This is a genomic window from Fredinandcohnia quinoae (assembly GCF_022427965.1).
Taxonomy (GTDB): Bacteria; Bacillota; Bacilli; order Bacillales; family Bacillaceae_L; genus Ferdinandcohnia; species Ferdinandcohnia quinoae.
This window is the reverse complement of record NZ_JAKTTI010000020.1, coordinates 1-57,671: the sequence shown is the minus strand read 5'-3', so window position 1 is coordinate 57,671 and position 57,671 is coordinate 1. Positions and strand designations below refer to the sequence as shown.

64 protein-coding genes, 1 tRNA gene, 1 pseudogene, 1 riboswitch and 1 other annotated feature (1 of these 68 running past the window's edge) are annotated in these 57,671 nt (G+C 34.8%); of the genes and pseudogenes, 18 read left to right on the top strand and 48 right to left on the bottom strand.

Annotated features, from left to right (window positions below; translation table 11 throughout):
• Together MJG50_RS13115 and MJG50_RS13110 are read left to right on the top strand one after the other, a co-directional pair.
• A protein-coding gene (locus tag MJG50_RS13115) for an HPr kinase/phosphorylase (RefSeq protein ID WP_240256191.1) crosses the window boundary here: on the top strand, positions 1 to 558 show its 3' portion. 375 nt of this gene lie to the left of the window's left edge; 558 of the gene's 933 nt are visible here — the last part of the coding sequence; its start codon lies off the left edge, out of view; the stop codon is at positions 556 to 558.
• A 56-nt stretch (positions 559 to 614) separates the two neighbouring features.
• Positions 615 to 2,411, top strand: coding sequence for an ABC transporter ATP-binding protein (locus tag MJG50_RS13110; RefSeq protein WP_240256190.1), 1,797 nt, complete (start codon positions 615 to 617; stop codon positions 2,409 to 2,411).
• Positions 2,412 to 2,467: 56 nt separating this feature from the next.
• On the opposite strand, the gene MJG50_RS13105 is transcribed toward MJG50_RS13110, so the two are convergent.
• Positions 2,468 to 2,539: transfer RNA gene (locus MJG50_RS13105), tRNA-Val, on the bottom strand.
• Positions 2,540 to 2,808: 269 nt separating this feature from the next.
• Positions 2,809 to 2,957, top strand: a riboswitch (cyclic di-AMP (ydaO/yuaA leader).
• A 347-nt stretch (positions 2,958 to 3,304) separates the two neighbouring features.
• Between MJG50_RS13105 and MJG50_RS13100 the strand changes: the two genes are divergently transcribed.
• Positions 3,305 to 4,534: a dicarboxylate/amino acid:cation symporter gene (locus MJG50_RS13100; protein ID WP_240256189.1), complete on the top strand. Its 1,230-nt coding sequence runs from the start codon at positions 3,305 to 3,307 to the stop codon at positions 4,532 to 4,534.
• Between the two features lie 43 nt (positions 4,535 to 4,577).
• Here the strand turns inward: MJG50_RS13100 and MJG50_RS13095 are convergent, their stop codons facing one another.
• Positions 4,578 to 4,955 (bottom strand): hypothetical protein, encoded by a 378-nt coding sequence (locus MJG50_RS13095; RefSeq protein WP_240256188.1) that lies wholly within the window; start codon positions 4,953 to 4,955, stop codon positions 4,578 to 4,580.
• 214 nt (positions 4,956 to 5,169) lie between these two features.
• Between MJG50_RS13095 and MJG50_RS13090 the strand changes: the two genes are divergently transcribed.
• The 3 genes from MJG50_RS13090 (at position 5,170) to MJG50_RS13080 (ending at position 6,985) form a co-directional block, all read left to right on the top strand.
• Complete coding sequence (locus MJG50_RS13090) at positions 5,170 to 5,898, top strand: alpha/beta hydrolase (RefSeq protein ID WP_240256187.1); 729 nt, start codon at positions 5,170 to 5,172, stop codon at positions 5,896 to 5,898.
• Between the two features lie 138 nt (positions 5,899 to 6,036).
• Positions 6,037 to 6,552 (top strand): YjcG family protein, encoded by a 516-nt coding sequence (locus MJG50_RS13085; protein ID WP_240256186.1) that lies wholly within the window; start codon positions 6,037 to 6,039, stop codon positions 6,550 to 6,552.
• 7 nt (positions 6,553 to 6,559) lie between these two features.
• Entirely contained in the window at positions 6,560 to 6,985 is a 426-nt protein-coding gene (locus MJG50_RS13080) for a GNAT family N-acetyltransferase (RefSeq protein WP_240256185.1), read from the top strand.
• A 34-nt stretch (positions 6,986 to 7,019) separates the two neighbouring features.
• On the opposite strand, the gene MJG50_RS13075 is transcribed toward MJG50_RS13080, so the two are convergent.
• The 11 genes from MJG50_RS13075 to MJG50_RS13025 form a co-directional block, all read right to left on the bottom strand.
• A complete protein-coding gene (locus tag MJG50_RS13075) occupies positions 7,020 to 7,265 on the bottom strand; it encodes a hypothetical protein (RefSeq protein ID WP_240256184.1) in 246 nt (81 codons plus the stop codon).
• A 134-nt stretch (positions 7,266 to 7,399) separates the two neighbouring features.
• Positions 7,400 to 7,654 (bottom strand): sporulation-specific transcription regulator SpoVIF, encoded by a 255-nt coding sequence (gene spoVIF / locus MJG50_RS13070; protein WP_240256183.1) that lies wholly within the window; start codon positions 7,652 to 7,654, stop codon positions 7,400 to 7,402.
• Positions 7,655 to 7,781: 127 nt separating this feature from the next.
• On the bottom strand, positions 7,782 to 7,922 hold the full coding sequence (locus MJG50_RS13065; protein ID WP_240256209.1) for a YjcZ family sporulation protein: 141 nt from the start codon (positions 7,920 to 7,922) through the stop codon (positions 7,782 to 7,784).
• 92 nt (positions 7,923 to 8,014) lie between these two features.
• The gene (locus MJG50_RS13060; protein WP_240256182.1) at positions 8,015 to 8,254 is read right to left on the bottom strand and encodes a hypothetical protein; all 240 of its coding nucleotides are present in this window, start codon (positions 8,252 to 8,254) and stop codon (positions 8,015 to 8,017) included.
• 71 nt (positions 8,255 to 8,325) lie between these two features.
• Positions 8,326 to 9,195: a DUF421 domain-containing protein gene (locus MJG50_RS13055; protein WP_240256181.1), complete on the bottom strand. Its 870-nt coding sequence runs from the start codon at positions 9,193 to 9,195 to the stop codon at positions 8,326 to 8,328.
• A gap of 16 nt (positions 9,196 to 9,211) precedes the next feature.
• Complete coding sequence (locus tag MJG50_RS13050; RefSeq protein WP_240256180.1) at positions 9,212 to 9,418, bottom strand: DUF1657 domain-containing protein; 207 nt, start codon at positions 9,416 to 9,418, stop codon at positions 9,212 to 9,214.
• A gap of 13 nt (positions 9,419 to 9,431) precedes the next feature.
• Positions 9,432 to 9,788 carry a stage V sporulation protein AE gene (gene spoVAE, locus MJG50_RS13045; protein WP_240256179.1) on the bottom strand — a complete coding sequence of 119 codons (357 nt, stop codon included), beginning with the start codon at positions 9,786 to 9,788 and terminating at the stop codon, positions 9,432 to 9,434.
• A gap of 1 nt (position 9,789) precedes the next feature.
• Positions 9,790 to 10,800, bottom strand: coding sequence for a stage V sporulation protein AD (gene spoVAD / locus MJG50_RS13040; RefSeq protein WP_240256178.1), 1,011 nt, complete (start codon positions 10,798 to 10,800; stop codon positions 9,790 to 9,792).
• A gap of 1 nt (position 10,801) precedes the next feature.
• Positions 10,802 to 11,281 (bottom strand): stage V sporulation protein AC, encoded by a 480-nt coding sequence (gene spoVAC, locus MJG50_RS13035; RefSeq protein ID WP_240256177.1) that lies wholly within the window; start codon positions 11,279 to 11,281, stop codon positions 10,802 to 10,804.
• Between the two features lie 14 nt (positions 11,282 to 11,295).
• A complete protein-coding gene (locus MJG50_RS13030; RefSeq protein ID WP_240256176.1) occupies positions 11,296 to 11,757 on the bottom strand; it encodes a YhcN/YlaJ family sporulation lipoprotein in 462 nt (153 codons plus the stop codon).
• A 63-nt stretch (positions 11,758 to 11,820) separates the two neighbouring features.
• Positions 11,821 to 12,024 carry a DUF1657 domain-containing protein gene (locus MJG50_RS13025; protein ID WP_240256175.1) on the bottom strand — a complete coding sequence of 68 codons (204 nt, stop codon included), beginning with the start codon at positions 12,022 to 12,024 and terminating at the stop codon, positions 11,821 to 11,823.
• 198 nt (positions 12,025 to 12,222) lie between these two features.
• Here MJG50_RS13025 and MJG50_RS13020 point away from each other — a divergent pair, with 198 nt between their 5' ends.
• Positions 12,223 to 13,227, top strand: coding sequence for a DUF4855 domain-containing protein (locus MJG50_RS13020; protein WP_240256174.1), 1,005 nt, complete (start codon positions 12,223 to 12,225; stop codon positions 13,225 to 13,227).
• A gap of 104 nt (positions 13,228 to 13,331) precedes the next feature.
• Here the strand turns inward: MJG50_RS13020 and MJG50_RS22190 are convergent, their stop codons facing one another.
• Both MJG50_RS22190 and MJG50_RS13015 read right to left on the bottom strand, forming a co-directional pair.
• Positions 13,332 to 13,454 (bottom strand): hypothetical protein, encoded by a 123-nt coding sequence (locus tag MJG50_RS22190; RefSeq protein ID WP_275695608.1) that lies wholly within the window; start codon positions 13,452 to 13,454, stop codon positions 13,332 to 13,334.
• Between the two features lie 81 nt (positions 13,455 to 13,535).
• Positions 13,536 to 13,952: a hypothetical protein gene (locus tag MJG50_RS13015; RefSeq protein WP_240256173.1), complete on the bottom strand. Its 417-nt coding sequence runs from the start codon at positions 13,950 to 13,952 to the stop codon at positions 13,536 to 13,538.
• A 225-nt stretch (positions 13,953 to 14,177) separates the two neighbouring features.
• Here MJG50_RS13015 and MJG50_RS13010 point away from each other — a divergent pair, with 225 nt between their 5' ends.
• Positions 14,178 to 14,900 (top strand): BMQ_0737 family morphogenetic spore coat protein, encoded by a 723-nt coding sequence (locus MJG50_RS13010; protein ID WP_240256172.1) that lies wholly within the window; start codon positions 14,178 to 14,180, stop codon positions 14,898 to 14,900.
• Between the two features lie 111 nt (positions 14,901 to 15,011).
• On the top strand, positions 15,012 to 15,839 hold the full coding sequence (locus MJG50_RS13005; RefSeq protein WP_240256171.1) for a hypothetical protein: 828 nt from the start codon (positions 15,012 to 15,014) through the stop codon (positions 15,837 to 15,839).
• Positions 15,840 to 15,895: 56 nt separating this feature from the next.
• Here the strand turns inward: MJG50_RS13005 and MJG50_RS13000 are convergent, their stop codons facing one another.
• From MJG50_RS13000 to MJG50_RS12950, 11 genes and pseudogenes are all read right to left on the bottom strand, one after another.
• Entirely contained in the window at positions 15,896 to 16,801 is a 906-nt protein-coding gene (locus tag MJG50_RS13000; RefSeq protein WP_240256170.1) for a BMQ_0737 family morphogenetic spore coat protein, read from the bottom strand.
• 148 nt (positions 16,802 to 16,949) lie between these two features.
• Positions 16,950 to 17,621, bottom strand: a complete 672-nt coding sequence (locus tag MJG50_RS12995) for an LSm family protein (protein ID WP_240256169.1) — start codon at positions 17,619 to 17,621, stop codon at positions 16,950 to 16,952.
• Between the two features lie 192 nt (positions 17,622 to 17,813).
• A complete protein-coding gene (locus MJG50_RS12990; protein WP_240256168.1) occupies positions 17,814 to 18,737 on the bottom strand; it encodes a hypothetical protein in 924 nt (307 codons plus the stop codon).
• Positions 18,738 to 18,879: 142 nt separating this feature from the next.
• Positions 18,880 to 19,236 carry a DUF1360 domain-containing protein gene (locus MJG50_RS12985; RefSeq protein WP_240256167.1) on the bottom strand — a complete coding sequence of 119 codons (357 nt, stop codon included), beginning with the start codon at positions 19,234 to 19,236 and terminating at the stop codon, positions 18,880 to 18,882.
• An 82-nt stretch (positions 19,237 to 19,318) separates the two neighbouring features.
• Positions 19,319 to 20,674, bottom strand: a complete 1,356-nt coding sequence (locus MJG50_RS12980) for an arsenic transporter (RefSeq protein ID WP_240256166.1) — start codon at positions 20,672 to 20,674, stop codon at positions 19,319 to 19,321.
• Between the two features lie 332 nt (positions 20,675 to 21,006).
• Positions 21,007 to 21,303, bottom strand: a complete 297-nt coding sequence (locus MJG50_RS12975; protein ID WP_240256165.1) for a hypothetical protein — start codon at positions 21,301 to 21,303, stop codon at positions 21,007 to 21,009.
• Between the two features lie 156 nt (positions 21,304 to 21,459).
• Complete coding sequence (locus tag MJG50_RS12970) at positions 21,460 to 21,660, bottom strand: hypothetical protein (RefSeq protein WP_240256164.1); 201 nt, start codon at positions 21,658 to 21,660, stop codon at positions 21,460 to 21,462.
• A gap of 204 nt (positions 21,661 to 21,864) precedes the next feature.
• Complete coding sequence (gene fabI / locus MJG50_RS12965; RefSeq protein WP_240256163.1) at positions 21,865 to 22,638, bottom strand: enoyl-ACP reductase FabI; 774 nt, start codon at positions 22,636 to 22,638, stop codon at positions 21,865 to 21,867.
• Positions 22,639 to 22,761: 123 nt separating this feature from the next.
• The gene (locus MJG50_RS12960; protein ID WP_240256162.1) at positions 22,762 to 24,609 is read right to left on the bottom strand and encodes a monovalent cation:proton antiporter family protein; all 1,848 of its coding nucleotides are present in this window, start codon (positions 24,607 to 24,609) and stop codon (positions 22,762 to 22,764) included.
• Positions 24,610 to 24,684: 75 nt separating this feature from the next.
• Positions 24,685 to 26,061: a magnesium transporter gene (gene mgtE, locus MJG50_RS12955; protein ID WP_240256161.1), complete on the bottom strand. Its 1,377-nt coding sequence runs from the start codon at positions 26,059 to 26,061 to the stop codon at positions 24,685 to 24,687.
• Between the two features lie 454 nt (positions 26,062 to 26,515).
• Positions 26,516 to 26,721 (bottom strand): annotated as a pseudogene (locus MJG50_RS12950) (IS5/IS1182 family transposase); the annotation flags it as partial.
• A 292-nt stretch (positions 26,722 to 27,013) separates the two neighbouring features.
• On the opposite strand from MJG50_RS12950, the gene MJG50_RS12945 reads away from it, so the two are divergent.
• The 3 genes from MJG50_RS12945 (at position 27,014) to prpE (ending at position 30,036) form a co-directional block, all read left to right on the top strand.
• Entirely contained in the window at positions 27,014 to 27,472 is a 459-nt protein-coding gene (locus MJG50_RS12945) for a hypothetical protein (RefSeq protein ID WP_240256160.1), read from the top strand.
• Positions 27,473 to 28,025: 553 nt separating this feature from the next.
• Positions 28,026 to 29,201 (top strand): FtsW/RodA/SpoVE family cell cycle protein, encoded by a 1,176-nt coding sequence (locus MJG50_RS12940; RefSeq protein ID WP_431307284.1) that lies wholly within the window; start codon positions 28,026 to 28,028, stop codon positions 29,199 to 29,201.
• Between the two features lie 97 nt (positions 29,202 to 29,298).
• Entirely contained in the window at positions 29,299 to 30,036 is a 738-nt protein-coding gene (gene prpE / locus MJG50_RS12935; protein WP_240256158.1) for a bis(5'-nucleosyl)-tetraphosphatase PrpE, read from the top strand.
• A gap of 21 nt (positions 30,037 to 30,057) precedes the next feature.
• Here prpE and MJG50_RS12930 read toward each other — a convergent pair whose 3' ends face one another.
• From MJG50_RS12930 to MJG50_RS12915, 4 genes are read right to left on the bottom strand one after another with little or no spacing between them, the layout of a single operon-like run.
• Positions 30,058 to 30,939 carry an RluA family pseudouridine synthase gene (locus tag MJG50_RS12930; RefSeq protein ID WP_240256157.1) on the bottom strand — a complete coding sequence of 294 codons (882 nt, stop codon included), beginning with the start codon at positions 30,937 to 30,939 and terminating at the stop codon, positions 30,058 to 30,060.
• Positions 30,940 to 30,964: 25 nt separating this feature from the next.
• Positions 30,965 to 31,759: an NAD kinase gene (locus MJG50_RS12925; protein ID WP_240256156.1), complete on the bottom strand. Its 795-nt coding sequence runs from the start codon at positions 31,757 to 31,759 to the stop codon at positions 30,965 to 30,967.
• A gap of 26 nt (positions 31,760 to 31,785) precedes the next feature.
• Complete coding sequence (gene yjbM, locus MJG50_RS12920; protein WP_240256155.1) at positions 31,786 to 32,421, bottom strand: GTP diphosphokinase; 636 nt, start codon at positions 32,419 to 32,421, stop codon at positions 31,786 to 31,788.
• Positions 32,418 to 32,789: a UPF0738 family protein gene (locus MJG50_RS12915; protein WP_240256154.1), complete on the bottom strand. Its 372-nt coding sequence runs from the start codon at positions 32,787 to 32,789 to the stop codon at positions 32,418 to 32,420. The genes yjbM and MJG50_RS12915 overlap by 4 nt, the downstream gene beginning before the upstream one ends.
• A gap of 122 nt (positions 32,790 to 32,911) precedes the next feature.
• Here MJG50_RS12915 and MJG50_RS12910 point away from each other — a divergent pair, with 122 nt between their 5' ends.
• The 4 genes from MJG50_RS12910 to MJG50_RS12895 all read left to right on the top strand — a co-directional run bounded on the left by MJG50_RS12910 (position 32,912) and on the right by MJG50_RS12895 (position 35,621).
• The gene (locus MJG50_RS12910; RefSeq protein ID WP_240256153.1) at positions 32,912 to 33,523 is read left to right on the top strand and encodes a CYTH domain-containing protein; all 612 of its coding nucleotides are present in this window, start codon (positions 32,912 to 32,914) and stop codon (positions 33,521 to 33,523) included.
• Positions 33,507 to 34,127, top strand: a complete 621-nt coding sequence (locus tag MJG50_RS12905; RefSeq protein ID WP_240256152.1) for a lytic transglycosylase domain-containing protein — start codon at positions 33,507 to 33,509, stop codon at positions 34,125 to 34,127. Before MJG50_RS12910 ends, MJG50_RS12905 begins: the two co-directional genes overlap by 17 nt.
• A gap of 181 nt (positions 34,128 to 34,308) precedes the next feature.
• Positions 34,309 to 35,169, top strand: a complete 861-nt coding sequence (locus tag MJG50_RS12900) for a ClpXP adapter SpxH family protein (protein ID WP_431307281.1) — start codon at positions 34,309 to 34,311, stop codon at positions 35,167 to 35,169.
• 275 nt (positions 35,170 to 35,444) lie between these two features.
• A complete protein-coding gene (locus MJG50_RS12895) occupies positions 35,445 to 35,621 on the top strand; it encodes a hypothetical protein (RefSeq protein ID WP_240256150.1) in 177 nt (58 codons plus the stop codon).
• A 74-nt stretch (positions 35,622 to 35,695) separates the two neighbouring features.
• Here MJG50_RS12895 and pepF read toward each other — a convergent pair whose 3' ends face one another.
• The 6 genes from pepF to MJG50_RS12865 form a co-directional block, all read right to left on the bottom strand.
• Complete coding sequence (pepF, locus tag MJG50_RS12890; RefSeq protein ID WP_240256149.1) at positions 35,696 to 37,513, bottom strand: oligoendopeptidase F; 1,818 nt, start codon at positions 37,511 to 37,513, stop codon at positions 35,696 to 35,698.
• Between the two features lie 151 nt (positions 37,514 to 37,664).
• Complete coding sequence (locus MJG50_RS12885) at positions 37,665 to 38,858, bottom strand: competence protein CoiA (RefSeq protein WP_240256148.1); 1,194 nt, start codon at positions 38,856 to 38,858, stop codon at positions 37,665 to 37,667.
• Between the two features lie 87 nt (positions 38,859 to 38,945).
• Positions 38,946 to 40,457, bottom strand: coding sequence for a cardiolipin synthase (gene cls, locus MJG50_RS12880; protein ID WP_240256147.1), 1,512 nt, complete (start codon positions 40,455 to 40,457; stop codon positions 38,946 to 38,948).
• A gap of 69 nt (positions 40,458 to 40,526) precedes the next feature.
• Positions 40,527 to 41,204, bottom strand: coding sequence for an adaptor protein MecA (mecA, locus tag MJG50_RS12875; RefSeq protein WP_240256146.1), 678 nt, complete (start codon positions 41,202 to 41,204; stop codon positions 40,527 to 40,529).
• Between the two features lie 326 nt (positions 41,205 to 41,530).
• Complete coding sequence (gene spxA / locus MJG50_RS12870) at positions 41,531 to 41,926, bottom strand: transcriptional regulator SpxA (RefSeq protein WP_240256145.1); 396 nt, start codon at positions 41,924 to 41,926, stop codon at positions 41,531 to 41,533.
• 201 nt (positions 41,927 to 42,127) lie between these two features.
• Complete coding sequence (locus MJG50_RS12865; RefSeq protein ID WP_240256144.1) at positions 42,128 to 42,703, bottom strand: GNAT family N-acetyltransferase; 576 nt, start codon at positions 42,701 to 42,703, stop codon at positions 42,128 to 42,130.
• A 133-nt stretch (positions 42,704 to 42,836) separates the two neighbouring features.
• Here MJG50_RS12865 and MJG50_RS12860 point away from each other — a divergent pair, with 133 nt between their 5' ends.
• Positions 42,837 to 43,025 carry a hypothetical protein gene (locus tag MJG50_RS12860; RefSeq protein ID WP_240256143.1) on the top strand — a complete coding sequence of 63 codons (189 nt, stop codon included), beginning with the start codon at positions 42,837 to 42,839 and terminating at the stop codon, positions 43,023 to 43,025.
• Between the two features lie 42 nt (positions 43,026 to 43,067).
• Here the strand turns inward: MJG50_RS12860 and MJG50_RS12855 are convergent, their stop codons facing one another.
• The 5 genes from MJG50_RS12855 to MJG50_RS12835 all read right to left on the bottom strand — a co-directional run bounded on the left by MJG50_RS12855 (position 43,068) and on the right by MJG50_RS12835 (position 48,838).
• Positions 43,068 to 44,009, bottom strand: a complete 942-nt coding sequence (locus tag MJG50_RS12855; protein WP_240256142.1) for an ABC transporter ATP-binding protein — start codon at positions 44,007 to 44,009, stop codon at positions 43,068 to 43,070.
• A complete protein-coding gene (locus MJG50_RS12850; protein WP_240256141.1) occupies positions 44,010 to 45,065 on the bottom strand; it encodes an ABC transporter ATP-binding protein in 1,056 nt (351 codons plus the stop codon).
• A gap of 12 nt (positions 45,066 to 45,077) precedes the next feature.
• A complete protein-coding gene (locus MJG50_RS12845) occupies positions 45,078 to 45,995 on the bottom strand; it encodes an ABC transporter permease (RefSeq protein ID WP_240256140.1) in 918 nt (305 codons plus the stop codon).
• A 3-nt stretch (positions 45,996 to 45,998) separates the two neighbouring features.
• Positions 45,999 to 46,934, bottom strand: a complete 936-nt coding sequence (locus MJG50_RS12840; protein WP_240256139.1) for an ABC transporter permease — start codon at positions 46,932 to 46,934, stop codon at positions 45,999 to 46,001.
• A 263-nt stretch (positions 46,935 to 47,197) separates the two neighbouring features.
• A complete protein-coding gene (locus MJG50_RS12835; protein ID WP_431307283.1) occupies positions 47,198 to 48,838 on the bottom strand; it encodes a peptide ABC transporter substrate-binding protein in 1,641 nt (546 codons plus the stop codon).
• A gap of 191 nt (positions 48,839 to 49,029) precedes the next feature.
• Positions 49,030 to 49,266 (top strand) — a binding site (T-box leader).
• Positions 49,267 to 49,323: 57 nt separating this feature from the next.
• On the opposite strand from MJG50_RS12835, the gene trpS reads away from it, so the two are divergent.
• Complete coding sequence (trpS, locus tag MJG50_RS12830) at positions 49,324 to 50,316, top strand: tryptophan--tRNA ligase (protein WP_240256208.1); 993 nt, start codon at positions 49,324 to 49,326, stop codon at positions 50,314 to 50,316.
• A gap of 121 nt (positions 50,317 to 50,437) precedes the next feature.
• On the opposite strand, the gene MJG50_RS12825 is transcribed toward trpS, so the two are convergent.
• The 7 genes from MJG50_RS12825 to MJG50_RS12795 all read right to left on the bottom strand — a co-directional run bounded on the left by MJG50_RS12825 (position 50,438) and on the right by MJG50_RS12795 (position 57,424).
• A complete protein-coding gene (locus MJG50_RS12825; protein WP_240256137.1) occupies positions 50,438 to 51,187 on the bottom strand; it encodes a YjbA family protein in 750 nt (249 codons plus the stop codon).
• A 97-nt stretch (positions 51,188 to 51,284) separates the two neighbouring features.
• On the bottom strand, positions 51,285 to 51,497 hold the full coding sequence (locus MJG50_RS22455; RefSeq protein ID WP_240256136.1) for a YuzI family membrane protein: 213 nt from the start codon (positions 51,495 to 51,497) through the stop codon (positions 51,285 to 51,287).
• A gap of 138 nt (positions 51,498 to 51,635) precedes the next feature.
• Complete coding sequence (opp4C, locus tag MJG50_RS12815; protein WP_240256135.1) at positions 51,636 to 52,544, bottom strand: oligopeptide ABC transporter permease; 909 nt, start codon at positions 52,542 to 52,544, stop codon at positions 51,636 to 51,638.
• A 15-nt stretch (positions 52,545 to 52,559) separates the two neighbouring features.
• Entirely contained in the window at positions 52,560 to 53,510 is a 951-nt protein-coding gene (locus MJG50_RS12810) for an ABC transporter permease (protein WP_240256134.1), read from the bottom strand.
• A gap of 128 nt (positions 53,511 to 53,638) precedes the next feature.
• Positions 53,639 to 55,309: a peptide-binding protein gene (locus MJG50_RS12805; protein WP_240256133.1), complete on the bottom strand. Its 1,671-nt coding sequence runs from the start codon at positions 55,307 to 55,309 to the stop codon at positions 53,639 to 53,641.
• 112 nt (positions 55,310 to 55,421) lie between these two features.
• Positions 55,422 to 56,444 carry an ABC transporter ATP-binding protein gene (locus MJG50_RS12800; RefSeq protein WP_240256132.1) on the bottom strand — a complete coding sequence of 341 codons (1,023 nt, stop codon included), beginning with the start codon at positions 56,442 to 56,444 and terminating at the stop codon, positions 55,422 to 55,424.
• On the bottom strand, positions 56,441 to 57,424 hold the full coding sequence (locus MJG50_RS12795; protein WP_240256131.1) for an ABC transporter ATP-binding protein: 984 nt from the start codon (positions 57,422 to 57,424) through the stop codon (positions 56,441 to 56,443). Before MJG50_RS12795 ends, MJG50_RS12800 begins: the two co-directional genes overlap by 4 nt.
• Positions 57,425 to 57,671 lie beyond the last annotated feature (247 nt).

Here is a 57,671-nt window from a genome sequence, read left to right as displayed (position 1 = left end):
AATGGCAAAGCTTACGCAATTGTTGGAGATTCAGGAGCAGGAAAATCAACCCTTGCCTCAGCTTTCATAAAACGGGGTTATAGTTTATTAAGTGATGATGTAATAGCAGTCACCCTAGCGGATGGAAATCAACCAATTGTGACACCAGCTTACCCGCAGCAAAAGTTATGGCAAGAAAGCATTGATCAATTTGGTATGGATTCTGGGCAGTATCGACCAGTAATCCAAAGAGAGACAAAGTTCGCCATACCAGTAAAAGAACATTTTAAAACTGAGCCAACTCCATTAGCTGGAGTTATCGAGTTAACAAAAAAAGAAAATGGTCGAATTGAAATCACTCCTATCCAAGACTTAGAGCGTTTACTTAAACTATTCCAGCATACATACCGTAATTTCCTTATAGCACGTTCTGGATTAATGGACTGGCATTTTGAAACATTGACAAAAATAGTTAACAAGCTTGACCTTTATCAAATAAAAAGACCAACAACTTATTTTACCGCTCATGAGCTAGTCGATTTGATTCTAGCTAAATTACAAAAGGAGAAGGTAAGATAAAAAATCTTATCTTTGAGAAGGTGGGGGAACACGCCTTACCCAAGGGGGAATATCAAATGCAATATGTGTTATATTTCTTAAAACAAATTCATAAGTATTCTGGAAGTGCTGTCTATATTAATCTTTTTGCGATGATTGCGTTAGGCCTGATAGAAGGTATTGGAATCCTGTTATTAGTCCCTTTGCTAAGCATGAGTGGGATTGTTGAGTTTGATTCTAGTGGAGTACCATTAATAGGTGTTTTTGATTTCCTTCAGTATATTCCTACTTCAGTTGGCTTACCGCTGATATTGGGCTTTTATGTTTTGATTGTTATCACCCAAAATATCGTAAATCGCCAATTGAATGTCAAGAACACCAAAATACAGCAAGGTTTTTTACGCTATATGCGGCTAGAAACATATGAACCAATACTACATGCGAATTGGAACTTTTTTATTAAGCAACGCAAGTCAGATCTCGTTAATATTTTAACAGCAGAAATCGGTCGGGCTAGTCTTGGAACTTATTCATTTTTACAATTTATCACATCACTTGTGTTTACTTTGGTACAAATTGCTCTTGCCTTTATTCTGTCACCTAGTATAACATCGTTTGTCCTACTATCTGGAGCAGTGCTTATCTTTTTCAATCGAAAATTTTTAAAACGGTCACTTGAATTAGGGAAGCAGAATTATGAATTAAATAAGGACTATCTAGCAGGTATTACCGATCAAATGAATGGTATTAAAGATATCAAAAGCAATACATTAGAACAATCACGCGTTGATTGGTTTAGTTCGTTAACGAAAAAAATATATAATCAACAGGTGAACTATACAAAGCTTAAAACAGCTTCCCAGTTAAACTATAAAGTCGCCTCTGCTATTTTAATTGCTTTATTTATCTATTTTGCAGTTAGCATGTTTAGTGCTCAGACGGGACAATTAATGTTAGTGATCGTAATCTTCTCAAGGTTGTGGCCGCGTGTTTCTTCCATTCAGTCTTCTTTGGAACAAATAGCATCAACAATTCCTTCATTTAAGGCGGTTGAAGCTATACAAAATCAATGTAAACAAGCTCGCGAATATGAACAAGAATTACATAAATCGGTCAAGCCACTAACCATTGAACAAAGCATTGTATGTCGACATGCTTCTTTTCGTTATAATCAAAATGAACCAATTTATGCATTGAAGGATATTAATATAATATTTCCTGCCAACCAAATGACTGCAGTTGTTGGACGTTCAGGAGCTGGAAAAAGCACTTTAATTGATTTACTAATGGGCCTAAACCAAGCGGAAACAGGGCAAGTAATCATTGATGGGACACCATTGACAAGCGCTAACTTAATCGCGTTAAGACGATCAGTCAGCTATGTCCCACAAGATCCATTCCTATTTAATACTAGCATTCGCGATAATTTATTATTAGTTGAACCAAATGCAAGTGAGCAAGAAATCTGGGATGCCTTGGAATTTTCTTCAGCAAGTGAGTATGTAAGAGGGTTATCCGACGGACTTGATACACTTATTGGGGATCGGGGAATAAAACTATCTGGTGGTGAACGGCAACGTCTTGTGTTAGCACGGGCTATCCTTAGAAAGCCTTCCATCCTAGTCTTAGATGAAGCCACAAGCTCTCTAGATACTGAAAATGAGAGAAATATACAACAAGCAATTGAACGCTTGAAAGGAAAAATGACGATTGTCGTGATTGCTCACCGGTTATCAACAATTCGAAATGCTGATCAAGTTATTGTCTTAGATCAGGGCGAGGTCATTCAAAGAGGTGGTTTTTCCGAGCTTAAAGAGGATAAACGAAATGTGTTCAGTCATTTATTGCAAAATCAGTTGGAAGCTATTCAGTAAAAATTGTATATATAAAAAAAACGGCACATCCCTTAAGAAATGTGCTGTTTTTACAATGATCTGAGAGGGATTTGAACCCCCGACCCCCACCCTGTCAAGGTGGTGTTCTCCCGCTGAACTATCAGATCATACTATTAAAATCGTACTATGGACCAATTATATTAAATTTACTACCATTTGTCAAAATAAATCGATGGAAAATAAAGCTAAATCTATACTATTAATCTATACGTTTCGTTTGTAAGCAAAATAGTTCCCAATCGAATTATATTATAGTAAAATAACATTAGTCATTCCTTAGTAGATTTATATATTCATTTTTGTTATCTTTCCAATATTATAAATATTCTTGACATAAACAGTAAAAAAAGATATATATATTAGTAAGCAATGGACAATTCAATACTCGCTGAATTCCCAATTGGGAAACGGGGGAACCATTTTGTGCAAAAGGGCACTCGGGGTGAATCCTTTATTATAAAGGTAGGAATATACTCTTCATCCGAATCCGACAGCTAACCTCGTAAGCATCTGGAGAGAGCATAGTTGCGTTTTTTTTCAACTAATAGCCACGAGCTTTCTTTCTCGTGGTTTTTTTATTCTCCGAGAATGTTTACATCTATCATCAAATGCGCCTTGGCGTATTTGCGCCCAGATTTTTTCGAGCTTGCTCGAAAAACTTCCTTTAAAAATCTGAGGCATCCGCCGGAGGCTTTAACTTTATTCAGTCGGAGTTTGAACCCCCACTGAAGTGGAAACTGATTTGTATTCATCTCACCACTTATAGAAGTGGGAGACTTCTGCTGAATAAAGTTATAACTTTATCAGGTTAGTTCACTCCTTCCCTTTTGCTGACACCACATCTAAAAAAAAAATAATATGGGAGGTTACTTATGTCATTAACCAAAAAAATCTTATACGCTTTATTATTAGGGGCAGTAGTTGGAATTATTTTAAATCTTACAGCACCTGAATTTTTCACACACATTAACAAATGGCTATTCGTACCACTAGGACAAATTTTCTTAAATCTTATCAAAATGCTAGTTGTTCCAATTGTTTTCTTTTCCATTACCCTAGGAGTTGCTGGTCTTGGTGACCCTAAGAAGTTAGGAAGAATTGGTGCAAAAACAATTGTTTACTTTTTATTAACTACAACTATCGCAATTATTATTGGAATAAGCTTAGCGTTCATTGTCCAACCTGGTTCTGGAGGCGGCTTTGATACGGAAGGTGTAAAATATGAAGGTACGACTGAAGCACCACCAGTTGTTGAAACATTATTAAACATTATTCCGACTAATCCTGTTGCTGCCATGACTGAAGGGAATATGCTTCAAATCATTGCATTTTCAGTCTTTATTGGCTTTGCACTAACCATTTTAGGGAATAAGACAAAGGGAATTTTAAATTTATTCGAACAAGCAAATGACATTATGATGTACCTTGTTAACCTTGTGATGAAGGTCGCACCATATGGTACATTCGGATTAATTGCAACCGCAATTGGTAGTCAAGGATACGATGCGATAAAAGCAATGGCTGCATATTTCCTAGTCGTAGTAGCTGCGCTATTCATACATGCTGCTGTAACATATGGAGGAACTGTTGCATTGGTAAAACGCAGTCCAATTGAATTTTTCAAAGGATTTTTCCCAGCCATGACAGTTGCGTTCAGTACATCAAGTAGTAATGCAACCCTACCAGTATCAATGGAAACCGCACAAAAGAACTTAAAAGTACCAGAACCAATTAGTAGCTTTGTTCAGCCCCTTGGTGCAACAATTAATATGGATGGAACCGCGATTATGCAAGGAGTAGCGACCATCTTTATTGCACAGGCATGGGGTGTCGATTTATCAATAACTCAGATTTTAATGGTTATTTTAACGGCTGTTCTTGCAAGTGTCGGTACTGCCGGAGTACCTGGTGTTGGATTAATCATGCTTGCGATGGTATTAGACTCTGTAGGCTTACCGGTTGCAGGTATTGGATTAATTATTGGTATCGACCGCTTACTAGATATGACTCGAACTGCTGTTAACATCACAGGAGACGCAGCATGTGCAGTATATGTTGCCGAAACGGAAAAGAAACATATGGATGTTACTAAAACTGCATAAATAGTAAAACGACAGAGATTTTCTTACTCTGTCGTTTTGTTGTTTAAACATCTTCAGAAATTTCGACATGGTCTGATATTGATTGTATTATACTGTCTATCACTGCACTGTCCCTTACCTTAATCCCCTGCTGCCCACCTGCTTCATCATTGTCATTGCCGGCAATTCCACTTCTACCATTACCATTAGCAAATTTAGATTGATTATTTGAGGTACTACTATTATTTCTAGCGTTTTGTCCTCCTTGATTGGCGTTCATTCCAACATTTCTATTGATTTGTCCGCCACCTTCTGCTCTTTGTTCTATTTGAATCTCATTATTCTCAATATTGATGTTGCAATCAATATTAATCGTAATTATAAGCCCATCTTTTGCTTGATTATGATTATGAGGTTTGTGTTTTTTATGGCGTGGTGGCATTGATAGACTCACTCCTTTCTCATTATTATACAATCAACATATTCGATGTAACTAGATTACGATTGGACAACTTATTCAGTGAAACGCCTTTTTTAAAAAAATTGAGTCAACAAATAATGGGAATCGTTCTTCTGTTTTTTTCTAAAAATACGTTATAATAATGAAGAACTTTTTTAGGTAATTATCAAAAGAATATGGAGGTTTAATGACATCGATGAGTAATAAAGGTACTGTTAGGGAAATGACTATACATAGTAAGACGTTGAAAGAAGATGTTGAATTGATCATATACTATCCAGTTGCGTATTCTCCATTGTATAAATATCATATTTTGATTACACAAGATGGACGTGATTATTTTAATTTAGGGAGGATCGCACGTACTGCAGATCAGCTTTTACATAATCATGAAATTGAGAATACGATTATAGTTGGAATCCCTTATGCGAACAAAATTGATCGTTGGAATAAATATCATCCCGATGGTGATAAGCATCAAGAATATATCCGTTTTTTAGGGGAAGAGCTTGTTCCTTTTTTAGATCAGAAATTCCCTACGTATCAAATGGGCTTAGGACGTGTTTTAATAGGAGATTCCTTAGGTGCAACTGTCTCACTCCTTGCTGGTCTTGAATATCCTCATACTTTTGGGAAGGTAATTATGCAGTCACCGTATGTAAATGAATATATACTAAAAAAAATCGAGTCATTTCAGGAGCCACATTTAATAGAGCTCTATCATGTAATCGGTAAAGATGAAACTGAAGTCGATACTACAAATGGAAATATTGAAAACTTCATTAAACCAAATCGAGAAATGAATAAAAGCATCATCAAAAAAGGTTTTACATATTTTTATGATGAGTTTGATGGTGATCATAAATGGACATACTGGCAACCTGATATACCGAGAGCACTTGTGATGATGTTGAAAAATGAATAAATTGTTACACCAATTTCCATTTTATATGAATTAATTCTTGTATTCATATATAATCTAGAAAAGAAATTTGTTATAATAGAATTACTATTTTTCGTATTTTTAAATGTACATACCTACTATTTAAGGAGGCTAAAAAAAATGAAATATGGTATTGCACTCTTCCCATCCAAAAAGCTTCAAGATCTTGTGAATTCATATCGTAAACGGTATGACCCACACTATGCTTTAATTCCGCCACATTTAACACTAAAAAATTCATTTGAAGCATCAGATTCAGAGATTAAAGATATTGCAAAGCAATTGGATGCAATTTCAGATCAAGCCAATCCGTTCCCTTTAAAAATAACAAAGGTAAGTTCATTTTACCCAGTTAATAATGTAATTTATTTGAAAGTAGAGCCAAATGAACAGTTATCTAATTTGCATGAGTCTCTTCACTCTGGATTTTTTTCACAAGAATCTGAGTATTCCTTCGTGCCACATATTACAATCGGTCAGAGGCTTTCTGATGATGAACATTCCGATGTACTCGGCCAGTTGAGAATGCATAAAGTTAAACATGAGGAAGAAATTGATCGCTTCCATCTTCTATACCAACTTGAAAATGGCATGTGGACTGTATATGAAACATTCCTTTTAGGAAAGGAAAGCTAATCCTTATATGAATACTAGAATAGTTACAATAGAAAAAGAACGGCAAGACGCTTTCCATGTAAGAAAAATTGTTTTTGTAGATGAGCAAAATGTTCCATTAGAAGAAGAAATCGATCAATTTGAAGATGATGCAACACATTTTGTTCTATATGACGAGGAAAAACCAGTAGGCGCTGGACGCTTTCGAGTAATTGATGATATTGGAAAGGTTGAAAGAATTTGTGTACTTTCCACTCATCGGAGTAAAGGTGCCGGTAAAATTATAATGAACAAAATTGAAGAGTTTGCGAAGGAGAAAGGTATTTCTACTTTAAAGCTACATGCACAAACACATGCGGAAAATTTTTATAAGAAGCTGGGATATGAAACTGCATCCCCTGATGTCTTTCTTGATGCAGGCATACCTCATGTGACAATGGAAAAAGGAATATGATTGAAACAACCACGTTATTTGCAACGTGGTTGTTTTATATTCTTTCGTTAAAAAGGAGACCTTTACCTGTAAGTTCAGCATGAATTTTTTCAAAGATTATTTCTTGTTTCTTTGTTTGTGCTTGGCTAGTGATTAAGGGATTTGTTTGTTGTTGACTTGATTGAGTTTTTAATCTTAGTTTGTTAATTTGATGTAATTCAATATATTTACTTTGATATGGAGTTGTTCGATTTACATATTGAACAGATTGTTCATTATTTATTGGCAATATGTATCCCATCTCATATTCCTCCCTTCTTCTATCCTATACCCGATTTCTTATATTTAGAAACTAGTGATATATAACTATTTTTGTAGTATACCGACGGAAACTAACAGTAAAAAAGGTCTGACTTTTGCGCCAGACCAGTTTCATTACTTTTTATTGATCATTTTTGAAATCGTTCCGAAATCCATCTTTTCATTTCCATTTACAATGCTACTTACAATTTTATCCTCTAGCTGTTTCGAAACTGGCTTATTAGCAATTTGTGATACTCGTTGAATAATGGATCTTACTGTCTTTTCGTCTTTGAAATTTGCATTCTGCACAGAGTTTGCAAGCTGAAATACATCCTGCATATTCACGCCTGTTTTCTTTTCAATATTTTTAAATAAATGATTATCCATTTCAAAGCCTCCTTACATTGTCTAATATTCTATGAATCATATTAGCAAGTTGTGATGCTCTCAATTCAAAAAAATCAAAGTACGAGCCGACTGACTCGTACCTGAATACATTAGAGAGAGTTTGAGATTAGTTGTAGAAAGAAGCACCGACAATAATTAATAAGATAAATAATACGACGATTAACACGAAAGTAGATCCGCCGCCATAGCCATAACCGCCGCCGCTACCGTATCCACCGTAGCCACAACCACCATATCCGAAGCCCATATTTAGCACCTCCCCTTTTGAATGTACACTTATAAAATATGTTGAAAGGTCAAGTTTTGTGAGGACTACTGAACAGGGCATATGCGGAATTTTTATTTTGATTTTGACTCTCCAAATTTCCCTTCTATTTCAATTCGTTTATTTTCTAACCATTTTCCAAGTTGATTAAACCTTTTTTCAATTTCCCTTTCAAAACGAATGCTGTTCAAATCAAGATTAGTTAATTCCTTTTCAGTCTCATTTCCCCACTTTTGAATCTTAGCTTTTTCATTTTCATGTTCCTTAAAGTAATCTGTAACAAAACGATCCATCTCCTGATCAAATTTACTCAATAATAATCACCTCTCATTATTCAAGGTGCCTAACGCTATATGATATGAAAAAACAGGCTTTTATGAGCCTGTTAGTTTTTGAGGAGCAATGTCACTTTATCCTCAATCATTTTTAGTTTTTGGGCATTTTTTGTATACATAACTTTGGCTGATTGGGATTCTGTTTCCAATGCATATAACTCTAAGTCAGCTTGACATTTTTTAATCGAAGCAAGTAGGAGTTGTTTTGTCGCTGGAGGTGGAACTTGGATTTTATCGTCGTATAGGTCTACGGTTAATTGGCCATAACTGTCTACTTGAGCTAAAAATACATTTTCAATGGTTACACCCATCTTATCTAATTCTTCCTTTAACCAGCCACGATTCAAACGTGCAGTTGCCAATGGTTCATCTAAGATATTCCCGTCCATTATGACAGTTTGTGGTTCTTTAATAGAAGGTGGATTTTGAAAGATGTCTCCTACTGTTAATGGCTGTTTTTCTCTTTTCAGTAATACGTCTATACTCCCAGAAGGTTCCAAAGTTGCAAATTCAACATCAGCAACCTGAAAGACAGACTTTTTTCTTAATTGCTCTAATAAATCATCAGCAGAGTACTTTTCCTTTTTAAGATTATCCTCCATTATCTTCCCATTCTTAATCACAACCGTTGATTTTCCCTCAGTAAGATCCCGAATTGTTTTATTTTTTAATGCTACTAATGATACCATTGCAGGAACCAATAACCAAATCAATAAACTAGTAATACCTGATTGTAAATTTAGTTCTATATCCATAGATACATCTGCAGCAAGGCTGCCGACCGTAATTCCTACAATATATTCAAAAAAAGAGAGGGTTGCAATCTGTTTTTTACCAATTAATTTCATAATAAGAAATACTCCGATTATGACTGATATAGATCTTATTGCAACTTCAAGCCAAGTTGGCACTATTCTCACCCCTACTGCTCAAAAATTAGAAACCCTTATATTGAGGTTCTTCCATCTCTAATTTACCAATTCTCCCCTTGATATCACTGATGATCTCTTCCGTTGCTAGCATCACTTCATGAAAAGTTCGCTGTGCATTTTCATCACTAGAGGATAATGCTAAAGACTGAAAGCTTGCATGCATACTTTTTAGTCCTGCCAATGTTTGTTTAACCTGAGATGCTACAGTCAAAAGCTATCCCTCCCTACCCTTTCGGTTTAAATAAAAGAGCACCGATAAATCCAAATATAATTGCCGCCGATATTCCAGAACTTGTTACCTCAAACATACCAGTTAAGACTCCGATAATTCCATGTTTGTCAGCTTCTATTAGTGCTCCATGCACAAGTGAATTTCCAAAACTTGTAATCGGTATTGATGCACCTGCACCAGCAAAAGCAATTAATGGTTCATATAAACCCAATCCATCCAAAATGGCACCAGCTACAACAAGTGCGCTCAACGTATGCCCTGGTGTTAATTTAAATACATCAAACATAATTTGACCAATTACACATATGAGACCTCCAACAATGAAGGCCCACAGAAAAGACTGGAACATCTTATTCACCTCCATATTCAATCGATACTGCATGTGCAATACACGGAATCGTTTCATTTTGTTGAAAGGATATCGGGGAAAGTAGTGCACCAGTTGCTACAACTAGAATTCTCTTGAATTCACCTCTCTTCATCCTGTTCAGAATATGCCCATACACAACAGTTGCCGAACACCCAGCTCCACTAGCTCCAGCTAAAACAGGTTGATCATCACGATAGATTAAAATGCCACAATCCTGGAATTGCTCTTCCTTAATATCAATACCATGCTTATGAAAAAGATCTAACGATATCTCTCTTCCGATATGTCCTAAATCACCTGTGATTATTAAGTCATAATAAGATGGTTCAATTTGAAGGTCCCGTAAATGGGCAATAATTGTATCTACTGCAGCAGGAGCCATTGCTCCCCCCATATTGAAAGGATCTGACAACCCCATATCAACAACTCTTCCAATCGTTGCCGATGTTACCTTTGGTCCACTCCCTTGATTACTTAATACGGCTACTCCTGCCCCAGTCACTGTCCATTGTGCTGTCGGCGGTTTTTGACCACCATATTCAGTTGGATATCTGAATTGCTTTTCCACTGCTGCATTATGGCTTGCTGCACCTGTCATTATGTAATTCGCACCACCATAATTCGTTATAAAAGCACCAAGCGCCAATCCTTCCATCGAAGTCGAGCATGCACCGAATAGGCCAAAATATGGTGTTCCTAAAGTCCTCGCCGCAAAGCTTGTTGGTGTAATTTGATTAATTAAGTCCCCTGCTAAAATAAATTGAATCTTTTCCTTTTCTAATTTCACTTTTTCTATAGCCGTATAAAAAGCCTCCTCAAAAAGAACTTTATGAGCCTTTTCATATGAGTCCTCTCCAAGCCAAAGATCCTCGTGAAGGATATCAAAATCATCTGCTATCCTTCCATTTGCTTCAAAAGGACCTCCAACAGCTGCTGTGGAAATTATGACCGGCTTATTTTCAAATTCCCATGTTGCATGACCCTTAAGCATGTTATAATCCACCCCATGTTTTTAGAATGGTCTTAATAAGAGCTACGAGAAAGGCAGAGAATGTGCCAAATAAAATGACAGATCCTGCAAGCTTAAACATATTCCCACCAACTCCCAATACAAAGCCCTCTGTTCGATGTTCAATTGCTGCTGAAATGACAGCATTTCCAAACCCAGTTACTGGTACTGCACTACCCGCTCCTGCAAATTGGGCAATTCGATCATAAACTCCAAAGCCTGTTAAAAGCATTGCAATAAAAACCATCGTTGCAACGGTCGGATTCCCAGCAGTTTTTTCAGTAAAGTTAAAATTATAAATATAAAATAATTGAATTGCTTGTCCAATAATACAAAGGAAGCCCCCCACTAAAAATGCCTTTAAGCAATTTTTAAAAATTGGCCTTTTTGTTTCCCTTTCCTTTTGCAATTGATAGTACTCTTGCTGTGTAGGTGTAAGGTTTTTTCTTTTTTTATTCGCCATCTTTTCACCCTATTTCATGTTTGTTCCTCACTTAACTTTTTAATTCGTTTGAAGTCTTTTTTTATTTGATGTTTTGTTATATGTTCTTTTGCAATCTTTTTCTTTAATTTGGTCGTTTCCAAGAAAATTTTCAAATCGCTTGAAACAACTGGTTTATAATCAGGAAATTCTTTTTTTAACTTATCCTTAACTTTCTTTTCAATTTTGTTAAGATGAAATTTATCAAATTGCTTAACCTTGAAAGCCAAGAGCAATTTATGATCAATTGTAACCGCGACTGCACCCGTTACTTCATCCCAATTCACAACCTTCTTTTCAGCCTCTTCAGCTATTGACTGATTTACATCCCGATCATTTATTCCTTCTTCCACATCATTAGATTGAGCTATTTTCGCCTTATTTTCTCCACTTGTACAACCAGTAAGTAATAAACAAATAGTAAAAAAGTAGATTATTTTTTTGTACACAATACTCATTCCATTCATATATGTACTTCTTAAAAAAGGTTGGTATTAGGTATACCAACCATTGTATCGATATTATTGATTATATTGTGGTTCCTCCTGCATCATTTCTTGAACACGTGGGTCAAGCATATCGATAATTGCTTGTGTTTGTTGAGCGGCTTGTTGGTACGTTTGTTTAGCGGATTGGTTTTCAGTTTGAAGTGCAAAGGTTTCAAGACTTGCTTGAGCACTCTTTAAACCAGATAATGTTTGTTTCACTTGACTAATCACTGTCATTGTTCTTCCTCCTGTTTTTCAAGGTTATGTCATACAATAATAGGGTGTATAAACTGGATAAAATTATGATTACTAATTTTTCCCAACTTAATTTATATTTGTATAAAGTCATTTAACATAATTGGGGGAGCGTGTACTCACCTTTCGTACCAGTATTTCATATTTTGTTATAGGACATAAAAAAAAGGTGGGATAAGTTTGTCAACAAATGAATATATGTCAGCAGAAGAGATTGGGGTACAAAATCATATATGCCTGCTCCCATATGGGGAGGATAATGAAACCGGAATTAAAAATTGGACAGCAGAGGACTTGAAACCTTACCAATCATATTTAATGAATGGAGAAGCTGTAGATACGATGTTTAATGGTTTTATTTTTAACCAAATTAGTGGGAGAAAAGATCACTTTCTTTATCCAATGTATTCTGATTTTGGCTTATTAGCTGAAAAAAGAGATTGGAGAATTTCTTTAAAACGATTATTTTTTAAAGGATTTAATTTTGATGCTATTGCTAGGAACACAAAAAAGGGAAAAAAGACGGATATATGGGTTACAATGCCCTATCCCAATCTAACCCAAACAAAATTTGGTAAAGTAAACGGTGAAATATTAAATTTTAAAGAAGAAAATAGTAGATTGAAAGCTATAAAGTGGTGGATAAAAAAGTTTTTAAATAAATGGGATAATGCTCAGCATTTACATGAAAAATTAGATTTCAAAGGATTTGTATGGCCACGTGCATCCATTGATGGAAATGATGAAATATTTGTTAAAAAAGTCAATGCTTATGTTCACGAAAATGACCTACTATCATTATGGCTTCAACAATATGGCTCAACTGGTTGTGTTGAATGGAAGGAATTTGGATTTGATGCATCCTGTACGAATCCTAACTTTTACGGAAAAACAGGACCAGACTTTAAATGGATTGCAAATGCCACAGTATTCTCCCGTCATTACCATACAGGTTTTCAAATCCTATTAGGCAAAGGAGTTCTTTTCAAAGAAAATCATTTGTTTGACTATTTAAATTATGGTGTGTACAACGAATATATGAATAAAAGTCTACTAGTATATCAATTTCCTAATCAAACATTACGTCATATATATGAAAACCATTTAAATGAATATAACTCTCTATATTCTTTCATCCAAAAAACCTATACTCCAGTATATCCAACAGCAGCGTTTCCATCATAATTAATAATAAACAGAGACTGTAACAATGTGAACGATTCCTTCCATTTTTACAGTCTCTGAATAATTTAGTAATCTACTTTTTATGAATATCTACTTTAATCGATTTACTCTTTTTGTGTCCTCTGTCCGCATCCACATCCACCAGTTTTTCTTTTCTTTTTGATTGATGGTTTTTTCGATGATGTAAACATTCTCACTTCAGATGAATTATGCTGTCTTTTTTTCATAATTTGATTCCTCCATAAGTCCATGTTACTTACAGATTATGAAATAGAATCCCAAGTTGTCACTAGCTCTATAGTCCATTTTTATTCCATCATATTGTCATTTTGTGAAAAAGAAAAAGGTGTACTGGATAGATTCCTTACACTATTTACTAAATCCGCATCCTTTTTGATTCGATTATTTTGATTAGAATTGCTTTGATTTGCTAAATTATTCACGAACCACGATTCAATCTGCTGCTTTTTACCTCCTTTGCTACTACTAGTCACTTTATTATTTACCGTAATTTCTTTTAAAATTATATTTTCTTTTTGAAGCTCTGAGACCTGATTTTTCAATTCCTCTACCTGTTTCAGAAGAGTCAATTTTTCCAATTCTAAATCCTTAAACCCATTCTGTTCATATTTTTTTATTAAAGCTGTATACTTTTTTATTTCTGATTGATAATGAATGATCTTTTGTTTTAATATAATTATTTCATTTGACTGATTACTCCTCAATGCTGCTCACTCCTGTCCTCCTATGATGAATCCCCTACAATATTTCAGGTTTAAATAGGTAGGGATATATACCACTAAGTTATGTATATGGTAAAAATTCCGCTTTTGTCACAGCACATTTGACTATCAGATTCATACTATACAGTAGCCCCAGTACCCAAAGGGAATTACTTAAATTTAAATAGTTTTCTATGGGTAAATTTTGGAAATTAGGAGGAAAAAAAGGTGAGTCAAAAGTATAAAGAAAAAGTCTGTATTAAGACACGTAAAGTTTTTGACTGGGTTACTCGTCAAGTTGAGATTCCAATCATCAACATGGCCGACGACAAACTAGATACAAATTTTAAATGTCGCAACCACAAAGATAAAGACTTTAAAGATGTCGATAAACTTTGTAAATTTCTATTAGAAGAGGGTAATGATTTTTCTGTAAGCTGCTTCCTAAGTAATGAAAAAGGTGAGAGAATTGACCCTCGCGATGAAGAAGAAATGGCATTTATGTGTAAAGAAATTGTACCAGGTTCTGGACGACAAGATGTAAATGTTACCCTTCCAAACGGCGACACAGTTGTTCTTCAAAGGGTAAAAGCCTTGGTGAAAGGATTTGTAGCAGTAGAGATTGAGAGTGCAAATGGTGACGTAATTTGCACTACTAAAGGGATTCCGTTTGCTACAGTACAGAATTTCCTTTTATGCGCACCAGAAGGAACTACATTAGATTGCCATGTCTCATTCTTTGAATGTGATGCAAACCTTATCTGTGCGGAGGATTTCCAACAATTAGATGTTGCTCTTACATTATGCCTAGAAGTTCAAATTGAAGCAGATGTAAAATTAGAAATCGAAGCCAAATTTTGTCATCCACGTGATGAGATTCTTGAACCTACTACAATTTGTCCACCAAACAAATTCCCGCAGCAGTGTCCAGAAGTTTTTCCAGCTTATTAGAGATCATTGGAGTAAGGCTGTTGATTATTCACAGCCTTTTTCTTTTAACTTAAATTTTCTAACTGCTACTTACATACATATATTATAAGGCTTAGTTAAGGAGGAATTTTCTTGAGCAGGTATCAGACAGATGATAGCTATTTAAATAAAGACACTAAGCTGCAGTTGCAGCAGAAAATTATACATTACCATTCAGAAATAATTTCCTATCAAAACAAAATAAAAAAAATGGAACATGAATTTGAAAAGGAAAAAATCCGAAATAAGTATCTTCAGGAAAAATTGCATGAAGTTCAACATACAAATCTTGAATCTTATGAAAAGGAAATTGCAGCACTACAAGCAAAATTACTTTCGTATGAAGTGGCTCTAGAAGAGGAAAAAAGTCGAATTCAAATACTAGAGGCAAAGCTTATCCAACCAATTCAAAATGTAGAGTCCATTAAAATTGTTAAAGCCGAGCCAGTTCTAAGAATGCAATCACTTTTTAATTACTCTTTTATAAATACACAAATTGAAGATGATGAAGAATCTTTTATATCAATTTTAGGGGACTTCATTATTGAAAACCTTGGTACAGTACCCCTTCATTCTCCAATCATATGCATTCGAATCGTCCCAATCAATGCCGGACATTTAAGTGGAAAAATAGCTATAAATCAATCAATTTCGGGAAGTCAATTTGAAGATTCGCTACAAGAGGAGTGGCAATTCGTCCACGAAAATTGGAAGGAGAAGGTGAAGGGGAAAGGGGAATACTGGATTAAGCCGGTTAAGCAAGTAACCTTAAATCCATCTGAAAGGATCATTTTTTCTAATTTCGAACTAAACCTAAAAAGAATAGTGGAACAAGGCTCAATCATTGCTGAAGGATTTGCATATTGTTCTGAAATTCCAAATGGAATCCCTGCATTAAATAAGATTATTTTGAATATGTAGGACAGAGTAAACTCCCTTCCATAATCAAGAAGGCATATTCTTTGATTATGGAGGGATTATTTGTTTTTATGAGGAGGACAAATGGATTTTACGGCATTATCCATTCGAGGTTTACATACCCTACCTTCCACTTTAACAAGTAGAGTTGCATCTACCATTATGCATTGATAGATTGTAATTGTAATCTTCACTTTATTACTCAACACATCATCTGTTGAATTTGACTGGACAAATATTGCACTACAATCCACATCTAAAATTTCACATGTTATTTTTGTCCCTTCAGGTGCCGTCAACAATACCTTGTCTTCTAACTGAATAGGAACTGGACTCGTCGTAAATATACGATGAACACCGTCGAGAAATGTGATGGCAACATAACCTACCTTCACTAGCTGTACCTTCTGTAATGTAACTGTATTCCAATCAGGCAGTGTTAAATCAACCGTCTCTCTTTCGTATTCTTGTGGAATCTCATGACAATGTATTGGATAATCATTCGGCGAATCAAACTGATGACCACGATGATCACATATTATGCTTTTGATATCTGAAGCGTGTAACCAATTTATAAATTGGTCTAAATGAAAGGTAATCTCTATTAATCCGATGCAGTCTCCTATCTCACCATCACATTCGATTTCAATAGCCCTTAAGTGTTCAACAGTAAATGACTCACAATCCCCTTCCAGTAACAAGTTTGATGGTTCACCATTTAGAATGACGGTCATTACCCCATCACAGCCACTCTCATAAAAAATGGTTACTGTTGCTGGAAAACCGATTTCATATCGCTTATTTATTTTCCAAACCACCTCTGGTAAACCTCTACAATTAACCTTAATTTCCTTGAAAATTGTTTCTATTTCGATGTCCTTCGTAATATCTTCCACTAACTCATTTGTTGATAACCGATACGTCCAGTCGGTATATTTAGTCACTTTAATTGTATGAGTTTCCATAGGTGTTATTTCATTGAGTGTCAATTTGCCCACACCCCCATCCCTATCAATATGGTATGTGATAATTATGGAAAAGTTCCATACTGATCATATTTCACAATCACCTGTTTAGTATGTAAATCATAAAGGAAACCATTGATGGTTTCCTTTATGAAAAATGTAATGTTTTAATATGCCTTGTATTAATAAACACTGATTCTTCTCTTGCTGTGACTAGTTCTATTACGTTATTTTCGATATTTTTTAGTTGTCCTATTTTATCCTTATCCTCCCCAAGATCATATACAACCATTTGCCCTTGTAATTTTTTAATCTGTTCTTCAAATGTTCGGGCTAATGTAATTCTAGATGGGTTAACAGGGAAGTTCTGTCTATCGAGTCCATAAGGAGTTTGATTAGGGTTATAAGGAATTAGCCACTTTAAATGATGGAATGGGATAAACATTGTTTTAAATACAGGGGAGTAGAATACGATGTAATCATTCATTAAATTTGTAACATATCCATGAATAGAGTTCTTTGAAGTAACAAAAATCTCAACAAATAATCCCTTTGCATTATTTACTATTTTTCTTAAAGAGATTTCATCAGTATGAGTGTTAATTGGAGTATTACCAGGATTAATAATTTCCTCTGTTTCATTAATTTTCGGTATTTTTACTTTCTGAATATGAAGGATTGGTATATAGTAAAAATCTCCTTCTTTCGTATACATTACAATAATGTCTGTTCCAATTTCGATAAGAATTCCAGTTATTTGTTTATGACCGGATATTTCCACCTCAATTTGTTCCCCTACATAATGGCTTAGATGTTTCAAAATTTACTCACCTCCACTACTAATAGAACTTGATACAATACAAAAAGTATCGGTACCTTTCGCCATGTAACACCGCATGTCGCAACGAAGAGACCGATACTCCTTTTTATTGCAGTTTTTAAACCAGGCATTTTCAGGGATCCTTTTTGTTCAACTCTAAAATTGTTAACATTCTTTGAGGCAAATTCCTTATTAGACCCTACTACGAGTATTTCCGCTAAACATTCTAATTGTATAAGTTTTTTTGCTATTTCCACTTTTATTATCTTGCTTATTCTGATTATTGGAATCATTAGAATTCTGATTTGAATCTTGGCTGTTGTCATCAGAATCTTGCTGTTTTTGATTTTCAGCATTCTGATTATTTTCGACCTTCAAAGCATAACTAATATTACGAATATGGAATGTTGAGATACGACAAACTTCTTTCTCACAAATTAGCACCAAATAGTCATCTGTACTCTCTGCAAGAACTCCCTTCATACTTTCTGGGCCACCTCGATTTATTGTCACCCATTTATACCTCATACCCTTTAGTAGATTTGAAAAAGTATCTTCTACTACATAATCAGGAGCTAGAAAATCATCTATTTGCATGTTTCTTACATTTTCTACAGATGCATTATTATTTTCATCTTCTGCACCATCTTCATCATTCGATTCTTTCTTCTTATTCATTACCAGGCTCAAACTTTTAACATGTTCTAACTGATAATAAACAACCCCATCCTTTTCAGTATAAAGAACTAAATAATCACTTTGCACATCAAGCAATCTTCCATCTCTTGCTTCAGGACCGCCACGGTCAATACGAACCTTATTGTCTATCATGACTGTGAGCAATTCTGAGAAACTATTTATTCCTTCAATATTTGCCATCGCATTCATGAGATCCTCATTATTGTCTGTGTTCATACTTGATGTTGTGTTTTCGATCACACTTTTGATATGGCTTGTTTGATAACTAATAACTCCCTCTTCAGCAGTATATAAAACCAAAAAGTCAGGTCTTACTGAGAGAAGTTGACCTGTTCTTGACTCAGGACCACCTTTAAAAACTTTAACAACCTTACCTTGTAAGGATTCAAGGTAATCCATACTAATATTTCCATTCATGGTGAATTTGCCTCCTTATTAAATATCTCGTTGGGGTGTTTATACTGTATCTATATGCTATGACAACGTATTGGTCCTAATCTCATGCCTATTTCTAAAAAAATAAGCATTTGTCTATAAATAGTTTTCTAACCTAGAACTCTTACCCATTAATTATTCTATCAGTAACAGTTTCAAAGATTGCAGCAAGACCAGCTATAGCTAGCACAATAATTAGTGGTTCAGTCAATCCCGGATGAAAGAGGAAACAAACGAATAAAAAGAAAGAACACCATATTCCAGTACACCAATAACAACTTAACAACTCACCTATCCAACGTCTAATTCCCGACCCCTTGATTTGAAGATATGATTCAATTGTCCCATCGGGAAGAACTGTATCCACTATTTCATGAAAAGGATGACGAATAAATGATGTAATCGAATCATAGACTATAAGTCTAGTTAGTCGAAAAGTAGCTAAACTGAATAAGATGAATTCAAACCATGTAATGTTCATTTTCCTTTAATCTCCTTCATTTTCTTTTAGAGTTAATGCGAGATAAACCATGTTATGCAATTAAATAGCTGGAATTAACTTCTTATATGAAAATAATCTGTACCCAGTAATAAAGTAGAAACAATGTTATAAATGTTGTCAATGGTATTACAATAATTGAAATTCTTAAGTAATCCTTCCACTTTACTTTTATTTTATTTTCCCTAAGAATATGCATCCAAATAAGTGATGCGAGTGTTCCAATAGGTAATAATAATGCTCCAATATCACTTCCAATAATATTTGCTAAATAAATGGTCTTTAATGTAATAGGATCTAGACCCATTTCTGTGAGTGTGATCGTTCCAACCATTAAAGCAGGATGATTATTAAATGTATTTGATAAAATAGAGACTAGTCCTCCCATTATAAAAGTAGCATGAAACAATCCTTGATTAACTATAGGTTCACATACCTTCACTAGTAAGTCAGTTAAACCAGCATTGCTAAGGCCATAGATAATGACATACATTGAGAATGCAAACACCAAGATATGCCATGGTGTCTTCTTCAAAAGGTCTACAGGTTTTTTCCCGAGCTGGTACCATCTAAATATGAGCAAGATTACTGAACCAAGAACTGCAACTAATTCAATTGGAATCGAGAGATAGGATGCAACGAAGAGGAGGCACCTTAAAATGAACACAAAGAGTAATATTTTTAACATAAATTGGGTACGTTTATTTTTTGTTTTAACAGAAATTCTATTTTTTAAAGGGTGGAAGTTTTTAGAAAAAAAGGCTTCTTCAATATCAAACGATGTTATTGGCAATATTTTGGGTAATGATTTTCTTACTAACATGAACATGGTCAAGGACATACATATTAACCCCATAGTTGCAGGAACAAACATCATCGCAGTATGCATATACAGTGTCATATCCACAATTTCTAATGCAATCAAATTAACTATGTTACTCACACCAATAGGTGCACTAGAAGCTGTTGCAATTAATGCTCCACTTAATAAATATGGAATCTGTTGATGTGGTTTTAGTCGGAGATTTTTCAGAAGTATAATCAAAATAGGTGTTGTAATTAAAATACTTCCATCATTATTAAATAAAAGAGTCATTAAAAAACATAACAACTGAATGTACCAGTATAGTCGATATCCCGATCTTCGCGTTAAATTGACTAATCTAGCCGCTGACCAATGAAAGAACCCAAAGCTCTCTAATGTTATTGCCATTACCATGGTAGCAATAATTGTAATTGATGCTCCACCAATTTTACTTATAATATCAGCTATATCATTTTGCGATACAGTACCGGTTAATATTATGATAATTGCTCCTATAGTTGCTGGCCACGCCTCATTTATACCACCCGGCCTCCAAAATATAATCGTCATGGTCATTAAAAATACACATACCGTCATCCATATTTCAAAATTCATTATGAATCCCCCCCTTCAAATGCTTCAGAAAGTCGTTTGTCAGTACTTGTCTAATACACTATATGTATATTCAACCCTATTAATATGGAACTAGTTATTCGACCAAATCTACTAAAAATGTACGCTTGCCATTCTAGTGAAAATGTACCTTTGGGAGAGAAATGAATAGAATTAAGCTAGTCAATCTGTACCTATACAATGAATGACCAGAATTTTGATAACGAAATATGTACCAAAAAAAAATGACTCTGGTATATGCCAAAGTCATCTTTGTTTTTATGTTATTTAATGTACCGAAGTTTGAGATTCTCAATTAATCTACACGCAGGATATTAACACCTTACATAAGTGTATACGGCTCCTGCTCCATCTTCATTTTGAATACTAGCTACAATTCGGAAACCTTGTTGATATAGGCAAGCGTTCGCATCGGTGAATGTTGTAGTACCAGGTATTATTTCACAGCAAGTGTCAAGCGATTGTAAAGAGGTATAAATGTCAGTTACCAAATTCCCATCATCAGTATCCCAAAAAATATTCACCGTCTCTCCAGCGCATTGTAGTCTACGATTAGCAACTGCCCTTGTAAATTGATTTATTTGTTCATTCATTTGGTCTTTTTTAGGCATTAAATCCCCTCCTTTCTATTTTTCCTACTGTATAATATACTAGTTCTCTATTTTGGATACGGCAAATATACCAGGATAAACGTATATTTCTAGAGATTTTATATAAAGAAGATTGCAGAAAGGAGTTTTTTATACAAGGCATTTGGACGTTCATACCTACTGAGTTCTATTTTTAATTTCATGAAGATATTTTTCAAACATTATGTTTTGATAATGCTTTAACAGTTTTCGATATTGCTGCTCTGTCAAAAAGTGTCTAGACTCACCAAAGTTGATTTTTAAAATCATATGTTCGAATAAATGATTCTCTTTCTGATTTTCTTCTTTTATCCTACTAAGTTTTATAACTTCCCCCATCATCATAAACCCCTTCCTGACCTTCTTTTATTCATTTATATGAAAGAATCTATGGATAAGCGACTATTTTTAATAAAATGATGAAATAACCTATTCCACGTTAAGGCCTAGACGTTGGGGCTAGACATTTATGTACAAAATTATACTTTCCTAAAAAAAACGTAGATTTATCATCAAAGATAAATCTACGTTTTTTAAAAATGATTACCCACCAATAATATGATATCCTGAGTCAACATGAATATTTTCACCAGTAATTCCACGTGCTAGATCACTGAATAAGAATGTTGCGGTATCACCAACCTCTTCAGGTGTAGTTGTACGACGTAATGGTGCTTTTTCTTCAATTGTTTTTAAGATTGTATTAAAGTCACTAACCCCTTTTGCTGAAAGCGTTCGAATTGGTCCAGCTGAAATTGAATTCACACGAATTCCATATTTCCCTAAATCACTCGCTAAGTATTTCACACTTGCATCTAATGAGGCTTTTGCTACACCCATAATATTATAATTAGGAAGGACACGCTCTCCCCCTAAATATGTTAACGTAACAATGCTTCCGCCCTCAGACATAAGGTCCTTGCTAGCTTTAGCTACAGCAGTTAATGAATATGAACTAATATTATGAGCTAGCAGGAATCCGTCACGTGTAGTGTTCATATAATCGCCCTCGAGCTCTTCTTTATTTGCGAACGCAATACAGTGTGCGATACCATGAATGACACCAGTATGGTCTTTAATTTGAGCGAAGCATTTCTCAACCTCTGCATCATTTGTTACATCACAAGGGAGTACTAATGAATTTGCTCCAAGCGAATCTGCAAGTTCACGTACATTTTTTTCAAGTCTTTCCCCCGCGTATGTGAAGATTAACGTTGCACCTGAATCGTGTAATGCACGCGCGATGCCCCATGCGATACTACGTTTATTTGCTACACCCATAACTACATATGTACGGTCTTTCAAGGATATTGTCATTATTTTAAATCCTCCTATTATAATAAATTGATAACAGTTATTAGTACCTAGTCATAAAATGAGTATATCACATCTTTTATAAAAGTAAAACCGTGACTTCTTGTCACGGTTTTACTTAGTCAGTTAGAATTCTAACTCCATCTTCAGTTCATCAACATATTCTCTTGAACCTGTTACAATTAGACGGTCATCCATTTTAAGCTCAGTATCTCCATGTGGCAGAATAGAATCCTTACCTCTGAAAATACGAACAAAAATGACATCACCTGTAAATGGAAAATTCCTTAGCATAATTCCATCATACTTGCTATTGTTCATATTAATTTGATGCAAAGAGGTTTCTTGGTTTGTCAATATATTCATGACACTTGGCGCTTCAATTAGAGCACGTAATAGAGTATTCGTTGACATAAGCAAGGAGAACACATCTATATTTTTTTCCTTTAATTCGTCACCAAGCTCACTTGTTTCAATTCTAGCGATAACCCTGTCTACTCCAAGTTCCTTAGCAAATTTTGAAATTTCAGCATTTATGGTATCATCACTGGTTGTAACAACTAAAATATCCACATCAAATACATGATTCTTCTCTAGGGTTTGGATTGTGTAGTCTGATAATTCCACGATATCAAATAATGAATCAGATGTGTTCTTTTCGATTTTTTCTTGTGTTATATGATAGAGAGTCGTATCATACAAACTTGAATTCAATTCGCGGGTAACAGGTAATGTCATTTGATTTGCACCAATAAATGCCACTCGGATAATTGGTTCTGCCGCCACCTGTTTTGGAAACAGCTTTTTAAAGCCAATTGGTGTAATAATACTCGTTATGACCGCGACCAATATAAGTGCACCTGACATGATACTGTCGATTACACCCATTCTCTCACCAATCGTTGCAGCCGCAATCACTAATGAAAGTGTAGATGTTAATAAGAAACCAGATGCAAGTGTCGTATTCCAATCGTACCAACGCCGCAAATAGAGAATCGGTATCATTTTTGAAATTAGAAGTCCAATAATTAACAATGGAATAAGCAATAATATTTTTGGATCACTAAAGAGTGCCCATAAATCAAGTTCAACTCCGACCATTACAAAAAAGATTGGAATTAAAAATCCATATCCGAATGAATCAAGCTGTTGGACCATATCATGATTCGGTGATAATAATGAAACCAACACTCCCGCTAAAAATGCACCTAAAATATTTTCTGCCCCAATTGTTTCAGATACAGCAACAAGAACCATAATTAAAGCAAATACAGCCCTAGTACCAATTTGGACAGTACCTCGTGACATTGTTTCAAGGAATGAGCGATGCATGAAATGTCTTCCAATGAAGTAAAGCAATACCCCAGCCCCAAACAAAATCAAGAGAAGCCACATATTACTTTCGCCACCACCATAAATAGATGCAAATACTGCGAGTAATATCATTGTTGCTAAGTCAGCGATTACCGCTATTAGGAGAATGATTTGTCCTATATTCGATTTCATAATTTGTGCATCTTTAAGTGTTGGAACTACTACCCCAAGGGAAATGGTTGAAATAATTAATGTCATAAAGAAACCATTATCAGTAAAACCAGTCCAGACAAAAATATAAGCTAACAATAATGACAATACAAAAATAAACACAAATATAATAGTAGAAACACCAAATGTGTTAGGAGGTTTTTTGCCATTCATTAACTTCCCATTCTTTTTGCCTCCAGCAAATGCTGAAAAATCAATTTCAACCCCACTTAAAAACATTAAGAAAATGAGCCCTAATGTCGATAAGGTTTCAAGCCACATATCTGGAGAAACAAGATCCAAGCCGCTTTTACCAATTATGATTCCCATAATAATTTCTGCAACAACTACTGGGATAATGCGAAGTTTTAACCTATGTAATAAAAGTGGGGTTAAAAACGCCACCACCATCACAATTACTAAAGATGTTAGTGAAGCTCCATGTTCCATCATATTCCCCCTAATAGATAATGGACAAAAAGCTCGGAAACGAATCCCTCCTTCCCTCACTCTTTGTCTTACTTATCAATGAATTAAATAACTCATAAATAATGAAGCTAAGCCAAAATAAATGATAATACTAATCAAGTCATTGATTGTTGTAATGAACGGTCCTGATGCAACAGCTGGATCTACTTTAAGCTTATGCATAATTAATGGAACAAACGCTCCAGCTAGTGTAGCAACAATCAAAGTAACAAAAATAGAAATTCCTACGAGTAATCCTAAAAAGAAGTCACCTTTCCAAATAAAAACAACACCTATGACAAGTATTCCACAAATTAAGCCATTAATTGCACCTGTAACGGCTTCACGCATTAATAGTAGAAACTTATTTTCATCCTCAAAATCACCAGTTGCGATTCCACGAACAACGACCGCTAATGCCTGTGTCCCTGTATTTCCAGACATACCACCAATTAAAGGAATAAAAACAGCTAATATTGCAACCTTTTCCAAAGTTCCCTCAAAATGTCCAATTAAACTAGCATTTAACATACCTAAGAACAATAGAATTACCAACCAAGGTAAACGCTTCTTTGCTGCCGATATTGGGCTTTTGTCAACAGAATCGACATCCGATATCCCTGCAAGCTTTGAATAGTCGTCAGATGCTTCTTCATCCATAACATCGATGATATCATCAACTGTGATAATACCTAATAAATGATTTTGAAAATCGATGACTGGTACTGCCAATAAATTATAGTCCTTCATCTTTCGGGCTACTTCTTCTTGGTCTTCACTTACAGAAACCGAAACAACCCTGTCACCCATAATTTCTGAAACCATCGTATCATCATCCGTGACGATTAAATCTCTTAATGAAATAACCCCGGCTAAATGCTTTTCTTCATCAATGACATACACATAATAGATTGTTTCTGCTTGAGGTGCTTCTCTTTTCAAAATATACATCGCAGATTTAACGGTTTGATTCGAATGGATTGCCACGTACTCAGTAGTCATAATACTTCCGGCAGTGTATTCTTCATAATGAAGAAGCTGTTTAATTTCGCCAGCTGCTTCATCGTCCATAATTGTTAAGTAACTTGCGACTTGATCCTTATTAAGCTCATTTAGAACATCAACTGCATCATCGGCATACATTTGTGAAAGCATATCAGCAACAAATGTTGGGTCCATTTCGGAGAGAAAATCTTCATACTCATTCTCTTCAATTTCAAGATTTTCAAAAACCTCTGCCATTTCTGTAGGTGATAAAAAACGATATAAGTGCATTCTAGCATCACTGGATAACTTAGAATAGAATTTTGCTCGCTCATATGGATGTATTTCTAAAAATAACGTTCGAAATGTATCAATATTCTCATCTTCAAGTGCTTGAATCAATTGTTCAACTTCTAATTGTAGTTGTTCCTTTTCATTTAATTCCTGCATATTATTTCACCCCCAAAAAATACAATTAAAACTAATTATCATATTTACATTTTTAATAATTGCTTAAACATTGTTGGTCAATTCTGATCCTTGCAATCCTTTTCGTAGATGGCGAGGGTTTCTTCTAGTTGCAACTCCCTACCTTTAATTAGCTTTTCCTGCTAGAGTCCCGTGCATTCTGATCCACCGACAAATTAGAAATATCAATAATGTACTTGAAACAATTTTTTAATTGCTTAAATTAAAAAAATTATAGTATTCCTATAAGAAAACTAGGACCTTTTAAAGCTTATTACTGCGAACTTTGTTGTTGATTTCCGTTCCAGGTCACTTTCCACGGGTGGTCCGTGAGCTCTCGTTGCTTCACTCCTACGGGGTCTCACCTGAACAAGCTCTTCACGCAGGAGTCGCCACCTTCTCCTCCGATCAACATAGTTTAAAAATCACCTCAAACTTAGGTAGCATGTAGTCTATTTAACATAGTATTGATACAGTATAATACTAGTTTTGAAGCATTATAAACTAAAGATACTAAGTCAATATGAAATTTGGGACGTTTTCCAGTATAATAACGAACATTGTTAAGTTGAAAATATCCCTTGAGATAGGTATTTACACGATCTACGGTTTAGGGCGTTTAAAAATTGTCATCCAGGACTTTTCATTAAAAAATTGTTATTTAGATTAATAAATTCTAATAATAACCTTTTATCTTATTTTAGTATACTTCTATTGTTATAACTTTATCATTATTTCTTCATGTTAATACAGAATCAATATTTCTATTTATAAAGTCATCCAAATTGCGCTTCACATCGGAAATAACAGGGAATATTAGGTCCTTTTTACCAAAATAGGAATTTAGTTGACAATCTTTAATTTCTATGTTAATTTATGGATATTAGTAATCTAGTATACTAGATTACTAAAAAATTTTAATAGGAGTGAGAATATGAAAAAGTTATTATCTACTCTTGCTTTAGCTTCAGCACTTACTTTTGCTACATCTTTTTACGAAGTAAATGCTATGGAAATAACCCCATTTGGTGCAGGGGAATGGGATGTTGTAAATGTAGATGAATCGGTCTATATATCATCAACATTCCAAAGACCAGGTGGATACGTCACTGAATCTAATGGTGGAGATTTCGCTGTGGATTTAAGTTTTCCAACTCAGTTTCCCTACCCAGGGTTAATTTATGTTGAACTTTGGGAAGATGATGGTAGTAAAACGCAACGTGTATACCCCGACAAAGGCACTCATACTGTTGAGGTAAGCGGAAATGGTGGTCTTGCAGTTTGGAGAGGTATAAGTTCCTATTTAGATGGTAAAGAAAATCAAGCTGAGTTTTTCATAAAAATTAAGGGAAATGGTGGACAAGGACTCACGTATGTTGAGTATTTAGATTAACAAACTTATTACACAATTACTTAAGGTATCTATGAATAATAATATTCTAGATGCCTTTTTGTTTTAGAATAGAATAATGTAAATGTGAAAAATCATGTATAATGATTTTATAGTTTCAAAAAAATAAAATACTATAAAATGAGTAGATTCATAGAAAGTTGGGTAGACTATAATCATTCATAGTAATTTAATTGTGAGTATACTTGGCGATTATTTTAATTTTTTTGATTTATGATAATTAAAAATACACTAATCATATTAGGTAAATTGGTATTAGGGTATACTTGGAATTTTATGAATATAGAAAATTTATTACTCCCAATTATTTTTATATCTAAATGATTTGCAAATAGCAAAGAATGGGCTAAGATATAAAATGGAGAAATTCCTTAAGACACTCACAAAAACTGACTATAGACATACTTCTTTTCAGTAAATATTTATAAAAATAGGTAAAACAGAATCCTGGTTACAAAGTTGAGTTATCTTATGTTTGGATACACAATTGTAGGATTTTAATAGTTAATTTACTGTAATGAGAAAGGATTTTATTATGAGTAAAGAAACATCTCCAACACAGAAAATCGATTATTCATTATTATTCATCTTATTTTTACTTGCAATTGTAAGTAGTATAGCAATACGAGGCGCAGAGCCTTTTCTTCAGCCTATGCTTCAAGGTTATAATTTTGTTGGGAAGCAATTACAGTGGTATGTAGTTGGGGCTATAGCGATTATTGGTACGATGATTATTGACTTTGATCGCTTTAAAATGATTTCATGGTATTTATACGGTTTTGGGATGGTCTTATTATTTGGTCTATTTGTTGAAAAGTATATAGTCGATATTCCATTCGCTGATGAGAACAAGGGTGCAACAAGCTGGTATAACTTCCCTGGTATGTCTTTTCAACCATCAGAGTTAATGAAGCTTTTTTTAATTATTGTGTTAAGTAAAATCATTGCTGAACATCGAGAAAAACACCCAATCAATACGGTGAAGGATGATTTTCTACTTATAGGTAAAATTCTATTAGCTGCAAGTCCACCAATCGGATTTCTTGTTTTACAACCAGATATGGGAATGACAATGGTATATTGTTCAATAATTGCTACCCTAATCCTTGTATCAGGGATAAAGTGGAAAATTATTTTAACAGTAGTTTTTTCTGTTGTTTTCATTATCGCAGTTGGTGTCTTCTTATATTTTTATTTTCCGGATCTTTTCCTTAAAATGATTCAAGGGTATCAAATGAATCGATTTTATGGTTGGATCGATCCCTGGAATAATTCGGGTAATGAGGGCTACCAGCTAGTACAATCGCTTCTTGGGATTGGTTCAGGTCAGTTAGAAGGGAAAGGATTCCATGTTTCAGAAGTTAATATTCCCGAGGGACATACTGATTTTATTTTTGCTGTCATTTCCGAACAATTCGGCTTCATTGGTGCAAGCATTGTAATTTCATTATTCTTCCTACTTATCTACCGAATGATACATATCGCCCTTGAAAGTAACGACCCTTTCGGAAGTTATCTTTGTGCAGGAGTTATTGGCATGATCACATTCCAAGTATTCCAAAATATTGGTATGACGATAGGGATATTACCAATTACCGGTCTTCCGCTTCCTTTTATCAGCTATGGTGGAAGCTCATTAGCTACGTTTATGATTGCAATCGGAATGGTGTTAAATGTTCGTTCTCGAACAAGAAAGTTCATGTTTGACTAATAGAAATGCTTTATTCAAGACACATACTATAACGTTATCTTTCTAATACTATGGGAAGATGACGTTTTTTTATTTTGTTTGAGAAAGGTGCTATTTTATGAAAATCGATATAATTGGGGATATCCATGGCTGCTTTGATGAACTGGAGTTATTAACAAAAAAGCTTGGATATGAATGGATTGATGAGCTTCCGAAACATAATGAAGGTCGACAACTTGCCTTCGTAGGAGACTTAACGGATAGAGGGCCCTATTCATTAAAAGTAGCTGAACTAATATATAAACTTGTCATAGAAAGGAAAGAAGCATTCTACGTACCAGGGAATCATTGTAATAAGCTTTACCGCTTTTTCTTAGGGAATAAGGTTCAGATTGCGCACGGGTTGGAAACGACTGTTGCCGAGTATGAGGCATTGCCTAAAAATAAGCGTTCTAAAGTGCGAAATCATTTCATTGAGCTCTATGAAAAATCACCACTACATCTTGTCCTAGACAACCGAAAATTGGTTATTGCTCATGCCGGAATACCGGAAGACTATATTGGACGGACAGGTAAAAAAATTGAGAAATTCGTTCTGTACGGTGACATTACCGGTAAAACTAATCCAGATGGTACACCAGAAAGACGGGACTGGGCTAAACATTACAACGGGGATGCCTTGATTATCTATGGCCATACACCTGTAAAGGAACCGAGAAAAGTGAACCAGACGATTAATATCGATACTGGTGCAGTATTCGGTGGAGCATTGACTGCATTTCGTTACCCAGAGCTTGAAATCATGTCTGTTCAGTCTACTATGCCTTTTGTTGAGGAAAAATTTCGACCAATTTAAGTAGCGGCCATCACATGGTCGCTACTTAAATAGTTCCTTCATATCATCGGGCAATTCAATCTGAAAGCTAACCTTTTCTTTATAGATTGGATGCCAAAACGAAAGCTCGCAGCAATGAAGTGCCTGCCGATTAATCAAATGACGTGAACCACCATACAAGTCATCACCAATGATTGGATGACCAAGATGTGATAGATGTACTCGAATTTGATGTGTTCTTCCTGTTTCTAATCGAAGTGATACATGTGTTAATTGCTCCAAGCGATTCAAGACTTGAAAATGAGTAACGGCATTTTGCCCATCGTCTCGTACTTCCCGCTCAATAATGCTATCATCCTTACGCCCGATTGGTGCATCAATTATTCCACAATCTACAACAATCCTTCCCTGGACAATCGCCTCATACCTTCTTTTTAAAGTTCCAGACTTTTGTTGTTCAGAAAAGAGATGATGAATATGCCTATGCTTCGAAACTAACAATAACCCTGATGTATCCTTATCAAGACGGTTCACTAAATGAACAGTTGTATGTAAATCAATCGTTTGATAATAATGAATTAATGCATTAGCAAGGCTACCTCTAGGTTTTTCACGTGATGGAATGGATTGAATACCTGCTTTCTTATTAATAATTAACAGATAGGGATCTTCATACACAATATCCAATAGAATATTATCAGCCATTAGTTCAACATGCTCTAGTGGAAACACAAGCTTTAATTTTTCCCCATTCACTAGGAGGTGTCGTACATTTACATTCGTCTCATTAATTAATATCGAACCACCTGAATATTTAATATCGGTCAGTGCAGTCTTTGAAATACCTTGCTCGCGCAAAAAGTCACGTATAAGCTTATTTTCATCCCGTTCAGTTATGTCCCACTCAAGTATAAATGGAGTCACGATTTTTGTTTCCTTTCAAAAAAATTCAGTCCGCTATAAATGAATCCCTTACTCGTTTCCAAAATGGGAAAGGACGGAATCTTGCAAATCTAATTTTTTCCGAAGCAACACGACATTGGATTGATTTTACGTCTTTGTGCAGCAATGTTAAGTGATCAATTGTAATATGGAAATCAACATCATTTACCGGTTTAAGTAAACAAGGATGATGATTTGGTAAAATTAGCGGTGACCCAACCGTACGGAAAACCCGATTATTAATCGAAGCCATTTCTGCTATTTGAATCGCCTCTATCGATGGATGCAAAATTGCGCCACCGAGAGCTTTATTATAGGCTGTACTTCCAGATGGTGTCGAAATACACAAACCATCACCCCTAAAGGTTTCGAATAATTGCCCCTTAATCTCTAAATCCATCACAAGGGAGCCTTCAACACTTTTAACAGTACATTCATTTAGAGCAAGGTATCTCGCCTCTCTACCCCCACCGATATAGCGAATGATAACTTCAAGTAAAGGGTATTCGACAACTTGATAAGGTGTTTTTGCAATGGCGATAACAAGCTTTTCAATTTCTTCTGGTACCCAATCCGCATAGAAACCTAGATGTCCAGTATGTACGCCAACAAATGCTGTTTTATCTAGACGACTACGGTAACGGTGGAACGCATATAGTAATGTTCCATCGCCACCTACAGATATGACAATATCCGGCTGGTCTTCATCATAGATAAGCTGAAAGTCCATTAAATACGTGCGCATTTTTTGCATTAACGTATTCGATAATGAATCACCTTTTGAAGTGATGGCAAATTTCATCGTTTAACACCCTATTCTTTCATATTTTAATCAGAACCTTTTGATTCTTTTTTTTGCGAGAAGATTACTTGTGCCTCCTGAATCTCACCACGAATTTGTGACATTTCTTCATCGAGTCGAAAGGCAGCCTCTGCCGCTCTTTGAAGTCGGTCTTCTATATCCTTCGGAAATTCACCACTATATTTATAGTTTAATGAATGCTCAATTGTTGCCCAAAAATTCATAGCAAGTGTTCGTATTTGTATTTCAGCCAAGATTTTCTTTTCACCATCAATCGTTTGAACAGGATAACGAATGACTAAATGATAGGAACGATAACCACTTACTTTTTTATGTGTAATATAATCCCGTTCTTCAACAATTTCAAAATCATTCCTTGTTCGAAGTATTTCAACTACCTTTTTTATGTCATCAACGAATTGACACATCATCCGGAGTCCTGCGATATCCTGCATTTCATCAACTAATTTATCAAGAGGAATATTTTTCTTATTTGCTTTATGTAAAATGCTTGGAAGTGGTTTGACTCTGCCAGTTACAAATTCAATTGGAGAATGAACTCCCTGCATTTCAAATTGATTTCTCATCCCTTTTAATTTTACCTTAAGCTCATCGACCGCTTGTTTATACGGAGCTAAAAAGAGATCCCATTTTCTCATCATAGAAAGGCTTCCTCGACTTTGGCTACCATTTCTTCACCATAATTAGCATTTCCTTCTATATTACTTATTAAGTATGTAAGTTCCTCGATTATATTTTCTAATTCGATTTTTAATCCATTTAGTTGTAGTACAACAGGAAGACGATTGTTTATCACATTTTTAAGTGCTGTCCAAAGCTCGATCGTTAGGCGAACATAAATATATTCTTGTTCATTCTCCAGTTTATAAATAAATGCATATGAGTCAGAGTCCACTAACATTTGACCACTAGCTTTTAATGAATCAGTTGATATGTTTGAACAATTACCTTCTAACATTAATTTATCATTTAAAAGTTGAAAATTGTTTATTTCTATATGTTTCTGCATTGTAAGTCTCCTTTCAACATTCCTTTATTATTTTACCATATAACTCCACTTCGACAAGTGACTGATACTTATCAAAAATAATGTTATAATCATTATAGATTACTCGAAAGAGGTAAGCGTCTATGACTCAAGAACTTGAAATTGAATTTAAAAACATGATTACTGAAGTTGAGTACAAGCAACTGCTATCTATTTTTTCAGTATTGGATGAACAGTTCGTGCTTCAAGAAAATTTTTACTTTGATACACCTCATTTTTCATTAAAACAGCAGGGCATGGCTCTTCGAATCCGTGAAAAGCATGGTACATATACGTTAACCCTAAAGCAACCCGTTGAACGTGGACTTTTGGAAACACATCAGCTATTAACAGTCGAACAAGCAAACACCTTGTTATCTGGGGGTAAACTCATACCTGGACAAATTGCTGATATCATTGGCAAATTTTCGATACAAACTGATGAAATTGAGTATTTCGGATCTCTAAAAACAAGGAGAGCTGAATTTGAATATAAAAATGGATTACTTGTATTGGATGAGAGTTCCTATTTAAATTTTACTGATTACGAGGTAGAATATGAAGTAACAGATGAAAAAATTGGACAAGTATATTTTCATGAACTTTTACAAGCATATAAGATTCCAATTCGAAAAACAGAAAATAAAATCCGCCGTTTTTATAATCGCAAAAGGCAAATCACGTTAGGAGAAATGAAGGATGAATATAGATTATAAAGTACTCATGCAGCTTCAAGCATTACGAAGCTTCTCAACAAATTCAACTACAGATTCATCAGATCAATCATTATTTAAAGATATGTTTTCACAATTACTTTTAAATGCAAACTTAAGCACTGACAGTAATAATGTAACAATGCGTTCACAGGCTTCTAGTAATCCATTAAATTTATTTGGTTCCTATCAAACGCCAAACATTTCTTACTCTCAAACACCTGTGGCTCCCTCTTCATTTGATCAATTAATTGAAAAGGCGGCGGAGAAGTATAATGTAGATCCTCAATTAATAAAATCAGTCATCAAGCATGAATCAAATTTTAATCCGAATGCCAAGAGTCATGCTGGAGCAACAGGATTAATGCAGCTTATGCCTTCCACTGCAAGAGGATTAGGTGTAACAGATATCAATGATCCTACACAAAATATTGAGGCAGGAACAAAGTATTTAAGCAAAATGCTTGATAAATATAATGGAGATATCTCACTAGCACTTGCAGCTTATAATGCAGGACCAGGTAATGTTGATAAATACGGAGGAATCCCTCCATTCAAAGAAACACAAAACTATGTAAAAAAGGTTACAGGAACTTATTTTGCCTAATAACTAATACCATTTTAATAGCACTATAATAGGTCATTACTTGATATTTTCTAGTAATGACCTTTTAAAATACTGCCTTCCAAAAAATTCTACCATTATTTTAGAGCTCTTTATTTGAGTTAATTCCCATCCATTGATAAAATAATCATACATTAATGATTACAGAGGATTAACACTCCTGATGAAAGCAGAAAGGAGTGAGGTCTTGACAAATTATTCATCTTGTAAACGACCTCTAGAAATATATATTTTTGTTGACCCGTTATGTCCAGATTGCTGGGCATTGGAACCTATTATTAAAAAGCTAGTAATCGAATATGGACGCTATTTTACGATTCGACATATTTTAAGTGGGCGTTTAGCCACATTGAATAAAGGTAAAAAGCAAAAGCCTGAAGATATTGCCCAAGTATGGGAGAGGACTGCTAGTAGATCTGGAATGTCTTGTGATGGCAGTCTTTGGTTAGAAAATCCCATATCTTCACCTTATTCAGTCTCAATTGCGATAAAAGCCGCTGAACTACAAGGAAAAAAAGCAGGAATCCGCTATTTACGAAAATTACAAGAGTATTTATTCCTTGAAAAACAAGACATATCTAATGAGCAGATCTTAATAGATTGTGCTGCAGAGGTTGGTCTTGATGTAATTGAGTTTAAAAATGATATCCATTCTCCTAGTGCAGCTAAGGCTTTTCAGTGTGATTTAAAAATCACATCTGAAATGGAGGTAGAGGAAATTCCAACCCTCGTATTTTTTAATGAAAATATTGAAGATGAAGGGATAAAAATAACGGGTTGTTATCCGTATGAAATGTATGCACATATTATTCATGAGATGATTGGAGAGAAGATTGAACCGACCCCTCCACCACCTATAGAAGAATTTTTAAAGTATTTTAAGTTTGTAGCATCTAAGGAAATTTCAGTTATGTATAATATGCCAATTAATGATGTTGAGAGAGAAATGAAGAAATTATTGCTCAAACAACAGGTTGAACAAGTACCTGTAAAATATGGGACGTTCTGGAGATACATTAAATAAGATAGAAATCCGAATAATTTAAAAAGACTTGGTGACCGATTGTCACCAAGTCTTTTTATATATATCAAAAAGGGGATGGGAGAAATTTTCACGGACAAACAAAGGGGTATTTGTTTGTGTGATTACTTCATGTTTATACTATATCAGTATTGATAAAGGTTTTCAACTATATGTACATTATTTCACAAAGTTGTCAAAATCCCATTCTGAATATTCTTGCCTGTACATATATTTATCGTAAAGGTTGGTATTATTTGATGTAAGGAGGATATTCTATGAGAAAGATCGGATTAATTTCCGGTAGTATTATGATCATAATCACTTTCGGATTAAATATATTTGGATTAATGCGGCTAATCCCCCTCTATATTACTACCCCTCTTCTTTTCCTATCATTATTAGTTACACTTTCGATCCTGAATAATCGCAACCGCTTCAAAGGCTTTAAGTAGTAGGAAAAGCACACGGGCACCAGGAGCTATACAAAAAAAGAAAGGTGTGTCATGACACCTTTCTTTTTGCGAAATTAACTTAGTAATTTTTCCATTTCATTTAATGTTTCTTCAAATATTTTAAGTGCTTCTTTAATTGGCTCGGAAGTAGTCATATCTACACCTGCATTTTTTAATACTTCAATTGGATAATCGGAACTACCCGCTTTTAAGAAATTATTGATATATCTTTCAACAGCTGGTTGCCCTTCTTCTAAAATTTGCTTACTCAAAGCAGCAGCAGCACTAAATCCTGTAGCATATTGGAACACATAATAATTATAGTAGAAATGTGGAATACGAGACCATTCAAGGCCAATTTCATCATCGATTACAATATTTGTACCAAAATACTTTTTATTAAGATCATAATAGATTTCACTTAATAAATCAGGTGTTAGCGCCTCACCTTCTTGTGCTCTTGTGTGTATGATGTGCTCGAACTCTGCAAACATTGTTTGGCGGAAAACAGTTCCTCTAAACCCTTCTAGATAATGATTTAACAAATATAGGCGCTTTTGGTCATCATCGATGGTTTTAAGTAAATAATGATTTAAAAGAGCTTCATTACATGTCGATGCAACTTCCGCAACAAAAATTGAATAATCACCGTATACATATGGTTGATTATTTCTTGTGTAATAACTGTGGACAGAGTGTCCAAATTCATGTGCTAGCGTAAATAAATTATTTACATTATCTTGCCAGTTCATTAATATATATGGATTTGTACCATAGGCCCCAGAAGAATATGCCCCACTACGTTTTCCTTTATTCTCATGGACATCTACCCAACGATTGTCAAAGCCTTCCTTTAAAACGTTCAAATAATCTTCACCAAGTGGCTCGAGACCCTTTAATATATAGTCTTTTGCTTCCTCATATTTCACTTCCATTTTCACATCTTTAACGAGCGGAGTATAAAGGTCATACATGTGCAGCTCGTCTACACCTAATACTTTTTTACGTAAATCCACATATCGATGCAATAAATGTAGATGATCATTTACCGTATTGACTAAATTATCATACACTGACTCTGGAATATTGTTTGTACTTAAAGCTGATTCACGAGCAGATTGATAATTTCTTACACGTGCATAAAAATTATCCTTTTTAACAGTACCACTTAACGTACTACCAAATGTATTTTTATAATGATCGTATGTTTCATAGACTTTTTTGAAGGCTTCCTCTCTTACACGGCGATCTTCACTTTCCAGAAAACGAATAAATCGGCCATGTGTTATTTCAACCTCTTCACCATTTTCATCTTTGATTGTTGGAAAAGTGAGATCTGCATTATTCAACATTCCAAAGGTATTGCTTGATGCATCCATTACCTCAGAAGCTTCAGCTAATAATGCTTCCTCCTTAGCAGATAGAACATGTGGACGGGCTCGATTAATATCGTCTAAAGCCTGTTCATATACTTTTAGCTCTTCCTTTTCTTGAAGGAAAGATTTAATTTTTTCTTCTTCAGCTGCTAGAATTTCTGGTGTGATGAATGATAATGCACTGCCTACTTGAGTATAGAGATTGATCGCACGATCATGCATTCCTTGATAAGTGGAATTTGTTGTATCTTGATCATAGCGCATATGCGCATATGTATACAGCTTGCCAATACGCTCTAAGATAGAATCTTGGTATGCTAATGCTTCATATAGAACATCCGCTGATGTTGTTAATTTGCCTTGGAAATCTGAAATTTTAGGGATCATATTTTTCACTTCTGTAAATTCGTTTTCCCATACTTTATCTGTTTCATAAATATCTTCTAAACGCCAAGTATCCTGTTCAGCAATTTCTTTTCTACTTGGTAATTTTTTTACCGTAGTTTCATTTGTCATCTAAAAACCTCCGTTTCTTTATCATAAAAAGTATTCGATATCCGACTTTTAATTTCCTTCATATTAATAAATGTTTAAATCTTTTGAATTTAGAGGCATGCCTTATCAGACCTTCCTATATAGATTGTACCCATGTACTTCAATCTCATTCTTAGGAAGATTCCCCTGCAAATTTCTTCAGTACTTGTTCATCTGAATCGTAAGCTTCTTGTAAAGATGTTGGAATAAATATTTCCTTGATTTTTTTGAAACTTGTTTTATCCATTCTTTCTAAAATTTGAAAGTTCGTTAAGATTTGAAGATATTCCATAATTGCAAAAGAATGGTGCGTGGAATTAATTAACGGTAATTGTCTTAACTGGATATCTTTTGAGGATATTCGCTTGGAAAAAGCACTCATTGCTTTAGTATACGTAATGATATCACCATAATTACAAGGAATAATTAGGTCTAATAACAACCACATTTGCCAAATCATCGGTGGTGTTTGGATCCAATACATTGAGGGGACAGGAAGTCCAGCTTCAACAGGTAAATAAGCAGGCGGGATTCTTGCTTTATATAATTCAGTTAGAAATCTTGATAAATATGGATTGGGATAGGAAGAAAATGTTATTCTCCACTTTCTTTTTTTGTTTGCCCACGAAGTAAAAAGGTCTTTATCAAATGATTGTTCGCATAAAAGCTCCTTGAATGTACTATTTTTTTCTTTTAGAAATTGTATAGAACAAAAAACTTCACTTATGGTAAAGGGTGATAATGAAGAAGCTTTTAAAAACTCGGAGGTTTGAGGGCAGTAGTAAAGAATATTTGCTGCCTTTGATTTTGAAAAGTTTGAAGCAAACAACCATTGGAACTGAGAAAGAGAAATTGTATTGGATGATTTCCTTTTTAACCATTTGGCTCCTAGTATCCAAATTGGTACGATTCCCAACCGCTTATACATATCCGTTCTTTTTTGAAATAACTTGTATTCGATTTGAGAGCACTGAAATTCGATGGCATATTTTTGTTTCTTGAAGATTACGAGGAGATCAGGACGTTGTAAAATTTCTTTGAGGTATGGCTCAATTTCAACATTCAGCCCTTGTGAGACAAACCAATGATAGAGTTGTTTTTTTCCTTGAAGATGGTATTCAGATTCAGATTCTGTTTTAATTGCACATTCGGCACCTTTTTTATGCGCAAAGTGATTAATCTTTTTAGTCCCTATTTTTAAAAGAACTCCTTCTTCACATGCGGGACATAAAAACACTTCAGACCTTCGTAAGAACTGTAATTCTTCCCGCTTCCACTTATCTAGAAGTGAAATATATTCTCCATTTTTTCGTAATGCTACTAACAATAACTATCATCTCCTTACTATTTCCAATTGTCTAATACTTCAAAGATAACATAATTCAGTAAGGGTTTAAACCCTTACTGAATAAATTTAGAGAAGCGGTGATAGTAACCTACATAATGATTCAAAAATCCTTTGCCAGAGAGAGCGTTTCTTGAACATACTTTCTTGAATTTGTGAGGAATTATCAATATCCTGGATGTAATCACTTACTAATCGATCTGTGCTATTCGTTTTATATAAAAAGGCATTCACTTCGAAATTTAAATGAAAGCTCCTCATATCCATATTAGCTGTACCGATTGAAGCTAATTCATTATCAACAATTACAATTTTACTATGCATAAATCCTTTCTCATATTCGTATATTTTCACACCAGCTTCCAACAGAAATGGAAAGTAGGATCTTGATGCATAGTAGACAATTTTTTTATCAGGCTTTCTTGGTATTAAGATTCGAACATCAATTCCACTTAGAGCAGAAACCCGTAAAGCTGACAAAATATCATCATCTGGGATGAAATAGGGTGATGCAATCCAAATCGATTTCTTCGCGGAAATAATCATCGAAAAAAACAAATTTTTGATAACCTCCCACTCATTATCTGGCCCACCAGCGATAAGCTGCACCCCACCGAAATTTTCACCTTCAATTAAATGAGGAGACAAATAAGTTTGAGTAAGCAAATCCTTTCCGGTCATATAATACCAGTCTTGAAGGAAGATTAATTGCATGGATCTTACAGCCTCACCATTAACAAAAAGATGTGTATCACGCCAAAAACCAAAAAACTCATTTTTTCCGATATATTCATCCCCAACATTTAACCCACCGATAAATCCAACCGAACCATCAATAACTATAATTTTGCGATGATTTCTGTAATTAACCTTATTTGTAAAAATTGGGAACTTTACTGGTGAGAACGGAATCATTTCAACACCAGCATTACGGAGTTCTTCAATATAAGAATTAGATAACTGCCAACTTCCTACACCATCATACAGAAAACGTACTTCTACACCACTTTTTGCCCTCTCAATTAAAATTTCCTTTAATTGCTTGCCAATCCCATCATCTCGAACAATATAGTATTCCAAATGAATATGATGTGTTGCTTTTTGTAAAGCGTCAAAAATGGCTGTGAATGTTTGATCTCCATTTGTTAATACTCTTGTTTCTGTTGCAAAAGAAATTGGACTCTTACCTAACTTATGAGCCAATCGGAAGAGTAATCGCTGATGCTGACCCATTTGTTCGATTTTCTCTTCCATATGGTCGATATTTCCTTCAACACTTAAATACACCGCCTCGTCTAATAATGCCTTTCTATTGAAGAGACGCTTTTTTCTAAAGTTTCTACCAAACAATATGTAAAAGAAAAAGCCTAAAAGCGGGAAGCTTCCTAAAACAACTAACCATGTTAAGGTTTGTGTTGGATGTCTGTTTTCAAAGAAAATAATGATACTAATAAAGATTACAGACAATGTAATAAAAATACTAAATCCTCCAAGCAGCCAACCTTCCCAAAAGTTTTTTGTGAAAAATAAAAGTACTGAAATGACAATTAAAAATATAACGACTTGAAAAGTTTTTTTCATACATGACCTCACGTGTATACACAAATGTTAGTTTAAAAAAAAACCGATTTCACACGATGAAATCGGTCTCTATTTAAGTGAAAAATGCTTTGTTAAAACCTCAAGTGCATTTTCATTAATTACTTTTTTCCCATATTCTTCTATTCGATGAATGGATAAAACCGATTCTTGACCATATTCAAGAATAATACTTAACATATTTTCAAGTTGGTCTTCTGTATAAACATCCTCATTAAATTCTAAATATAGATAGTATTTTCCTTCAAATGTGAGAAGAGAGTTGCTAATTCCATCTAGATTAATTCGATGAGCAAGTGAGATTATATCCTCAAAATCATTGAAGCGAATTAAAAATTGATAATCATCTTCTTCTTCATCTATTTCTTCAATGAATTCCTTATCATCATATTTTGGATTAAAATGCTGTTCCAACAAGGATTCGATTTTTTCGTCTACTTGTAATTTATCATCGGCTACGGGTAGTTCATACTTATTTCCGTCCTTTGATAATTGTGCTCTCGTTACAAGAACTTCTAATCCTTTTTCTAAAGCTTGTACTTGGATCCAAATCGGGCCATCGACAGTGAATTCCTCTTCTTGATGAATTTCATCCATCATTTCCCAGAACAGTTCTTCACTCCGCTCGCGATTATACCAAATCTCCTCACGTTCAAACCCACGTTGTTCAATATCTTTATATGAAATATAAAATTTTACTGTATGTTCATTAATACGTTCGATTTCCATTTTGAATCTCTCCCTTCTTGCTCATATTTTGAAGGGACTAATTACCCCCGAGCAAAATGCTCTTTTACTCACTTTACCCTAAAACCATATTGATTAACCAACATTTAAGTTTGTATATATGTCTTGTACTTTTATTTTATGATAAAAGACGTAAAAATGGAAATAAAATAAGGCCCTTTTTAAAAACAATCATTCGCCCAATTATTCATTACATTATAATATGAAATTCTTATTAAAACGAGTAAAATGTCTTAATTTGCGCTTAAACATGTATAAAAAAACTTCTACATTAAATTGACATGTAGAAGTTTTTTAATTTAATAAGATTAATTGACAAGTTTTTGAGCTTCTCTTAATTGGAAGGTGCGAACCTTTCGAGGTAAAAATCTACGAATTTCATCCTCATTATATCCAACTTGAAGCCTCTTCTCATCAATAATGATTGGGCGTCTAAGAAGTCCAGGATTGCCTTTAATCAATTCATATAAATCTTGTAGTGGCATTGATTCAAGATTTATATTTAGTTTTTGAAATACCTTTGAACGAGTCGAGATAATCTCATCTGTACCATCTTCAGTCATTCGTAGGATTTCCTTAATTTCTTCAATTGATAGAGAATCGGAAAAAATATTCCGTTCTTGATAAGCAATATGATGCTCCTCCAACCATGATTTTGCTTTACGGCAGGAAGTACAGCTTGGTGAAGTATAAAGAGTAACCATTAACCTTATCACTCCCTTAAAAAGTACAATATTTAACAACCAAGATTGATTGGTAAATATGTCATTACAGTTAAAGTCTTAATTAAAATTACTTTAATTAAGTAATTTCTTTAATTATACCTCAAATTGGCTTAGAAAGATATACAATTTCAGAAAAAAAAGAGCTAAATCTAATATTTACAATGATATTTTTGTATCTACTTAGATGTTTTTTAATATATCTTTATTATCGCTTTCTTCATTATATGTGAGAACTTCTTCAACATCTTGGTAAGATGCACCGTAAAATTCTTGATCTTTGTAAGTATGAATTAATTGATAAGTCTTTCTCATTGCTTTATAAATTGTCTCTTCCGATTCATTTAAAGGAGACCAGTATAATATTTCCATTTTATTAATTTCATTAGTTGCAAGTGATCTTCTACGATATCCAATTGATTGTGCGTGCTCAAAGCCTTCACGTTTATAAAATTTTAGTCGTTTAGCTGTATCCGTGTCTTCATAATTAATCGGCTCTACTTCTAAAATGATTGCTTTTCCTTTTTGTTTTAGTTTTTCTAAAAGTTTATGTCCGAGGCCTTGCCCACGCGCATCTTTAGAAACAAATAAGTAATCAATAAAAATGAAATGATCAAGCTCAACATACATTAATACGTGATTCGGCCCTTCATCTTTCAGATAGATGTCTCCTTTTTCCTCAAGTAGAACTTCCATATGTTCTTTTGACTTCATTTCTTCAATCGGAAAATACTGATTTAACTTTTCATACCAATTCATCTAACTACTCCCTTATTTCTTAGTTAGTATTTATTGTAACATATCATTATTTTTAGATATTCCCTCTTTCAATAAGTCTAAACATAGAATAAAATAGAGGTATGATAATGGGATTATTCATGGAGGGGTTTACATGACAGAATACATAATTGATTTGGCACTCCTAACAGTGCTTATAATTGGAATTACTGCAATAAATGGTGTATTAACAAATGGTATTGGTGAAAAGGTTTTTGGGGGAAAAGGCGGATCTGATATTTATAACCGTGATTTAAATGTAAAAACCGGCTGGAAGCAAGTCGGTGGAAAAAAGAAAAAATAAACATAATTTGAAAACCCAACAACTGTTGGGTTTTCTTTATGGCTAATGAGCATATATTGACTTATACGATTCATATTCTTTATTTGAACATGAAACGAAATGACCATGAGAAATTTCCCGAAGCTTTACATCTTCTCCATCTGAATAGCCGTGTTCATTTGGATCATAATGAATTCTTTTTCGATTTCTTTCATAATTAGGATCAGGTAATGGTATTGCAGATAATAATGATTTTGTATAGGGATGAATAGGGTTTTCGTACAAATCATTGGCATCAGCAAGCTCAACGATTTTTCCAAAATACATGACACCAATTCTGTCACTTATATATTTTACCATTGATAAATCGTGAGCAATGAATAAATAAGTTAATCCTTTTTCCTTTTGTAATTTTTTCATTAAATTCACTACCTGGGCTTGTATCGAAACATCTAGTGCTGAAATTGGTTCATCTGCAATGATAAAATCAGGATCTACAGCTAATGCTCTTGCGATTCCAATTCTTTGACGCTGCCCACCACTGAACTCATGTGGATATCGGTTTGCATGCTCTCTATTTAAGCCAACGGTTTCAAGGAGTTCATAGACACGTTCCATTCTCTCCAACTTATTAGCTGCCAAACCATGAATATCAATGCCTTCCGCAACAATATCAGCCACTGTCATCCTTGGATTAAGCGATGCGTATGGGTCTTGGAATATCATTTGCATTTTACGATTAAATTTTTTTAGCTCCTGCTTCGATTTCTTTCCATGAACATCCTCACCATTAAAAATAACCTCGCCATCAGTTGCATTATATAAACGTATAATTGTACGACCTGTTGTTGATTTTCCACAACCGGATTCTCCAACTAAGCCTAATGTTTCTCCTTTATAAATATCAAAAGTAATTCCATCTACAGCCTTAATAACATTAGGTGTTCCTACGTTGAAATATTGCTTTAACCCTTTTATTTCAATTAGCTTTTGTTTTTCAGCCACCTATTTCCCCTCCTTAATTAAGTGAGAGGTACTTAAAGAGATCATTCTTTTTTTCACTGCCTCTGGTGGTTCAACCTTTGGTGCATCTGGGTGTAAAAGCCATGTAGCAGCATAATGTGTGTCTGTTATTTTAAACATTGGTGGTTCCTGTTCAAAATCAATTTTCATTGCATAATGATTTCTAGGCGCAAATGCATCTCCCTTTGGAGGATTTGACAAATCTGGTGGTGATCCCGGTATTGCAGTTAATTCTTCCCCACCTTCATTGTCTAAGCTCGGCATTGATGCAAGTAATCCCCATGTATACGGATGCTGCGGGTTATAAAAAATCTCATCAACAGTTCCAGTCTCGATAATCTTACCAGCATACATAACGGCAACTCGATCGGCAACATTTGCAACAACACCTAGATCATGTGTAATGAATATAATAGATGTATCTAATTTCTTTTGTAAATCCTTCATTAAATCTAATATTTGAGCCTGAATTGTAACATCAAGTGCAGTCGTTGGTTCGTCAGCAATTAGAAGTTTTGGGCTTGATGCAAGCGCAATTGCAATCATCACACGTTGCCTCATACCTCCACTAAATTCATGAGGATATTGATTAACACGCTTTTCGGGCATGGGAATACCTACTAGCCGAAGTAATTCAATTGCTCGACTCTTCGCATTCGCTTTTGACATATTTTGATGCTTTATTAAACCTTCCATAATCTGCATACCGACTTTCATTGTTGGGTTCAATGAGGTCATTGGATCCTGAAATATCATCCCAATATCTTTTCCACGTATTTGTTCCATTTCTTTATTGCTCTTGGGAACTAAATCTACACCATCAAATAATATTTGACCATTTGTGATTTTTCCCGGCGGCATTGGAATGAGCTTCATTATTGTTTGTGATGTGACACTTTTTCCAGATCCAGATTCACCGACAATTGCTAATGTTTCTCCTTTATACAAATCAAATGTAACTCCTCGAACTGCTCTTACTTCGCCAGCATAAGTTTGAAATGAAACTTCTAAATCCTTTACCTCTAATAGTTTTTCCATCCTCCTCACCCCCTACTTACGTAATCGTGGATCTAGTGCGTCCCGTAATCCATCACCAATCACATTAAATGAAAAGATTGTTAGACAAATAAGGATGGCTGGAAAGAATAATCTCCACGGGTAATATTCAAAAGCAGGTAAACCTTCCGATGCCATTGTCCCCCAACTTGCAAGCGGTACTTGAACCCCTAATCCTAAATAACTCAAAAATGCTTCTGTAAAAATTGCATTTGGAATTGTCAATGTCATCGTCACAAGAATGGGTCCCATTGAATTTGGAACTAAATGTCTAAACATGATTCTTTTCACATTCGCACCTAATGTTTGAGCAGCCAATACATATTCTTGATATTTTAATTGTAGAACTTGACCACGGACGATACGGGCCATATTAATCCATCCTGTTATTGTCATGGCAATAATCATCGTCCCTAATCCTTGTTTGAGAATGACCATTAATAGAATAACTAATAGTAAATACGGAACCCCATATAAAATGTCCGCAAATCGCATCATGAATTCATCCGTCTTACCACCACGATATCCTGAAATCCCACCCCAGATTACCCCAATCGCCAAATCAATAACAGCTGCTGCTAAACCGATAAAAAGTGAAATTCTCGCACCTTGCCAAGTTCTAGTAAAAACATCTCTACCTAGTTCATCCGTTCCAAACCAATGTTCTGAAGAAGGTGGTTTATTCACATTCATTAAGTCGTTCGTTCGATAATCATACTGTGATATCCATGGTCCAATAATCGCCATTATTAATAATAGAACAATTAAAACAATACCAGTCATTGCCAATTTATTTTTTTTAAATCTCATCGTGACATCTTTCCAAAAAGAAAGACTTGGCCTTGAAATTCTTTCCGACTCATTCGTATCTATTGTTGCTGGAGAAAACATGTCCTTTGGTATTTGCTGCATTCGTTATTCTCCTTTCTTCGCACCCGTTAACTTAATACGCGGGTCAATTAGCCCATATAAAATATCCACGATGAGGACTGAGAAAAGTAATAATATACTATAAAAAACTGTTACCCCCATAATTACTGTGTAGTCACGATTTGTAATACTCGTTACAAATTCATCTCCTAAACCAGGAATTCCGAAGATTTTTTCAATAACAAAGCTACCTGTAAGTATTCCTGCAGTTAATGGCCCCATATAAGAGACAACCGGAAGCATTGCATTCCTGATTGTATGTCTGTATGTAATTGTTCGTTGCTTCAGACCCTTTGCACGGGCAGTCTTGATATAATCATTATTTAAAACCTCAAGCATGCTTGAGCGAGTTAGCCTAGCAATAAATGCCATCGGTGTAGATGCTAATGCAATTGCCGGCAGTATCGTATGATTAAATGATTCCCATCTTGCAACCGGAAACCAATCAAGTTTAATTGCAAACACGTATTGCAAAACAGTTGCTAAAATAAAGCTCGGAACTGATATTCCAAGGACTGCGATAATCATCGCAGAATAATCCTGCCATTTATTATGGTATAATGCTGCGATCACACCTAGTAATACTCCGAAAGCAATAGCCAGTAAAATAGATTCAATTCCTAAAAACAATGAAATCGGAAAACCACGATTGATAATCTCATTCACAGTCATTGCCTTAAATTTAAAAGATGGACCTAAATCCCATCTTGCAACATCATATAAATAATCAAAGTATTGTTTGTATAACGGTTGATCCAATCCATAATGGGCATTAAGTGCGGCCTCAATTTCAGGTGGAACATCCTTTTCCTTCGTAAATGGCCCACCCGGGGCTGCTTGCATTAAGAAAAAAGTAGCGGTAATGATTAAGATGAGAGACAAAAGCATGTAAATAAGACGTTTGCTTATATATTTTGCCACTCTTGGCACCTCCAAATTAGAAAAGCGCAAGCGCCTTCGAAACAAGCAGAGCTTGTTCCTGCGATGATTATCCCAGGAAGATTCCCCTTGTGTTCAGCCCCGACAAGCAAATGTTCTGTGGCAAAAAAGTCTGCACTTTGACTTTTCTTGCCACAGGTTATTTGACCTCGAGCTGCTTAGAAGCACAGCTTCTTCGCAAGATATTCAAGGAAGACTCTTCAGGGATGAAAACTGGCTAGGCGCTGGAGCTAGACATCATAGAATTATTCAAAATACGCCCATTTGTATTGAACATCTCCTAATGGTGAGATAACAACACCTTTCAGTTTTTCATTTTGGATCCAATTTTCAGTATAAAAATATAATGGTGCAATCGGCATTTCATCCATTAAGATTTCTTCGGCATCCTTGAGCAAAGCTAAGCGTTTAGCTGAATCTGTCTCAACAGAAGCCTGAGTTAATAGTTTATTGTATCCTGAATTTGACCATCCTGTATCGTTATTACCTTTTGGCTCTGTGAATATTTCTAAAAAGTTCACTGGGTCATTGAAATCAGCGAGCCAGCTTCCACGAGCAATTTGAAAATTTCCTTGGTCAACATTATCTAAGAATACTGCCCATTCCGCATTACTCAAAGTAACGTCAATTCCAAGATTTTTTCTCCACATGTCCTGAATGGCTTGGGCAATTTTTTGATGTGCTTCAGAAGTATTATAGGAAAGTGCAATTGCGGGAAGCTGTGAAGCATCAGTTAAACCAAGTTCTTTTAATCCTTTCGTTAATAATTCCTTTGCAGTATCGATATCATTATCCTTAAAATATCCTTTTTCATTATCCTTAATCATAGTTGTTGGAACAACTGCCATTGCGGGTTTTTGTCCACCTTGTGTTATGTTTTCAATAATTGCCTTTCGATTAATTGCATAGGTTAATGCCTTTCGAATATTCGCATTATTAAAAGGTTCTTTAGTAATATTAAATTTGAACCAATAGGTTCCAGCAATCACTTTTGTCTGTAGTGTTCCTTCCTTTTCAAGTTGTGGAATGACATCCGTTGGGAGTGCTGAAGTTGGAGCCCCAGCCCAATCAAGCTCACCCTTTTTAAAGCTTTGATATTCCGTATTTTCATCATCAATCATATCCATCGTTATTTTTTCAAGCTTCACAGTATCTGAATCCCAGTAATCCTTGTTCTTTTCCAACGTAATACTTGCCGATTTATCGGTGATCACAAATGGTCCATTCATAACATAATTATCATCTACCTTATTTGCCCAATCTGGATTTTCCTTAGCTGTCTTACTATTTACCGGAAGATACGTATAAAAAGCGGTAAGCTCAAGGAAAAAATCTGCAGGATTCGTTAGATTAACAACTAAAGTTTTGTCGTCTGTTGCTTTTATACCGACATTATTCATTTTGTCAATTGAAATATCCTTCGTATTATAGGCTTCCTTTGCTCCAGCTATATAATTATAAATAATTGAAGCATAATCTGATTGGTTTTTTGGATCTAATACCCATTTCCAAGCGTACTCAAAGTCATGTGCAGTTACTTTATCTCCATTTGACCAATTAGCATCTCGAATTGTAAAAGTGTATGTTTTTTTATCCTCTGAAATATCTATTTTTTCAGCCATTGCTTCATGGGGCTTACCATCCTCCCCTACTCTAGTTAAACCTTCAAAAGCATGACGTAACACGACACCGGAAGTAGAATCAGTTGCAAGTCCCGGATGCAAAGTTGGTGGTTCAGACTTTATATTAATTCGCAACTCTTGAGCATGTTCCCCGTTTTTACTTTCACCGGTATTATCATCATTATTATCAAAATTTCCACATCCAGAAAGTAAGAGAAAAACGATTAATTGTATGCAGACCAAATACGAACTTTTCTTCAAAATAATTTACCTCCATCTCATTTATTTTTTATATTTAGTAATCTTTACGCTCATTATATTGTTTCAAACGCATACATCTTATGCGTATATTCTCGATTAATTCCTGGCCTAATCAATTTACAAATTTAATAATTCACTTGCATTTCACGAAAATATCACTATAATAATTAATAATTACTTTTGGATAAATTTAATAATTAGCAATGATAAAGAGTAGTAAATATGGATACCATTTTTTAGGAATATTCCTATACAAGAGAGCCTATGGTTGGTGAGAATAGGTAATGGACCATATCGAATGGACTTTTGAGCTTCTGGGTTGAAAGTATGAGTATTCCTGGACGATTTTTTCTTACGTTACAAGGAAAAGAGTGATTCTACAAATATGTAGGATAACTAGGGTGGCAACGCGGTAACCATTCGTCCCTAACATGATTGTTAGGGATGGGTGGTTTTTTTGCGTTCATAAAATTAGAAAAGGAGACTAGATTATGAAGACAATTTTTTCTGGCATTCAGCCAAGTGGATCTGTTACATTAGGGAATTATATTGGGGCTATGAAGCAATTTGTTGAACTACAGCATGATTATAATTGTTATTTCTGCATTGTGGATCAACATTCAATTACTGTACCACAAGAAAGACTCGAATTACGAAAGAACATTAGAAGCCTAGCTGCTCTATATTTAGCAGTTGGAATTGATCCAGATAAGGCAACATTATTTATCCAATCAGAGGTACCCGCACATGCTCAAGCTGGCTGGATGCTTCAATGTGTGTCATATATTGGAGAATTAGAACGGATGACACAATTCAAAGATAAATCGAAAGGTAAGGATGCTGTCGTGGCTGGTTTATTAACTTACCCACCTCTAATGGCTGGCGACATCCTATTATATAATACAGACTTAGTACCTGTTGGAGAGGACCAAAAGCAACATATCGAATTAACACGGGATCTTGCTGAACGTTTCAACAAAAAATATAATGATATCTTTACAATTCCAGATGCCCATATTCCAAAAGAAGGTGCAAGGATTATGTCATTAACCGAACCTACTAAAAAAATGAGCAAATCAGACCCTAATAAGAAATCTTTTATTACATTACTTGATGATCCAAAGCAAATTGAGAAAAAAATCAAGAGTGCTGTGACTGATTCTGAAGGAATTGTATCGTTTGATAAAGAAAACCGACCTGGAATCTCAAATTTATTAACAATTTATTCCGTGTTCAGTAATCAAACCATTCCTGAAATCGAAGACAAGTACAAGGGAAAAGGATACGGAGAGTTTAAATCAGATCTAGCTGAACTTGTTGTTAAAAATTTAACTCCAATTCAAGAAAGATATTACCACTTTCTAGAATCTAAAGAATTAGATAGAATCTTAGATGAAGGTGCTGAAAAAGCAAATCGTATTGCAAGTAAGACTGTGAAAAAGATGGAAAATGCAATGGGACTTGGAAGAAAAAGAAAATAAAGAACAATAGCGCAAGCGCCTTGGCGCTTGCGCTGAACGTAGATAAACTTTATTAAAATATAATTTCCTGGTAAATAATAATATAAGGGGAATTGTTCATTACAACAATTCCCCTTACGTTTTATACCTTTGACTCATGTTCCATTTCCCATAGTTTTTCGAAAAATGGTTGACCCTTTATTAGGTTTTCACAAAGCTGAACATGTTTGCTTGTCCAGCCAAGTCTTGTTTCTTCATACAATTGTTCCCAAACTTCTTCGAAATCCATTTCATGAATTTCCTGATATTTTAATGGATTCCATTCTGTGTACCAATATCTGATTTCTGCCACATTTTTTGTTGATAAAAGTTGATCCAATGCCATAAATAAAAGTTGCTTTAACTGTCTTTCCTTCCTAGTAAGCCCTGCCATTTCATAAGGTGAAGGGGATAGAATATGATATTCTTTACGTTCACTGTTCACTTTTTTGTCAAAGGTGTATTGAATTGGGTCATGATCACTCACCATTTCATAAACGAGTTGTTCCTGTCGTGGTATTAATCTGCTTTTTCTAATTGGAGTGTTGTAGCCAATCGTATCAACGGCAATAATTCCATAACCATCAGTAACAACAAAACAATAATCTAGTTGAATTCTCTCATGGTTTTTTCTAACATATGCCTTTTGGTGAACATCTACTAACAATTGTTGAGGTAATTCCATTAAATCATTTTCAATGGTATTAAACAAAGGAGAACTAATTTTTAATAACGGTACTTGGTCTAAAAGTTCTACACGATCTTCCTTGCGCCATTCATGGAAGTGGCAAACGTTGTAGCCATTTTCTTCACCTTCAAACCAATTTACCCAAATATCATGAAGATACAACATTTATTACCCCTCACTTCAAAGCTGTTTTGTCAACAGTATAGGCAGAAAAGTGAGTTTTTATTCCATAATATTCTTATATTACTAAGAAAATCCTACCTTAATCTTGTTCTTTAGTTGGAAAGTAGATACTAATCCATACCATGAGTAGACCAATAATTAGTAAGTAACATTCTATTTTTCTACTTATAAAATGAAGATATTCATAAAACTTGTATCCGGTAGTTAAAAGATTTAAATAGGCAATGGTACTAACCCCTCCGATTATAGCTAGTCCAAAACCAATTAAAAAAATAAATCCTCTAAGTATCATATACAAGTTTCCCTACTATTTTATAACTTATCATCATTTCAAACACCTACTTGTCCAATACTCCTTTCTATCATTGTATGAACAAGTAGTAAATTAATGACTTTCCATAGGAAAAAGCCAAGATGGCATCTTGGCTTTTTATTCGTTAATTTTTGGATCAAGTGCATCTCGCAAACCGTCACCAACAAAGTTAAAGGCTAAAACAGTTACTAAAATACATAGACCAGGTGCTGTCGGATACCACCAATACTTCAACATGATCGTAATACTCTGAGCATCTTGAAGCATATTTCCCCAACTTGCATCTGGAGGCTGAATCCCTAATCCTAAATAACTTAGTGCTGATTCAGATAATATGACACTTCCGATTGCAAGTGTCGCAGCAACAATGATTGGACCCATTGCATTTGGTAAGATTTCTCTGAAAATAATCTTAAAACTATTTGTTCCGATTGTTTTTGATGCTAGTACAAATTCTCTAGAACGGAGTGATAAAAATTCCCCACGTACCAAACGGGATGTACCCATCCAACCGGTAAGTGCAAAAATTATAATTAATTTATCAACACCTGGATTAAAAATAGTTATTAAAGTAATTAATAAAAAGATCGTTGGAATTGATAGCATAATATCAACAAATCTCATAATCATTGCGTCAATAATTCCACCAAAATATCCTGCCAAAGCTCCAAGAGTAGTACCAATGACCATCGCACCTGCTACTGAAGCAAAGCCTACCATTAGTGAAACTCTCGCACCATACAATAATCGCGTAAAAATATCACGCCCAAAAGTATCTGTCCCTAAAAGATGCTCTTTACTTGGTGTTAGAAACCGATCTAATAATTCCTGCTTTTCTGGTGAATAAGGAGTTAATAATGGTGCGCAGATAGCTGCAGTTATAATAATAAACAATAAGATTGCACCAATAACCGCTAATTTATTCTTGAAAAACTTCCTAATAATAATTCTTGTCATTGTGTCTGCTTTATTATTTAATCCTTGCAGTTCTAACTCATTATTGGATGCCAAGTTTGGTTGTGCCATGATGATTCCTCCTCCCTAGTATTCAATCCTTGGATCAAAAACAGCATATAGTATATCGGCTACTAGATTCCCAATTATAACAAGGACAGAGGAAATCACTGTTAATGCCATAACGATTGGGAAATCACGTTGGAATGCTGCATCAATAAATAATTTTCCAAGACCTGGCCACCCAAATACTTGTTCAACTACTACAGCTCCACCAATAAAACTTGGAAGCATTAATCCAAAAATCGTAATAACAGGGATTAGACCATTACGTAATCCGTGTTTAAAAATAACCTTACCTTCTTTAAACCCTTTTGCTCTTGCTGTTCTCATATAGTCTTGCTGTACAACCTCTAACATACTTGAGCGAGTATACCTCGTTAAACCTGCCATATCTGCTGTTGCTAAAACAAATGCAGGCATAATTAGGTGGTGTATACGATCCCAAAGGCTAAATGGCATATTGAGTGTTTGTGTTCCAGAAGCAGGGAACCAATGTAAATGAACTGAGAAAATCATTATTAAAAGTAAGCCAAACCAAAAGCTTGGTGTAGCTAGTCCTAAAAATGACGTTACAGTAACAGTATAGTCAATTTTAGAATAAGGACGAATTGCAGAAATGATACCGAATGGGATTGCAATTACAATTGCCAATAAGGTTGAGACAATCATAAGCAGTAGTGTATTCGGTAATCGATTCATAATAAGCTCAGATACATCTCTGCCTTTAAAGACGATTGAATCTCCAAAATCACCCTGTACCATATTACCTAACCATTTAAAGTATTGAATATGAACAGGATCATTCAATCCGTACTTTTCCATTACAACTTCTCTGTCCTTTGGACTAATATTAGGATCCATCAACATTGCAGCCGGGTCACCTGGTGCCATTTGAATAATAGCAAAAGATATGATGGTAATTCCTAATAATAGGGGAATAGCCATTAATGTTCGACGGATGATATAAGATACCATAGCTATTTCTCCTTTACTTTAAAATATATGTTTTATCCAAGATTTTTAGAAAATCCGGTAGTATTCGAAATTAAAGAGGGAAGGGAAAACACCCTTCCCTCTGTTTATATCTTGATGTTTGAATCCTATTATTCTGTTGGTTTTAACCACCATTTGTGTACATTATAGAATGGTGATCTTGAATGGAATTCATAGCCTTCAAGATTTTCAGGCATCGCACGGAATTCCGTTGGGTAATACAAGAATGTATAAGCTTGGTCTTCAGTAATAATTTTGTAAAGATCTTTTTGAATTTGTTTATATTCTTCAGTATCAGGAGTTTGTCTTCCTTTTTCCATTAACTTATCAGCTTCTTCATTCTTATACCAAGCGAAGTTTAGACCTTCTTGAATTTGGCTTGAATGGAAGATATCATATGAATCTGGGAATGTTGATAATGCCCATCCTAGTACCATTGCTTCATAATCCCAGTTTGGTGCTGAAATTTGTTCAATGAAAGCACCCCACTCAGTAATTGCAGGTTTAGCTTCTACACCGATTTCTTTTAATTGTTGCTCAAGTACTACAGCAATTTCTTCACGAACTTTGTTACCTTGGTTTGTTTTAACAGAGAATGACATTTTCTTACCATCTTTATCTAAGATACCATCTCCATCAGTATCTTCCCATCCAGCTTCTTTCATTAATGCTTTTGCTTTTTCTACATCATAATCAAATTTAGGAACATCATCATTATATGTCCACATTAATGGGCTATCAGGAGCATTTGCAACTTGACCAGCACCATTCATAATGCTATCAACAATCGCTTGTCTGTTAATTGCATGTGTCATTGCTTGACGAACACGCTTATCTTGGAATCTCTCATCCTTTTGATTGAAAGCTAAGAATGTGTAAGATAATGCTAAACCTTCTTCAATTTTAATTCCTGGAATTGCTTTTGCTGTTTCAAGTTCAGTTCCTGGAACTGCATTCCACATATCAATTTCACCAGCTTGTAATGAAGCAAGCATAGCGTTAGCATCTGTAATAATTTTTGTAGTAATTGAATCTAAGTGTGGACGACCATCAAAATACTCATCAAATGCAACAACTTTTACATACTCCCCATCTTTCCACTCTTCAAATTTGAATGGACCAGTACCAATTGGGTTCTTTGTATTAAATTCATTCTCATGTAATGTAGCAGGATCTACTTTACCTAAAATATGTTCTGGTAATACAGAATAGCTTAAAGTAGTTGGATAGAATGTAACGTCTACTTTATTTAAAGTAAATTTAACTGTGTAATCGTCAATCTTTTCAACTTTTTCCATGCTTTCAAAGTTAGATTTACGCTCTGAAATAACAGCCTCGTTTTTCAACATCATATAAGAGAATACTACGTCATCAGCAGTCATCTCTTCACCATCATGGAATTTAACGCCTTGCTTAAGCTTAACTGTGTAAGAAAGATTGTCTTCTGAAGGTGTAATTTCTTCAGCAAGATCATTTTGAACTTCAAGATCTAAGTTAACTGTTACTAATCCGTTGTAAAGGAATCCTTCAATGTCACTTGATGCAGTATCAGTTGAGAAATATGGATTGAACATTGTTGGGTTACCAGTTGAACCTACGATTAAATCTCCACCATTAACTGGACCTGTTTCCTCTACTGGCTCTTCAACTGCTGGATCTTTTTCTTTTTCAGGTTTGTCAACTTCTCCGCCAGCTTCCTTGTCTTTAGAACAAGCAGCTAAGAACAGTGACATTACAAATGTAAGGCATAATAATAACCATAAACCTTTTCTTAACTTCACGTTTGTTTCCCCCTATCATTTTGTTGGAATTTTTCGTCATTTGACATTACATTGATCCTTTAAGGTCCTATCTCCCCCCTTCAAAGAATCTATATATTCTGTGCTTATCATCTTATTCATAAAGATGACAAGCAACAAAATGTCCAGTTTTTACTTCTTTAAATTCTGGTACTAGCTGACGGCAAATATCTGTTGCAGCCGGACACCTCGTATGAAATACACAGCCTACTGGTGGGTTCGATGGACTTGGAAGTTCACCTTTTAGCACAATACGTTCCCTTTTAATTGAATTTGACTTCCTAGGAACTGGTACAGCAGATAATAATGCTTGTGTATATGGATGAAGCGGATCAGCGTATAAATCCTCTTTTTCCGCTAATTCCATCATCTTGCCTAAGTACATAACTCCAACTCGATCACTTATATGTCTAACAACACTCAAATCATGTGAGATGAAAATATATGTTAAGCCAAATTCTTCTTGCAAATCCTCCATTAAGTTAATAACTTGGGCTTGTATCGAAACATCTAGTGCAGATACAGGTTCGTCCGCAATAATTAATTCTGGATTAAGAGCAAGTGCTCTTGCAATCCCAATTCTTTGTCGTTGTCCACCAGAGAATTCATGTGGATATCTATTAATAAATGAGGAGTTTAATCCAACTACATCCATCAATTCGCGAACCTTTTCTTCACGTTCTTTACCTGAATACAGATTATGTGTAATCAATGGTTCTTTAATAATGGAACGGATTGTTTTTCTCGGATTAAGCGTTGCGAAAGGGTCCTGGAAGACCATTTGAATATCCTTTCGAATCGTTCTCCGTAGCTGACTTTCAGGCATATGCGTAATGTCCTGACCCTTGAATATTATTTTCCCTTCTGTCGGTTCATATAAGCGGATAATTGTTCTTCCAGTTGTTGATTTTCCACAACCAGATTCACCAACTAGTCCGATTGTTTCGCCTTTCCTAACACTTAAATTTATTCCATCGACCGCTTTTACATTCCCAACATTACGTTGCAAAAGACCAGCTTTTATCGGAAAGTACTTTTTCACGTCTTGAAGTTCAAGTATTGTGTCAGTTTCCTTTTCAGATGCTATACCTTGTTTCTCTTCATTAGTTGCAATCATCCTTTTGCCTCCTCTTCATCGAATAGGAAACAGCGAACTTTTCGTCCACCATTTGTTTGCTTTAACTGAGGTGCTTCAGCAAAACAACGATCAAATGCCTTTGTACAACGTGGTGCAAAACGACATCCTTTTGGCATGTTTTCAGGTGATGGAACATTTCCTTCAATTGATTGAAGGCGTTCAATCTCTCCTTCGATCGTTGGGATTGAATTCATCAATCCAATTGTATAAGGATGTAATGGTTCATCGAATAAATCATCAACATCTGCCTGTTCAACTACTTGACCACCATACATAACGACTACCTTATCTGCAATTTCAGACACTACACCAAGATCATGAGTAATTAATAGAATAGAAGTATCAAACTTTTTACTAACATCTTTCATTAAGTCTAATATTTGAGCTTGAATCGTTACATCAAGAGCTGTTGTAGGCTCGTCAGCTATTAATAACTTTGGATTACAACTCATTGCAATTGCAATCATTACCCTTTGTCGCATCCCACCAGAAAGTCGATGCGGATAATCAGTGATAAGTTCTGCCGCTCTCGAGAAACCTACGAGTTCAAGCATTTCAATTGCTTTTTTAGTAGCTTCATTTTTTGATAGTTTTTGGTGATACGTAAGAACTTCGGTAATTTGCTCACCCACTGTCAGGACAGGATTTAATGATGTCATTGGTTCCTGGAATATCATAGAGACATCATTTCCTCTTACCTTACACATTTCAGCTTCTGATAAGCTAATTAAGCTTTTACCATCAAGTATGATTTCTCCATCAACGATTTTCCCACCAGGACTTGGTACAAGTCTCATAATTGATAACGAAGTGATACTTTTGCCAGATCCCGATTCACCTACAATCGCAACAGTTTCTCCTTTATTAATCGTTAAATCTACACCGTCTACTGCAGGTACTACTGTCTTTTTTCTAAAAAAGTGTGTTTTTAAATTTTTTACTTCGAGTAATGCAGCCATAAAACAGTCACCTTCCTTATCACCATAAAAACAAAATTTACAATTATCACCGAAATGATTATTTATTCTGAAATATCTCATTGAAAATCTTCTATGAAACAATAAACAATATTTCTATCAAACTTGTAATCTGTCTGCTAAAGGAGTTATCCATTAGACAAAACTAAATTATCTGACAATAGAATTAATTAAATTTTATTACAATAGGATTACAAATTCAAGTGAATTTTTAAAATTATGTTAATTT

What these genes read in the sequence shown, in the direction of transcription:
- MJG50_RS13000 (WP_240256170.1), bottom strand. Translation starts at nt 16,801, where the DNA reads ATGGAAACTCATACAATTAAAGTGACTAAATATACCGACTGGACGTAT.
- MJG50_RS12945 (WP_240256160.1), top strand. Translation starts at nt 27,014, where the DNA reads ATGAAAAAGTTATTATCTACTCTTGCTTTAGCTTCAGCACTTACTTTT.
- MJG50_RS12895 (WP_240256150.1), top strand. Translation starts at nt 35,445, where the DNA reads ATGAGAAAGATCGGATTAATTTCCGGTAGTATTATGATCATAATCACT.
- pepF (WP_240256149.1), bottom strand. Translation starts at nt 37,513, where the DNA reads ATGACAAATGAAACTACGGTAAAAAAATTACCAAGTAGAAAAGAAATT.
- MJG50_RS12985 (WP_240256167.1), bottom strand. Translation starts at nt 19,236, where the DNA reads ATGAACATTACATGGTTTGAATTCATCTTATTCAGTTTAGCTACTTTT.
- MJG50_RS12900 (WP_431307281.1), top strand. Translation starts at nt 34,309, where the DNA reads ATGAAAGCAGAAAGGAGTGAGGTCTTGACAAATTATTCATCTTGTAAA.
- MJG50_RS13075 (WP_240256184.1), bottom strand. Translation starts at nt 7,265, where the DNA reads ATGGGATACATATTGCCAATAAATAATGAACAATCTGTTCAATATGTA.
- MJG50_RS12825 (WP_240256137.1), bottom strand. Translation starts at nt 51,187, where the DNA reads ATGTTGTATCTTCATGATATTTGGGTAAATTGGTTTGAAGGTGAAGAA.
- MJG50_RS13080 (WP_240256185.1), top strand. Translation starts at nt 6,560, where the DNA reads ATGAATACTAGAATAGTTACAATAGAAAAAGAACGGCAAGACGCTTTC.
- MJG50_RS12845 (WP_240256140.1), bottom strand. Translation starts at nt 45,995, where the DNA reads ATGCAGCAAATACCAAAGGACATGTTTTCTCCAGCAACAATAGATACG.
- MJG50_RS13065 (WP_240256209.1), bottom strand. Translation starts at nt 7,922, where the DNA reads ATGGGCTTCGGATATGGTGGTTGTGGCTACGGTGGATACGGTAGCGGC.
- opp4C (WP_240256135.1), bottom strand. Translation starts at nt 52,544, where the DNA reads ATGGCACAACCAAACTTGGCATCCAATAATGAGTTAGAACTGCAAGGA.
- spoVAC (WP_240256177.1), bottom strand. Translation starts at nt 11,281, where the DNA reads ATGGCGAATAAAAAAAGAAAAAACCTTACACCTACACAGCAAGAGTAC.
- MJG50_RS13095 (WP_240256188.1), bottom strand. Translation starts at nt 4,955, where the DNA reads ATGCCACCACGCCATAAAAAACACAAACCTCATAATCATAATCAAGCA.
- fabI (WP_240256163.1), bottom strand. Translation starts at nt 22,638, where the DNA reads ATGACAATATCCTTGAAAGACCGTACATATGTAGTTATGGGTGTAGCA.
- MJG50_RS12865 (WP_240256144.1), bottom strand. Translation starts at nt 42,703, where the DNA reads ATGAATTGGTATGAAAAGTTAAATCAGTATTTTCCGATTGAAGAAATG.
- spoVAE (WP_240256179.1), bottom strand. Translation starts at nt 9,788, where the DNA reads ATGTTCCAGTCTTTTCTGTGGGCCTTCATTGTTGGAGGTCTCATATGT.
- MJG50_RS12910 (WP_240256153.1), top strand. Translation starts at nt 32,912, where the DNA reads ATGACTCAAGAACTTGAAATTGAATTTAAAAACATGATTACTGAAGTT.
- cls (WP_240256147.1), bottom strand. Translation starts at nt 40,457, where the DNA reads ATGAAAAAAACTTTTCAAGTCGTTATATTTTTAATTGTCATTTCAGTA.
- MJG50_RS12940 (WP_431307284.1), top strand. Translation starts at nt 28,026, where the DNA reads ATGAGTAAAGAAACATCTCCAACACAGAAAATCGATTATTCATTATTA.
- prpE (WP_240256158.1), top strand. Translation starts at nt 29,299, where the DNA reads ATGAAAATCGATATAATTGGGGATATCCATGGCTGCTTTGATGAACTG.
- spoVAD (WP_240256178.1), bottom strand. Translation starts at nt 10,800, where the DNA reads ATGCTTAAGGGTCATGCAACATGGGAATTTGAAAATAAGCCGGTCATA.
- MJG50_RS13085 (WP_240256186.1), top strand. Translation starts at nt 6,037, where the DNA reads ATGAAATATGGTATTGCACTCTTCCCATCCAAAAAGCTTCAAGATCTT.
- MJG50_RS13090 (WP_240256187.1), top strand. Translation starts at nt 5,170, where the DNA reads ATGAGTAATAAAGGTACTGTTAGGGAAATGACTATACATAGTAAGACG.
- MJG50_RS22190 (WP_275695608.1), bottom strand. Translation starts at nt 13,454, where the DNA reads ATGAAAAAAAGACAGCATAATTCATCTGAAGTGAGAATGTTTACATCA.
- MJG50_RS22455 (WP_240256136.1), bottom strand. Translation starts at nt 51,497, where the DNA reads ATGATACTTAGAGGATTTATTTTTTTAATTGGTTTTGGACTAGCTATA.
- MJG50_RS12850 (WP_240256141.1), bottom strand. Translation starts at nt 45,065, where the DNA reads ATGGAAAAACTATTAGAGGTAAAGGATTTAGAAGTTTCATTTCAAACT.
- MJG50_RS12980 (WP_240256166.1), bottom strand. Translation starts at nt 20,674, where the DNA reads ATGAATTTTGAAATATGGATGACGGTATGTGTATTTTTAATGACCATG.
- spoVIF (WP_240256183.1), bottom strand. Translation starts at nt 7,654, where the DNA reads ATGGATAATCATTTATTTAAAAATATTGAAAAGAAAACAGGCGTGAAT.
- MJG50_RS12810 (WP_240256134.1), bottom strand. Translation starts at nt 53,510, where the DNA reads ATGGTATCTTATATCATCCGTCGAACATTAATGGCTATTCCCCTATTA.
- MJG50_RS12795 (WP_240256131.1), bottom strand. Translation starts at nt 57,424, where the DNA reads ATGGCTGCATTACTCGAAGTAAAAAATTTAAAAACACACTTTTTTAGA.
- MJG50_RS13030 (WP_240256176.1), bottom strand. Translation starts at nt 11,757, where the DNA reads ATGAGTATTGTGTACAAAAAAATAATCTACTTTTTTACTATTTGTTTA.
- MJG50_RS13110 (WP_240256190.1), top strand. Translation starts at nt 615, where the DNA reads ATGCAATATGTGTTATATTTCTTAAAACAAATTCATAAGTATTCTGGA.
- yjbM (WP_240256155.1), bottom strand. Translation starts at nt 32,421, where the DNA reads ATGATGAGAAAATGGGATCTCTTTTTAGCTCCGTATAAACAAGCGGTC.
- mecA (WP_240256146.1), bottom strand. Translation starts at nt 41,204, where the DNA reads ATGGAAATCGAACGTATTAATGAACATACAGTAAAATTTTATATTTCA.
- MJG50_RS13100 (WP_240256189.1), top strand. Translation starts at nt 3,305, where the DNA reads ATGTCATTAACCAAAAAAATCTTATACGCTTTATTATTAGGGGCAGTA.
- MJG50_RS12905 (WP_240256152.1), top strand. Translation starts at nt 33,507, where the DNA reads ATGAATATAGATTATAAAGTACTCATGCAGCTTCAAGCATTACGAAGC.
- MJG50_RS12860 (WP_240256143.1), top strand. Translation starts at nt 42,837, where the DNA reads ATGACAGAATACATAATTGATTTGGCACTCCTAACAGTGCTTATAATT.
- MJG50_RS13025 (WP_240256175.1), bottom strand. Translation starts at nt 12,024, where the DNA reads ATGACAGTGATTAGTCAAGTGAAACAAACATTATCTGGTTTAAAGAGT.
- MJG50_RS12970 (WP_240256164.1), bottom strand. Translation starts at nt 21,660, where the DNA reads ATGGGGGAAGTTATAAAACTTAGTAGGATAAAAGAAGAAAATCAGAAA.
- MJG50_RS12925 (WP_240256156.1), bottom strand. Translation starts at nt 31,759, where the DNA reads ATGAAATTTGCCATCACTTCAAAAGGTGATTCATTATCGAATACGTTA.
- MJG50_RS12800 (WP_240256132.1), bottom strand. Translation starts at nt 56,444, where the DNA reads ATGATTGCAACTAATGAAGAGAAACAAGGTATAGCATCTGAAAAGGAA.
- MJG50_RS12975 (WP_240256165.1), bottom strand. Translation starts at nt 21,303, where the DNA reads ATGCCTAAAAAAGACCAAATGAATGAACAAATAAATCAATTTACAAGG.
- spxA (WP_240256145.1), bottom strand. Translation starts at nt 41,926, where the DNA reads ATGGTTACTCTTTATACTTCACCAAGCTGTACTTCCTGCCGTAAAGCA.
- mgtE (WP_240256161.1), bottom strand. Translation starts at nt 26,061, where the DNA reads ATGCAGGAATTAAATGAAAAGGAACAACTACAATTAGAAGTTGAACAA.
- MJG50_RS12915 (WP_240256154.1), bottom strand. Translation starts at nt 32,789, where the DNA reads ATGCAGAAACATATAGAAATAAACAATTTTCAACTTTTAAATGATAAA.
- MJG50_RS12990 (WP_240256168.1), bottom strand. Translation starts at nt 18,737, where the DNA reads ATGAATGGAAATATTAGTATGGATTACCTTGAATCCTTACAAGGTAAG.
- MJG50_RS12960 (WP_240256162.1), bottom strand. Translation starts at nt 24,609, where the DNA reads ATGGAACATGGAGCTTCACTAACATCTTTAGTAATTGTGATGGTGGTG.